Source organism: Agromyces allii (genome assembly GCF_009749385.1).
Lineage (GTDB): Bacteria > Actinomycetota > Actinomycetes > Actinomycetales > Microbacteriaceae > Agromyces > Agromyces allii.
The window spans coordinates 226,482-284,152 of the sequence record NZ_WBIN01000011.1 but is presented as its reverse complement, the minus strand read 5'-3'; the positions used below and the strand labels follow the sequence as shown (position 1 = coordinate 284,152).

Genomic DNA, 57,671 nt, shown 5'->3' with positions numbered 1-57,671 from the left:
GATCTCGCCGAGGCCGGGTTCCGCCAGTTCGAGGAACTCGTCGACATCGGACTCGTCGATGTGATCCACCTCGATCACGTCGTCTGCCACTACAGCACCAACGCGTTCCGCGACCTCGCGTTCGACGCGCTGAGCCGCCGCATCCCGAACCTGAACACCGATCGCTGGTACTCGAACCTCGAGACGCGCGGCAACACGGGCTCGGCGAGCATCTTCATCGCGCTCGAGGAGGCCTGGCGCACGGGCCGATTCAAGCCGGGCGAGACCGTGCTGCTCGCGGTGCCCGAGTCGGGCCGGTTCTCGTTCGCCTTCGCCCATCTCACCGTGGTCGCCCCGCCCGGGCAGCCCGCCTGACCTCCGCCTCGCCTTCTTCGACCGCCACGATCCCCAAGGAGCACCAGCATGACGACCGACACCATCAGCACTGCGGATGCCGCGGCATCCGTCGCCGACAGCCTCGCCGACCGGCTGGCCGACGTCTGGGTCGAGCTCGAGGAGCGCCTCGACCGGGTGCCCGTGCTCAGCCGGCTCGCCGAGGGCACCGTGACGCTGCGGGACTACGAGCGGCTGCTCTTCAACCTGCGCCAGCAGGTCGTCGACGGCTCGCCGTGGATCTCGCGTGCCGCGTCGAACTTCGACATCGAGCACTTCGAGCTGCGCACGGCGGCGATCCGCCACGCCGAAGAGGAGCACCGCGACTACCTCATGCTCGAGCGCGACTACGTGGCGATCGGCGGCTCGCTCGCCGAACTGCGCGCGGGCCGCAAGAACCTCGGCTCCGAGGCGCTGTCGGGCTACATGTTCCACTATGCCGACCGGTCGAACCCCACCGGGCTGCTCGGCGCGATGTTCATCATCGAGGGGCTCGGGGCCAAGCGCGCCGCGGGCTGGGCCGAGCGGTTCCAGGAGGTGCTCGGGCTCGCCGACAACCAGGTGCACTTCATGCAGTACCACCAGGAGGCCGACAGCGAGCACACCGGCGCGCTCGAGGCGATCCTCACGTCGGGCATCATCGACGAGTCCGCCGCCGACGAGATCGTGCGCTGCGCGCAGGTCGTCGCCCGCCTCTACGCGCTGCAGCTGGAAGAGCTGGACAACTGAGATGACCGAGCCCGTGCGATCCGACCCGAGCATGTGGGCGGCCGTCGCGGTCGACCCCGCCGTGCCGATCGATCGCACGGTCGTGCGCAAGATCATCGCCGACCAGCGGCGGCTCTCACGGCGCTGGCTCTACCCGCTCGCCCGGCCGTTCTCGCGCGTGGTCGTCGCCCTCATCTCAGCCGTCAAGCGGGTGCTGCCGTTCCGCTGGATGCCGCTGAGCACCATGGACCGCCTGTGCATCTGGTACCTGCGCCGGTTCGTCTCACCCGATGCCGTCGAGCTGCTCATCCGCCACTTCGTCGTCGAGACGAACCTCGTGAACTTCGTGCTGCGCAACACGGATGCCGCGATCCCGCCGGTCACCCTGCGACCCGTGAGCCTGGCCGAACTGGGCGACCACGCCGTCGTCGAGCACGACGTCAACGTCTACGATGTGCTCATCGCGCTCGACGGCGTGCCGCTCGAGCCGCCGGCGCAACTCGACTTCGCGGAGCTCGACATCCCGCCCATCGATGCCGAGCGGCGACGGCTGCGGCTGTTGCGCCTCGACATCCAGACCGCGCTCTGCTTCATGAACATCCCGTTCTCGATGGCGCTCACCATGGAGGAGTACCGCCGGGCGGTGCACTCGATGCGGTTCGACGACTCGTTCCTCGAGATCCTCGCGGTGCTCTGCGACGACGACACGTTCCGGCACTGGAAGAACGGCGAGCTGACCGTCTGGATGGACTCCAACGTCGACGTGCCGCGCATGGTCTACCGGCACGCGCTCATCTGCGAGTACGCGCATGCGCATCTGGTGAAGCTCGCGAGCGGCGCGACGCGTGGTGCGACCGCGTGAGCGCGGCCGTCTGCTGACCGCTGCGGATGAGCGTCAGTCAGGGGTGGCGAGCGCTGCCGCCCGGCGCAGGCGAGGGTCGGGGTCGTCGGCCCAACGGGTGAGCACGGCGACCGCGCGGGTGCGGGCGGCGCCTTCGAGCGACGCGATGAGCGGTCGCACGACGTCGTCGACGAGCGGGGTGAAGAGCGCATCGACGGATGCCTCGCGCAGGAACCCCTCGATGCGGGTCAGGTCGGTGTTGCCGAGCTTGCGCACGTGCGTCTGGAGCAGCACGATGGCGGCGAGCCGGCGTTCGTAGACCGGCGCCGACCAGAGCTCGGAGCTGAGCGCGGTGATCGCGTCGTGATCGAGGTCGCGGTGGCGATTGCCGAGGTCGCGGATCGTGCCGCGCACGGCGCCGACCGACGCCCCGTACGAGTCGAGCGCGCCGCCGAGGCGCTCGCGCACGTCGTCGGCCCGGTACTCGTCGCCCTCGTACCGCAGGGCCGCGTCCACGAACTCACCGGCTGCGCTCACCACACCATTCTCGGTGCCCGCGGCGGGTGCCGGGGCGCCGCGGCACGCACGTCGGCGGGGTGGCCTAGGGTCGTCTCGGGTCACGAACGGCGATCGGAGACAGCATGTCGGGCACTGACGGGGTCGACACCGAGGCGCAGATCGAGCAACGGTATCCACGACCGCGGCGTCCCGGCTTCCTCGCGTCCGCTGCCATCACCCTGCTCGTGCTGGGGGTCGGGTTCGCGGTCTTCGGGTACAGCCCGGCCGTGCTGGTGACGCTCTACGGGGGAATGCTGGCGGCATACGCTGCGATCCCGTACACGCTGACGGCGATCGTCGTGCGCGAGGTCGTCGCCCGGCGCGGCCGAGGCGAAGACGAGGAGCCGAACGACGAGGCGGTGCGCTTCGGGCTGTTCCGCCAGCGGGCCTCGTTCGTCACGGCGATCGCCATGCTCGTCGCGATCACGGTGCTCGTCGTCGGCGCCATCGTCGACGCGTCGGGCGCGTACGACCCGTTCGGTCCCGCGGGCTCCGGCCCGTTCGGCGGCGGACTCGCGAGCTTCGGTGCGTTCGCCTTCTTCGCCGGGGGGTTCGCGATCGTGGTGAACGTGCCCTCGATCTACTCGGCATCGGTCGTGCGATCCGAGCGGCACGCGGTCCGACAGCGGGTCGGCGCCTGGCGGGTGATCCGCGCCAACACGATCCTCACCACGGCGTCGTGGATCGCGTACTGCGGGTTCGGGGTGTTCTTCATCACGCAGACCTTCTGGTCGTGACGAGCGGCGGCACACGAACTCGCTGAACCCCTGTCGGTTCCATCCGCCCCGCTCAGCGAGGCCGGTGCGAAGATGGGCGCATGGCTGACGACGCGTTCGCCGACATCGCGACCGAGCTCCTCGAGCTGCCGCCCGACGAGTTCACGGCCGCACGCAACGCCCGCGTGAAGCAGTTGCGCGAACGCGCCGGCGGTGGCGATCGCGACCTCGCGAAGGCCGTCGCCGAGCTTCGCCGTCCCTCGCCCGCGGCCTGGCTCGTGAACCGGCTCGCAAACCTGCGCGCCGACGAGCTCGACCAGCTGCTCGAGCTCGGGGCCCGACTCCGCGCCGCGCAAGCCGAGGTGGATGCGACGGCGCTCATCGCGCTCGGGCGCGAGCGGCGCAAGGTCGTGGGCGCCATGGCCCGGCAGGCGGGAGCGCTCGCCGAACAGCTCGGGCATCCGGTGCGGGCCTCGGTGCTCGACGAGGTCACGGCCACGCTGCAGGCGGCCATGACGGATGCCTCGGCCGCCGACGCAGTACGCACCGGTCGACTCGTGCGCGGCCTCGAGGCGATCGGCACCGAGGTCGATCTCACCGACGCGGTCGCAGCGTGGTCTCCTGACGACGGCGCCGAACGCAGGGCCGACCGCACCCGTGCGGCGAGCCCCGTTCACTCCGCCGCGACCCCGCGCGACGAGGTCGGCGAGCGGCGGGCGCGACAGCGGCAGGCCGCACTCGACCGGGCCGCCCAGGAGGCGGATCGGGCGGAGGAAGAGGCTCGCGCGGAGGAGCGATCGGTCGCCGCGGCATCCGACCGTCTGAATGATGCACGGGCATCGCTCAAGACGGCGACCGCCGCCCGCGACGAGGTTCGAGCGGCAGTGCAGGATCTCGAGCGGCGACTCGCGGTCGCCGAGCAGGCGCTCATCGAGGCAGCGCGTGCCGAGGCCGATCGTGAGCGCGAGCACGATCGCGCGACGCGCGCAGCCGAGCAGGCTCGGGAGGCGGCCGAGCAGGCCCGGGCGGAGGCCGACGAACTGCGGGCCGGCGACTGACCCGGCGTCAGCCCGCGTCGACGCGCGGCGGGTTGAACATGAACTCGAAGCGGATGCCGTTGTCGTCCTCGACGAAGGACGCGTAGTAGCGCTCGTTGAACCGCGGGAAGTGCTTCGGCTCGCGCACGGCCGTCCAGCCGGCGGCGATCGCGATCGCGTGGAGCCGATCGACCTCCTCGCGGGAGTCGACGGCGAACGCGAGATGCTGCCAGCCCACCCGCCCGTGCCGGTGCGGGCCGGTGCCGGCCTCGCGCGAGGGGAAGAGGATCAGCTCCTCCTCGCCCCGGTACCACGACACCCCGTTGTCGGCGTCGACCCGGGTGCAGCCGAGGGCCGTCATGACGGGGTCGAACTGGGCGATCGAACGGGGCAGGTCGTCGACGGAGATGCCGAGGTGATCGAAGAGCGACATCCGGTCAGCTTAACGGCGGCGTTCCGTGCGGGCGGCCTGGCGGCCGGGCGCCGGGCGGCCGGGCAGGCGGCCGCCCGCACGGCCGGAGTCAGGCCGGGTAGGCGAAGGCCGCGGCATCCGCCGTGATCGCGCGGGCGCGGGCGATCCGCGGCAGGTCGCTGCCGTCGCGGATCACCCGCCCGCCGGCCTCGAACTCGGCGAGCACGCCGGCCGCCCAGGCGACGTCGTCGCCCGAGGGGCTCAGTGCGCCGTTCACCGTCGGGGCCTGGACGCCGTGCAGGCAGAGCCGGCCGGTCATGCCGAGCGACGCGGCGTGCATCGACTGGTCGCGCACGGTCTCGGGGTCCGTGCTGAGCGACGGCCCGTCGATCGGGCCGGGGAGCCCGGCGGCCCGGCTCGCGACGACGAGGCGCGAGCGCGGGTAGGCGAGCGCGATCTCGCTCGCACCCATGCCCGTGTCGCGGCGGAAGTCGCCGACCCCGAACGCCAGCCGGAACGTCGACGGGTGCCGGGCGATCGCCGACGCCTCCTCGAGCCCGACCGCGCTCTCGACAAGGGCGACGATCGGGGTGCCCTGCCGCAGGCGGTCGGCGGTCGCCGCGACCTGGGCGACGGACTCGGCCTTGGCGAGCATCACGCCCTCGAGCGCATCGACGTCGCGCAGGGCCTCGAGGTCGTCGCGCCAGTGTGGGGTCGTGGCGTCGTTGATCCGCACCCAGGCTCGGTTCCCGCTCGTGAGCCAGTCGACCACGGCCGAGCGGGCCGAGGCCTTGGCGCTCACGGCCACGGCGTCTTCGAGGTCGAGCACGAGGGCATCGGCTCCGGATGCCGCGGCATCCGTGAATCCCTCTGGCCTCGCGCCCGTGACGAGCAGCCACGACCGGGCCATGGCCGGTGCCACGGGGTTCGCGGCGGTGGGCTCGTGTTCGAGCTCGGTGAGCGTGTCAGCGGACACGAGCCGTCTCCTTCTCGTCGACCGGCCCGTTGACGATGCTCGCCACGGCCCCGGTCGAGATGTGCTCGGCGCCGTCGGTCGAGGCCTTGGCCGATCGCGCGGCCTCGTACGCCTGCTCGTCGGCACCGAGGTGGTCGTCGGCGCTCATGGTCGCCTCATCGAAGGGGCGTCGCCCGGCGAGCACCTCCTCGACCTGCACGGTGTCGATCTGCTTGGTCCAGGTGCCGATGAGCACGGTGGCCACGGCGTTGCCGGTGAAGTTGGTGAGGGCACGGGCCTCGCTCATGAACCGGTCGATGCCGACGATGAGTCCGACGCCGTTGACGAGGTCGGGCCGGTGCGCCTGCAGGCCGCCGGCGAGGGTCGCGAGGCCGGCGCCGGTGACGCCGGCTGCCCCCTTCGAGGCGATCATCATGAACAGCAGCAGCGAGATCTGCTCGGGGATGCTGAGCGGGGTGCCGAGGGCGCTCGCGATGAACAGCGAGGTCATCGTGAGGTAGATGGCCGTGCCGTCGAGGTTGAACGAGTAGCCGGTCGGCACGGTGATGCCGACGACGGGCTTCGAGACGCCGAGGTGCTCCATCTTCGCGATGAGGCGTGGCAGGGCGACCTCGCTCGACGAGGTCGAGACGATGAGCAGGTACTCGCGGCCGAGGTACTTCATCATGCGGAAGATGTTGACGCCCGTGACGACCTTCAGCAGCAGGCCGAGCACGACGACGATGAACAGGATGCAGGTCACGTAGAACGCGACCATGAGGGTGCCGAGCGCCACGAGCGCGGCCACGCCGGTCGCGCCGACGACGGCGGCGATGGCGCCGAATGCGCCGATCGGGGCGAGCCACATGATCATCGCGAGGATGCGGAACACGAGCACCTGCAGATGGCGGATCGCCTCGAGGATCGGCACGCCCTTCGGCCCCATCTTCTGGAGCGCGAAGCCGACGAGCAGGGCCACGAAGAGCGTCTGGAGGATGCTGCCGCTCGTGAGCGCCGAGAAGAACGTCGTCGGGATGATGCCGAGCACGAACTCCGTCGTCGTCGCGGCCTTGAGGTCGGAGGTGTCGTACGTCGTGCCCGCGATGTCGAGGCCGGCGCCCGGGTGGATGATGTTGCCCACGATCAGGCCGATCGCCAGTGCGAAGGTCGACATGATCACGAAGTAGCCGAGGGCGAGCCCGCCAACCTTGCCGACCGTCGCGGCCTTCGCGACCGAGCCGACGCCGAGCACGATCGTGCAGAAGATGATGGGCGCGATCATCATCTTGATGAGCGAGATGAAGGCCTCGCCGACCGGCTTCAGGCCCACGGCGAAGTCGGGGAACGCCAGCCCCACCGTGATGCCGGCGGCCACCGCCACGATGACGGCGATGTAGAGGTAGTGCGAACGATCGAGTCGTCGCCCCTTGCGATTCTTCGGTGCGGACACCGCATGCGTCGTTGCCATTGGTCTTCCTCGTCCTCATGGCGGTCGCTGCGATGCGGCCGGCCTGCGATCAGTGCTGACAGCTTCGGCCGGGCGGGCGTCGGCGACGACGTTGTGTTCATACTGGTCTCGTGGGCATGACGGCGTGGGTGCGGCGATGGAGCATCGCCACGCGCCTGTTCGTCGTGCAGGTCGGCTTCATCGCGGTGCTCACCGCGGCCGCGACGATCTGGCTGTGGGCCGATGCGAGGGCCGATGTCGAGGCGGATGCCGCGGCGAAGACGATGGCCGTCGCGACCTCGATCGCCGACAACCCGTTCGTGGTCGAGGCGCTCGCGACCGACGACCCGACGGCCGAGCTCCAGCCTTACGCCGTCGACGTGATGGCCGACACCGACACCGACTTCGTGACGATCATGAACCCAGACCGCACGCGCTACACGCACCCCGACGTCTCGCAGATCGGCCTGCCGTTCCAGGGCACGATCGAGCCAGCACTGCAGGGCGAGTCGTTCACCGAGACCTACACGGGCACGCTCGGCCCCAGCATGCGGTCGACGGTGCCCATCGAGGACGACGCCGGCACGGTGGTCGGCATCGTGTCGGCCGGCGTCACGGTCTCGAACCTCTCGGCGGCGCTCGCCACCCGACTGCCGATCGTGTTCGGGGCGGCCCTCGTCACGCTGCTGCTCGGCGCGCTCGCCGCGTGGCTGCTCAGCCGCTACCTGCGCCGGGTCACGTGGGGCCGCGGTCCGGAGGAGATGAGCCGCATGTTCGCCTACTACGAGGGCGTGCTGCACTCGGTGCGCGAGGGGCTGCTGCTCGTCGACACGCAGGGCCGGCTCGTGCTCGCCAACGACCAGGCCACCGAGCTGCTCGGCCTGCCGCGGCATCCGTCGTCGGATGTCTCGGGCGAGCCGATCTCGGTGCGCGACCTCGCCCTGCCCGCCTCGCTGTCGGACCTGCTCGCCGGGGGCGCCGTCGCCGTCGACGAGGTGCACCTCACCGACGACCGGGTGCTCGTGGTGAACCAGGCCGTCGCCGTCTCGACGCCGTCGGCGGCGAACCCCGGGCCCGCGCGCATCATGGGCACGGTCACGACGGTGCGCGACCACACCGAGCTGCAACAGCTCAGCGGCGAGCTGGCGACCATGCGCACCCTCTCCGATGCACTGCGTTCGCAGACGCACGAGTTCGCCAACCGGCTGCACACGATCGTCGCGCTCATCGAGCTGGGCCGTCCGGAGCAGGCGCTCGCGTTCGCGGCCGACGAGCTCGACACCCGGCAGGACCTCGCCGACGACGTGATGGGCGCCGTCGAGGAGCCCGTGCTGGCGGCCCTGTTGTTCGGCAAGTCCGCGCAGGCGAGCGAGCGGGGCGTGCACCTGGGCATCGCCGTGGATGCCGCGGTCGCCGCAGCCGACGTGCCGGCGGCGGAGTGGGTGACGATCGTCGGCAACCTCATCGACAACGCGATCGATGCGGTCGCCGCGACCATGGAGCCGTCGGTCACGGTCGCCGATCCGACCGTGGAGGTGGCGATCGACGTGGTCGCGCCGGCCGGCGGGGTCGCATCGGGCACGGTGCACATCCGCGTCTCCGACAACGGCCCCGGCGTCGTCGACCCCGAGCGGGTCTTCCAGCGCGGCTTCTCGACGAAGGAGCACGGTGCCGGGGGTCGCGGCCTGGGGCTCGCCCTCGTCGGGCAGTCGGTGCGCCGCCTCGGCGGCAGCATCGCCGTGACCCCGGGCGAGGGCGGTGTCGGCGCCGTGTTCACGGTGCTGCTGCCGCAGCTGCTGGCGGCGTCGTCGTCGACCAGGAGCCGACCATGACCGACATCGGCGTGCTCGTCGTCGACGACGAGCCCATCACAGCCGAGGCGCACGCCGAGTACCTGCGGCGGCTCGACGGCTTCGCGGTCGCCGGCGTCGCGCACGACGGCAAGGAGGCGATCCGACTGCTGCGGGACTCGCTCGCAGGTGACGGCTCGCGCCGCGGGTCGATCGACCTCGTGCTGCTCGACATGAACCTGCCCGACATCCACGGCATCGAGCTGTGCCGTCGCATCCGCACGGCCGGCCTCGAGGTCGACGTCATCGCCATCTCCGCCGTGCGCGACGTGTCGGTCGTGCGCGCCTCGGTGAACCTCGGCATCGTCGCGTACCTCATCAAGCCGTTCACCTTTCCGGTCTTCGCCGAGCGGATGCGTCGCTACCTCGAGTTCCGGGCCGGCTTCGCCGAGGGCACCGGGGTCACGCAGGACGAGGTCGACCAGTCGCTCGCGCGCCTGCGCTCGCCGGGGTCGGTGCCGCTCGAGAAGGGCCTCGCGGGCGACACGCTCGGACGCATCGTCAAAGCGCTCCGCGGGCGCGACTCCGCGGTCTCCGCGAGCGAGCTCGCCGTCGAGCTGTCGATCTCGCGGGTCACCGCGCGCCGGTACCTCGAGCACCTGGCCGACGAGGGGTCCGTCGAGCGAGCCCCCCGATACGGCACCCCGGGGCGGCCCGAGCTCGAGTACCGGTGGCGGCAGGGCTGACGCGACGACCGCGCGCAGGTGGCGGCGTCGGCGTCATCTTCGGTGGGCCGTGGGAGACTGCCCCGGTGACGGACATCGAGATGGCGAGCATCGGCGGCGGCAGCGTCACCCTGCACGACGCCCGCCGCAAGGTGCGGTGGAGCGTGGAGCTCGAACCGTTCGAGATCGGGGTCTACCCCGTGACGCAGGAGCAGGTCGCCGAGTTGATCGGCGAGGCGGCGGTGCATCCGCGGCGGCCGGCGACCGACGTGAGCTGGCTGCGGGCGGTCCGGTTCTGCAACGCGGCCTCCGAATGGGAGGGCCTCGAGCCCGCGTACACGTACGACGGCGAAGACGTCACGTGGCACGTGGATGCCGACGGATTCCGACTTCCGACCGAGGCCGAATGGGAGTTCGCGTGCCGGGCCGGGTCGACCAAGCCGCACTACGGCCCGCTCGACGAGATCGCCTGGACGAGCGCCGACGGGGTGACCTCGCCGCAGAACGTCGGCGGCAAGCATCCGAATCTCAACGGCCTGTTCGACACGCTCGGCAACGTGTGGGAGTGGTGCTGGGACCTGCTCGACCCGGCCCGCTACGACGCCTACCGCGTGTTCCGCGGCGGCGGATTCGCCGACGACGCGTGGAGCGTGCGCGCCTCGGTGCGCCGGGGCGGTGCACCTCGCATGCACCACGAGGACGTCGGGTTCCGCGTCGCGCGCGGCGGCTTCGATGCGACGGATGCCGCGCAGGGCTGGTCTGCGGCGGCCGACGAGGAGCGCGCGACGATCGACGGTCCGCTGCCGTCGGGGTGGACGCCGCGCGGCTGAGCGATCCGGCCGTAGTCACGGCGGCCCCCGCGGACTAGCGTGGGGGCGTGTCCGCTGCTGCGACCGCCGCACGCACCGCTCACGACGCCGGCGTCGAGCGCCTGCTCGCGAGCTATCGGACCGTGCCCGCGACATCCGCGGTCCGACTCGCGAAGCGCACGTCGAACCTCTTCAGGACCAGGACGAGGGCGGATGCCGCGGGGCTCGACACGTCGGGCCTGACGCACGTCATCTCGGTCGACCCCGAGGCGCGCACGGCCGACGTCGCGGGCATGTGCACGTATGAAGACCTCGTGGCGGCGACGCTGCCGTTCGGGCTCGCACCGCTCGTCGTGCCGCAGCTGAAGACGATCACGCTCGGGGGAGCGGTGACGGGCCTCGGCATCGAGTCGACGTCGTTCCGCAACGGGCTGCCGCACGAGTCGGTGCTCGAGATGGACGTGCTCACAGGAGCCGGCGAGGTGGTCACGGCGGCGCGCGGCGAGCCCGGTGCGGGCGGCGCCGGAGGAGAGCACGCCGACCTGTTCCGCGCGTTCCCGAACTCGTACGGCACGCTCGGGTACGCCGTGCGCCTGCGCATCGAGCTCGAGCCGGTGCAGCCGTTCGTCGCGCTGACGCACGTGCGGTTCGACGACCTCCGAGACCTCATGGCCGAGATGGAGCGCATCGTCGACTCGGGCAGATACGGCGACCTGTGGGTCGATTATCTGGACGGGGTCGTGTTCAGCGCCCGCGAGAGCTACCTGTGCCTCGGCACGCAGACCGCCGAGCGCGGCCCGGTCAGCGACTACACCCGCCAGCAGGTCTACTACCGTTCGATCCAGCACGGCGACGGGGTGAGGCGCGACCGGCTCACCGCGCACGACTACCTCTGGCGGTGGGACGCCGACTGGTTCTGGTGCTCGCAGGCGTTCGGGGCGCAGCATCCGCTCGCCCGTCGTGTCTGGCCCCGGCGGCTCAGGCGCAGCAGCTTCTACGGCCGCCTCATGCGCCTCGAGCGCCGGTTCGACATCGGCGATCGCCTCGAGCGGGTGCAGGGGCGGCCGCCGCGCGAGCGCGTGATCCAAGACGTCGAGGTGCCGATCGAGCGGTGCGCCGAGTTCCTCGACTGGTTCCTCGCGAACGTGCCGATCGAGCCGATCTGGCTGTGCCCGCTGCGGCTCAGGGGTGAGGCCGAGTGGCCGCTCTACCCGCTTCGCCGCGGCCGCACCTACGTCAACGTCGGCTTCTGGTCGACGGTGCCGGTGGGGGCGACCGAGGGCGAGACGAACCGCCGCATCGAGCGCGAGGTGAGCGCGCTCGACGGGCACAAGTCGCTCTACTCCGACGCGTTCTACGAGCGCGACGAATTCGACGCGCTGTACGGCGGCGACGCGTACCGGGCCGTGAAGCAGCGCTACGACCCCGACTCCCGATTGCTCGATCTCTATGCGAAGGCGGTGCAACGACGATGACGACGACCAAGGGCCCCGGAACCGAATATGCCGGAAGACCTGACCCGATCGGCCGGTCGGATGCCGCTGGCGGGCCGGATGACGCCGGCAGGCTCTCGCTGGCGCAGATCCTCGAGATCTTCGCGGGCGGCCGTCTGCCCCTGCGCTTCACGGCCTACGACGGAAGCTCGGCGGGGCCGCCCGATGCGGCGCTCGGCATCGAGCTGCTGACGCCGCGCGGCACGACCTACCTCGCGACCGGGCGCGGCGATCTGGGCCTGGCGCGCGCCTACATCGCGGGCGATCTCGAGGTGCACGGCGTGCACCCGGGCGACCCCTACGAACTGCTCGCGGCGCTCGCCGACGAGCTCGTGTTCAAGCTGCCGCCGCCGCGGGTCATGGCCCACGTCGTGCGCTCGATCGGGGTCGAGCACCTGCGCCCGATCGCCCCGCCGCCGCAGGAGGTGCCGCCGAGGTGGCGTCGTGTCGCCGAGGGCCTGCGGCACAGCAAGTCGCGCGATGCCGAGGCGATCCACCATCACTACGACGTCTCGAACACGTTCTACGAGTGGGTGCTCGGGCCGTCGATGACGTACACGTGCGCCTGCTATCCGAACCTCGAGGCGTCGCTCGACGAGGCGCAGGAGAACAAGTACCGGCTCGTGTTCGAGAAGCTGCGGCTGAAGCCGGGCGACCGACTGCTCGACGTCGGATGCGGCTGGGGCGGCATGGTGCGCTACGCCGCGCGCCGCGGCGTGCGGGCCATCGGCGTCACGTTGTCGGAGGAGCAGACGACGTGGGCGCAGCGCGCCATCGCCCACGAGGGGCTGGGCGAGCTCGCCGAGGTGCGCTTCGGCGACTACCGCGACATCCGCGAGACCGGCTTCGACGCGGTCTCGTCGATCGGGCTGCTCGAGCACATCGGCGTGAAGAACTACGCGTCGTACTTCCGGTTCCTGCAATCCCGGTTACGCCAGGGCGGGCTGCTGCTCAACCACTGCATCACGCGCCCCGACAACACCTCGCAAGCCTCGGCGCGGGGGTTCATCGACCGGTACGTCTTCCCCGACGGCGAGCTCACGGGCTCGGGCCGCATCATCCGCGAGGCGCAGGACGTCGGGTTCGAGGTGCTGCACGAGGAGAACCTGCGCGACCACTACGCGCTGACCCTGCGCGACTGGTGCGCCAACCTCGTCGCGCACTGGGACGAGGCGGTCGCCGAGGTCGGCCTGCCCACCGCCAAGGTGTGGGGCCTCTACATGGCCGGCTCGCGGCTCGCGTTCGAGACCGGCGGCATCCAGTTGCACCAGGTGCTGGCCGTCAAGCCCGACGAGCACGGCGGCAACGGCGGGCTTCCGCTGCGGCCGTGGTGGGTCTCGTAACCCGCCCGGCCGGGGCGACGTCGACATGACGAGGGGCGGATGCCGCGGCATCCGCCCCTCGCATGCGGACGCTACTCGTTGGAATCGAGTCGCCGACGGTCCTCGGCGAGCAGCGCGTCTTCGCCCTCGTCGCCCGTGGAGATCACCTGGTCCTCTTCGAGCGAGAGCCGCATCGGGCGGCGGAACAGGCGGGTCAGGGCCAGCAGGATGATGACGCCGATCGAGAGCCAGAGCAGGCCGTAGATCATCGCGTCGCTGCTGATGTTGAGCCACAGCACCACGGTGAGCACGACGCCGATGACCGGCAGCACGATGTTGCGCACGATCTGCGACCCCGTCTTCACCTCACGGCGGCGCACCGCGAAGTGCAGGATGACCGTGATGTTCACGACCGTGAACGCGATGAGCGCGCCGAAGTTGATGAGCGAGAACACGAAGTCGAGGTCGGCCACCGCCGCGAACAGCGAGACGATGCCGACGAGCACGATCGCGACCGCGGGGGTCTGGAACCGAGGGTGCACGTACGACAGGCGGCGGCTGATCGGACCGGTGCCGTTGCGTCCCATGACGTAGATCATGCGCGAGACGCTCGCGTGCGAGGCGAGGCTCGACGCGGCGACGGCGGCGACGGCGGCCGCGACGAAGAGGATCTGGAAGAGCATGCCGCCGACCGAGTAGGCGAGCTCGGGCAGCGCCGTGCCCTCGGTGAGGCCCTCGACGCTCGGGAAGAGCGACTGCGTGAACCAACCGGCGACGAAGAACAGCCCGCCGCCGATGAGCAGCGAGAGCACGATCGCCTTCGGCACGGTGTTCGCGTCCTTCGCCTCTTCGGTGTACATCGTGATCGCGTCGAAGCCGATGAACGAGAAGCAGACGATGGTGGCTGCGCTGATGACCGTCGCGATCTGCACGTTCGCGTGGTACAGCGGTTCGATGCTGAACGGCGTGCCGTTGCCGGCGCCCGCGTTGAGCGCGCCCCACGCGAGGCCGATGAACACGAGGATGAGCACGACCTGGAAGACCAGCAGCGTCGCGTTCACGCGGGAGGTCGACGTGATGCTCCAGAGGTTCAGGAGCGTGATGAGGGCGACGTAGGCGCCGACCCACACCCAGCCCGAGATGTCGGGGAAGAAGGCCTCGAAGTACTGGCGCAGCAGCAGCGCGTTCACGAGCGGCAGCAGCAGGTAGTCGAGCAGCGCCGTCCACCCGACGAGGAAGCCGACGTTCGGGTGGATCGTCTCGGACGCGTACGTGTACGCCGAGCCCGCCGAGGGGTACACGCGCGTCATGCGCCCGTAGCTGATCGCGGTGAAGAGCATCACCACGAGTGCGAACAGGTAGGCGAGCGGCACCACTCCGCCGCTCTCGTCGGAGACGTAGCCGAACGTGTCGAACACCGTCATCGGCGTCATGTAGCCGAGGCCGAGGGCGACGATCGCCCAGAGCCCGAGCGAACGCCGGAGCTTCACGGGGTGCGCGGTGGGTGCGGAAGTGGTCATGGGTGGTTCCTGTCGTCATCGCCATCGATCGAGCGGGGCGACGCTACGCTACTCGCGCTCGGCCCGACATCGCCAGCCCGGCGAGTTCGGAGGCTCCGACCCGTCTCGGCGTCCATTGCGTCGGGCGCGTGGTGCGGGTGCACGAAGACGCCGCCACCCGATGGGCGGCGGCGCCTCCGTCATTCACTGCGCGCTGGTCGGCGAGTCCGCGTCAGCCGCAGCTCCGCGCGGCGTAGCCGGCCGAGACGGAGTCGGTGGCCGAGGAGTCGGCCCCGGCCGCAGTGACGGTCGTCGTGCCTGCGGGCAGCGCGACGAGTCGGCTCGCGAAGGTCGCACTGGTCGAGGCGCCCGCGGCGAGGGCGGCGACCTGCTTCGATCCGTACGGCGTCTCGACGGCCACGGCGACGGGTTCGTCGGACTCGTTCGTCGCAGTGACCGCGAGCACGGCCTTGCCGGCGACGCACCGGGTGGTTGCGAACGCCGACACCTCCACCTGGCCGCCGATGAACTGCGGCGAGACGCTCGTGAGCGTCGGCTGCACGGTCTGGAAGAGCCCGTCGGCGCCGATCGTCAGCTTGTCGATCGTCGTCTCGCGGTGCGTGCCGTCGCCGTTCGGCATCGCGAAGCGGTGGTAGGCGATGTACCAGTCGTCGGTACCCGGCACGTTGATGATCGAGCTGTGCCCCGTGCCCTTGATGCCGAGCGAGAGGTCCTTCTGGAGGATCACGCCGCGGTACGTCCACGGGCCGGTCGCACTCGTCGACGTGGCATAGCCGACGCGGTAGTTCTCGGAGCCGGTGTCGTCGATCGCGTAGGTGAGGTGGTACAGGCCGTCGCGGTAGTTCATGAACGACCCCTCGCGGTACGACGTGAGCCCGCTCATCGCCGAGATCGTGCCGGGCTTGAGCGACGTCATGGTGTCGCTCAGCTCGGCGAACACCGGGCTGCCGTTGCCCCAGTAGAGGTAGTACCTGCCCGTCACCGGATCGTGGAACGCGGCGGGATCGATGGCCTGGCCGGAGGTCACGGCCTCGTTGTTGAGGATCATCGCGGTCGGCTGCGCGGTGAACGGCCCCTCGGGGCTGTCGGCCACGGCCACGCCGATCGTCTTGCGGTTCAGCGACGCGTTGTGGCCGCTGAAGTAGAAGAAGTACCGGCCGTCGCGTTCGATGATCGTCGGAGCCCACGCGTTGCCCGTCGCCCACGGCACGTTGCCATCGGCTCCGTCGAGGGTGAGGAACGGCTGCGCGGAACGGGTCCAGTTCACGAGGTCGGCCGACTTCCACACGTAGAAGTCCTTGCCGCCCCACCCCGCGGTGCCGTCGGTCGTCGCATAGAGGTAGTAGGTGTCGCCGAAGACCGCGATGTTCGGGTCGGCGTACAGGCCGGGCAGCACCGGGCTGTTCACGGCCTGCGCCGACAGCGTCCACGTCGAGGCCGCACCACCGGGCGCCGTCAGCGTGTAGGCGACGGGGGAGCGCAGGTCGACCGTCGAGCCCGACGCGGGCGACACGGTCACGCCGGCCGCGGCGACGAACGTCGGGGCGAGCGCCGAGACATCCGTGCCCGGCCTCACCGGGAGGATCGCCGTGCGGGCGGTGCCGTTCACGATCGGGGCGAGCTTCAGCTGCGCGGGGTCGGCCAGCGAGACATCCGTCAGCTGATCGGTCGCGCCGGCGTTCGTGAGCACCTCGGATGCCGAGAGCGCCCGGTCGAACACCTGCACGTCGTCGAACGAGCCCTTGAAGTACTCGTCGGCCGCGTAGAGCGACTTGCCGAGGTAGCCGTACAGGTTCGACCCGAGGTCGGACACCGTCGTGTTCAGCGCGGAGTTCTCGCCGAGCTTCGCGCCGTCGACGTACGTCGTCAGCTTCGCCCCGTCGAACACGAGGTCGTAGTGGTGCCAGGCCCCGCTCGTGACCGTGCCCGTGACGGCCGACTCGTTCTGCCACGAGGTCTGCGTGATCGCGGTTCGCACGTCGGCCCCGCGCACCCGGAAGAAGGAGTACTTGTTCGAGTCCGCGCCGAACGCGAACGTGAAGAAGTTGCCGCTCGCCTTCTCGCTCTTCACATCGAGCGAGACGGTCATGCTCGAGCGGCCGTCGAAGAAGCCGCGCGGGAACGCCGCGAACCCGTTCGCCGTGCCGTCGAGGCGCAGCACCTTGCCGCGCTCGGCGTCGGTCGCCACGGCGGCGGTGCCCGATGCGGTGAGGTGGGCGGTGCCCACCGAGTCCTGGAGGGTGCCGTCGTCGAACGCGTACGACGCGATCGGCTGGGGCGGGGCGTCGGCGGCGAGCGCCGGCGGCCCGGCGAGCAGCGTCGACGCCACGACGGCGCCCACGACGACGGATGCCGCGGCGGAGCGTCGCCTCGTCGCGCCGCGTGGACGCGGGTCGCGGGTTCGGTCATGGAATACGGAAGAGGGCATCATCGATCCTCGATTCGTTCGGTTGGTGGTGCAGGGTCGTCGGGGCGCATCGCGACGAGGGCGCCGCCGCCGGTTCGGCGACGGCGCCCTCGTGGTCGCGCTCGGTTCGGATGCCTCAGCAGCCCGTCGCCGGGTACGCGGCCGTGACGCTCAGCGAGCGGCCCGTGGCGGCGGGGTCGGTTGCCGCGACGGTCACCGTGCCTGCGGCGATCGACTTCGCGCGGCTCGGGAACGACGCGCTCGCCGAGGCGTCGGCGTCGAGGGCGTACGACTTCGCGCCGTAGGCGCTCGTCGCCGTGACGTCGAGCTGCACGTCGTCGGCGTTGCGCACGGTGGTCACGACGACCGCCTTGCCCGCGACGCACCGCGTGGTCGCGGTCGCCTCGACGGCGGCGGGGGCGACCGGGTCGGCCGCGACCGACGCGATGCGGTAGCGCTGGCAGTCGTTGTTCAGCACGCTGTACTGGTGCACGCGGGTGCCGTCGGCCGCCGCGCAGAACGACAGGTCGAGCGCCTTCAGGCTCGTGCCGTTGCGGAACTCCACGACGCCGTCGTTGCTCACGAGCACGCGCCAGCTGCTGCCGGCCACGCCGCACGCGCCCTGCGTGACGGTCGCGGAGTCCGCCGACGAACCGCCGGTCACCGAGAGGCACTTCGCGGGCGCCGAGCCGAGGTGGATCTCGGACTCGCCGTTCGCCGCGGCCGTGAAGGTCACGCCCTGGCACGCGGTGCCGGTGTACTCGCGCTGCTGCAGGATCGCGCCGTCGGCGGTCGTGCAGCCCGGGACCTCGAGCGCCTTGCCCGAGGCGATCGACGTCACGGCGACCGAGCCGGCCGGGCGGAGCGCCCAGTCCTGGCCGGCCGACGCGTTCGCGGTCGACTGCACGATCGCGGCCCCCGTCGAACCCGTCGAGCCCGCCGAAGCGCCGGCTGCGGCGAGCACCTTGCCGCTCGTGCGGTTCGTGAGCTTCGACCAGCCGCCGGTGGTCTGCGCGACCGTCCACTGCTGGCATCCGGTCGTGACGAAGGGCGTCTGCGTCACTCCGGCGCCCTGCGCCGAAGCGCAGGCGTCGGGCCCGAGCGAGGTGCCGCTCACCGCGTTCACGATGCGCAGGTACCCGTCGCCGGTGGTGTCGAGCACGAAGCGCGATCGCGACGAGGCGCAGTCGCCCTGCACGAGTGCGGCGCCGCTCTCGGCCGACGGCACGGTGGCGCACAGCCCGGTGCTGCGGCTGACCAGGTTCCACCTGGCGCCCTCGACCCGGGCCGTGATCGGCGCGTTCTCGCCGCTCGGCACCGCGACCGCCGTCGACGTGGCCTGCGGAACGCCGAAGTCGGGCTCACCGGCATCCGTCCAGTCCACGATCTGCGCACGGGCCGACCGTTCGCGACTGCAGCCGCCGTCGGCGCGGGCGTTGGCGTGGTACAGGTTCCACGTCTCGGTGCCGTCGGGCGACTCGAAGAAGTCGTTGTGCCCGGTGCCGTAGACGCCGTTCGCCTTCGAGAAGACGGGACCGTCGCTCTTCCGCCACGAGGCTGCGAGTGCGGGGTCGCCGCCCTCGTACTCGAGCGTGCCGAGCTGGTAGTCCTCGGTGCCGCAGAAGCTCGCCGAGTAGACGATCCAGGTCCTGCCGTCCTTCTGCAGGGGGATCGGCCCCTCGTTCACGGGCTGCCCGATGACCTCCCACGGCTCGGTGGGCTGCGACAGGATGTTGCCGGTTCCGGTCGCCGTCCACGGGTTCGACATGCGTGCGATGTAGTTGCTCTGCAGCCCGTCGGGCGCGAACGCCGACCAGGTCACGAACAGCTCGCCGTTCAGCTCGAGGTACGCGCCGTCGATGTTCCAGGCGTCGGTCGGGATCGGACGGCCCTTGTACGTGTAGGGGCCCATCGGGTCGTCCGCCGCGCTCTCGATCACCTGGAGGTGCTGCGTGCCGTAGTCGCCCGACACGCCCATCGTGTACATGAGGTACCAGCGCCAGCCGTTCGGCCCTTCGAGGCGCTGCAGCTCGGGCGCCCACATGTTGCCGTTGCGGCCGGTGTTGGTGTCGGAGTACACCGTCACCGGCTTCGTGGTGCCGAGCCCGGCGAGGGTCGGCGCCTTGCGCATGACGACCCGGTTGTCCCACGTCGTCGACACCAGGTAGTAGTTGCCGTCGTGGAACTCGATGGTCGGGTCGGCCGTGTCGGGCGCGAGTGGGTTGGTGAACGTGTCGGAGCCGATCGCCTCGGCGGACGGCGCCTGCGCGGCGTCGAGGGCCGTGAGTCCGGTCACGCCCCCGATCGCCAGCGCGGCGACCAGGGCCGTGTGGATCAGGTTCCGGATGCCGCGGGGCGCGCGCTTCAGCATGTGCGGCCCTCGTAGGCGGCGGTGACCGCCACGCCGTCGACCGTCGCCGTGACCTGCCCGGCCGGCACGGTCGCGAGACGGCTCGAGAAGGTGATCGACTGCGTCGCGCCGGCGGCGAGTGCGATCGCGCGCTCGCCGTAGGCCGACGAGACGGTCACGTTCGCGCTCTGCGATGCCCGGTTGGTGGCCTTCGCGACGAGCGAGACCTTGCCGACCACGCAGCGCGTCTCGGCGACCACCTCGACGCCGGGCGTGACGGTCACGGTGGCCGTCACCGGCATCCGCGAGTCGTCCTGCGCGACGCCGCGCACCGTGAAGGTGCCGGGTGCCGCGTAGTCGCCCGCGGGCACGGTCGCCCAAACGACGTCGGCCTGCTTCGTCGCGCCGGCGGCGGTCGTGAGCGACGCCTTCGGCAGCACCGGAGCCTGGCCGGCGCGCGTGGTCACCTCGATCGGGGCGACCTCGGCGACCGCGACGGCCGGGGCGTACGCCTCGAGCACCTTCTGGTACTCGGCGCGCGTCACCGGGATGACGGTGCCGTGCCGCGGCTTGCCGCCGTCGCTGTTCTGCGGCAGGTTCGCGCGCAGCGTCGCACCGAGGGGCTGCCACGAGTTGCCGTCGGTGATGTCGCCCGAGCCGAACGGGATGTAGTAGTTCGGGCCGCCGTGGTACGAGGGCTGGTCGATGAAGAGGTACCACTCGAAGCCGTTCACGTCGCCCGGGTTCGACGGGAAGATGCTCGGTCCCTCGCCGCTCGAGTAGGTGCCGCCGGGCTCGCCGTTCGGCAGGCCGGTCGCGACCTTCTCCTTCACGAGCGTCCACTGGTCGGCCGCGCCCGAGGTGCCGGGCAGCGAGCCGGTGATCGTGGCGAGCAGGTTCGTCGACTTCTCCTCGCGGATGGTCATCGACGCCTCGTCCTTCGTGAAGCGGTAGAAGATGCCGTCCTGCTCGGCGACCGTCGAGTCGATCAGGCCGAGGCCCGTGCCGCGCTTGACGTCGGACCAGACCTGCGGCTCCGAGAAGGTGACGAAGTCGTCGGTCGTGGCGTAGACCATGCGGTTGTAGGTCACGGCCGTGCGAGATGCCGCGTTGGTGTCGGCGTAGAGGTTCGAGGCCCAGAACACCACGTACCGGCCGAGCTCGTCGTCCCAGTACGCCTCGGGTGCCCACGTGTTGCCGGCGTAGGGCGTCGAGACCTGGATGTGGCGCTGGTTCGACCAGTTGACGAGGTCGGTCGACTCCCAGACCTCGATCGCGAGGGAGCCCGAGAGCTGCGCGGTCGTGAAGCCGCCGGCGAGTCCGGCGACCTTGAGGTCGGTGGCGAGCATGTAGAACTTGTCGCCCTCGTGCGAGCGGATGATGAACGGGTCGCGGAGGCCGGTCGTGCCCTGCGTCGAGGTGAAGATCGGCTCGCCGCCGTTCAGCGTGTTCCAGCGCAGCGCGTCGTTGCCCTTCGAGGCGGCGAGGCTGACGCGCTCGGCGCCGGCGCCCTCGCCCGTGAAGAACGCCCAGACGTAGGCCTCGGGGTCGTCGGCGTCGGCGGGCTTCGCCGGCACGGTCAGCGCGAACGTGCGCGCGGTCGTGGCGGCGCCGCTCGTCGCGGTCGCGGTGAGCGAGACCTGGGCGGAGGCCGCGGGGCGCGTGATCGCGATCGTGGCGGTGCCCGCCTTGACCCCGGCACGCACGCTCGCGACCGCGGCGCCGTCGGTCACGGCCCAGGCGATGGCCGAGCCGTTGGCTCCGACGGTCGGCACCGAGAAGCTCGTGCGCACGTCGCCTGCCGAGACCGGCAGCGAGATGGCCGCGGCGTCGGCGTCGACCTTCGCCTGGTCTGAGAGCTGTGCGGGCACGGTCACGCCGAAGGTGCGCGTCGCGGTCGCGCCGCCCGCGGTGAACGTCGCCGTCAGTGTGACCGAGGCGTCCGCCGAGCCGCCCGCGGGGCGGGTGACGGTCGCGGCGCCGCCGGTCACGGCGATCGCCGACGAGTCGGAGGCCCACGAGATGGCCGCGCCGTGGCTCGCCGTCGGCAGCGTGAAGTTCGCGGTCGCCGTCGAGGCGACCGAGACGGCGGCGGTCGCGCCGGCCAGCGCCTGGTCGGCGAAGAGCTGCTGCACCGTGGCCGAGTCGAGCGCGGCGCCGTACACCGCGTAGTCGCCGACCGATCCGGCCCAGCCGTTGTCGGCGTAGGTCGACCGGCCGAGGTACGACACGAGGCTGGAGCCGAACGACGACACGTTGCGTGCGATCGTGACCTGGCTGATCTGGGCGCCGTTGACGTAGGTCGTGAGCTTGCCCGCGACGCCGTCGATGACGCTCGTGTACAGCGCCATGCCCGTGGGCGTCTTGATGCCGGTGGTGGCCGCGTTCGTCGCGCCCGCGCCGACCTCGGTGCCCCACGGGGCTGTCGCGCTGACGGTGTTCGTGAGCGCGGACTTCACGTAGCCGCTGGGGTTGGTCGGGTTCAGCAGCCAGTAGGCGCTGGAGTAGGAGGCGCCGGATGCCACGGGCGCGCCGATGAAGGCGGCGGCGACGTTGGCGGGGCCGGTGCGGTTCTCGAGCCAGGTCGAGACGGTGAGCTGGGTCTTGCCGACGAGCCCCGTGCTCGGAATCTCGAGGTAGCCCGCGGTCGCTCGCGCGCCGCCCGGGAGCGACAGCGCACCGCCGTCGACGGTCGCGCCCGTCTGCTTGATGACGCCGTCGTAGCCGTTGCCCGAGGCGTCGGCGACGACCCCTGCCGCTGCGGCGTCGAAGGTGTAGTGGATCAGCGGGGCCGGCGCCTCGGCGGCGTCGGCGGACTGCGGGGCGATGGCCCCGACGGCGGCGAAGGCGGCGGCGGCCGCCACGACGGCGGCCCCCGTCCGCAGCTTCCGCACGAAGGTGTCGCGCATGTCACTCCAATGTGTGTGGTGGTGCGGTGTGGTGGGGCCGGTGCGTGGTGCCGCCGGTGGTCGGTGGTGCCGGCCGGAGGTGCCGGCCGGTGGGGACGGCTCCGGATGCCGCGACGCGCCGCCGCGGCATCCGGAACCGCCTGATGGGTCAGCCGCAGTTGGCTGCGGGGGTGGGGAACGCTCCCTCGAAGGTGGATCCGTCGGCGGCGCTGCCCGTGAGGGTGAGCGTGCCGGCGGGGATCGAGGCGGCGCGCGTCGCGAAGGTCGACGAGACCGAGGCCCCGGCGGCGAGCGAGACCGTCTTGTCGCCGTAGGAGGTGTGGACCACGACGTCGGCGCGCTGGTCGTCGACGTTCTTCGCGGTGACGACGAGCGAGACCTTGCCCGCGATGCAGCGGGTCGCGGCGGTGGCCTGCAGCTCGAGGCCGCCCTGCAGCTCGACGGCCGCCGAGGTCGAGGTCGCGACGAGGCCGTCGGCGTAGCCGTCGTACTTCGCGGTGACCTCACCGATGCCGGCCGGCACGGTGGCCGTGGCCGAGCCGTCGTGCAGTGCGACGGTCTTGCTCCAGCTGCCGCCGGAGAACGTGACCGTACCCACGACGTCGCCGCCGTCGGCAGCCTCGACCTCGGCCGTGACGTGGCGACCGTCGGCCGTCAGGTCGGTGGTCGAGGCGACGGCGGTGATGCCGGTCCAGTCGTGCATGGCGGTGAGCACCGTCTGCGGCACGCTCACGAAGGCGCCGTGGCGCGGGCTCGCGGGCAGGCCGCCGACCGGGCGGACGTTCCAGTTCGCGCGCTTGGAGAGGCGATCGGCCTGCGAGCTCGACGCGATCTCGGCGCCCGTCGTGAGGAAGGCCCGGTAGCCGCCCGCACTGTAGTTGTCGACGAGGAACGCGTAGCCGTCGCCGCTCGCGTTGTTCGGGTCGCCCTCGTTGAGCTTGACGATCTCGGGCCCTTCACCGGACTGGCTCGTCTCGAGACTCGTCATGCGGGTGTCGGTGAGCTGCCAGGTCTGGGTCGGGTCGGCGCTCCAGTTCGAGGCGGTCGTCGGAGCGGTGAGCACCTTCGAACGCTCGAGGAAGATGTCCTTGCCGGCTTCGAGCGTGCCGGCGGCGCCGCTCTCCTCGTTCTTCGTGAACCGGTAGTAGTAGTCGCCGATCTTGGTGACGGTGGAGTCGATGCGGGCGTATCCGGTGTCCTGCCAGCTCGCGGGCGGCGAGGTGAAGGTCTTGAAGTCGCGGGTCAGCACCGAGAACATGCGGGCGTACAGCTTGTCGCTGTTCGTGTGCGAGGCGTCGGAGTAGAGGCGCGAGGCGAAGAAGACGACGTAGGACTGCAGTTCGTCGTCCCAGTACGCCTCGGGAGCCCAGGTCATGCCGGCGGCGGGCTGGTTGATCGTGATGCCGGTGTTCAGTCCGTTCGTGCGGGTCCAGTGCACGAGGTCGACGGACTCCCACACCTCGATCTTGAGGCTGCCCTCGGACTGGGCGGGACCCCAGCCGGTGCCGCAGCTGATGCAGAGGTCGGTGGCGACCATGTAGTACTTGTCGCCGTCGTGCGAGCGCAGGATGTACGGGTCGCGGAGACCCTTCGTGTCGGTGGTCGAGGTGATCACCGCGGCGCCGCCGTTGACGGGCGAGAACGTGAAGAAGTCGTTGCCCGAGGTCGCGGCCTGGTAGATCTTCTCGTCGCCGTCCGACTTGAAGTAGGCGGCGGCGTAGCCGGCGTCGGGCGCTGAGCGGCCGTGTTCGGCGACCGCGACGGTGAAGGACTTCTCGACGGTGGTCGATCCGAGCGCCGCGTGCGCGGTCAGCGTGACCGTGCGGTCGCCGGCGCCGTAGGCGGGGCGCGCGACGAGGCCGCCGCCCGCGAACGGGTCGGCCGACCCGACGGCGGGTGCGGTGTAGCCGGCGTCGGTCGGGGTGACGAGCTCGGGGTCCGAAGACGTCCACGTGATGGCCGACCCGTTGACGGAGCCCTTGGTGACGAGCGGGAGGTTCTCGGTGGTGCGCGTGGCGAGCGAGATCGCGTCGAGGTCGGCCGACGGCGAGGCGGCGAGCACCGTGAACGCGAAGGTGATGACCGTTCCGGTCGCGGTGGTGGCGGTGACCGTCACCGGGGTGTCGGCGGTGACGGTGCGCGAGACGACGCCCGTGTTCGAGATCACCGCGGTGCTCTGCGAGGCCCAGGTCAGGGCGACGCCGTTCGAGGAGGCGGGGAAGGTCAGGTTGCGCGTGACCTGCGAGGCCGAGGGGTTGGCCCCGAGCACGGTCGGCAGCAGGTCGGCCCGCAGGAGCGCCTCGTTCGCAGCGGCTTTCGCGGCGGCGGTCGGCATGCTCGCGGCGACCTCGGCCTGGCTCAGCGAGACGTCCCAGAACTTCACGTCGGTGACGTCGGCCTGCACGAGCGCGTCGCCCGTGTAGAGCGAGCGGCCGAGGTATCCGAGGGTCGTGCCGGTCGGGATGATCGAGCTCATCGCGTAGGTGTGGGTGGTGGTCGAGATCTGCACGCCGTCGCGGTAGAGCGTGAGCGCGTTGCCGTTGCCGACGAGGGTCAGCGTCGTGAAGCCGGCGTTCAGCCCGCCGCCGTTGGGCAGGCGCACCTCGCCGTTGGCGGTGCCCGACTTCACGCGGATGCCCGAGAGCACGGCGTTGCTGTACGCGGACTCGCCCGATCGCGGGTTGACGAACACGTGGTTGCCGAGCGCGGTGGTGTTCCAGGCGCCGACGCCGTCGCCGATGACCCAGCCGAACTGGTTGGTCGCGGTCTGGGTCGCGACCGTGTACTCGACGGTGAACGCGTTGTCGGTGCCGGTCACGAGCCCCTTGGGGAGGGCGGCGTAGCCGTCCTTCTTGAACCGCAGCACGGCGTCGCCCCCGGCGTCCGCGAAGGAGGCGTCGGTGAAGCCCGTGAGGGTGGCGTTGCGCCCGTTGCCCGAGATGTCGAGCAGCTGGTTGCCGGCGTGCGTCATGTCGTAGTGCGCGGTCGCGGGGGGCGGTTCGGCCGCCTCGGCCGCGAGCGGGACCGCCAGGCACAGACCGGTGACCAAGGCCCCGGTGAGGGTGGCGGCGAGCAGTCGCCGCGACCTGGACGAGGGGAGGAGGGCGGACGGGTGCATGGTTCTCCTTGCAGTCGCCGTTGACGAGGATTCCGGCGAAGTGCGCCGGATCGCCAGAATGTTACCGGACACATTTCGAGTTGCCAAGGGTTTCGAAGCAAAGAGAAATCCTCAGGATGAACCTCTGGCGTGCCGTCTCGAGGGTGTGCTACGGTCTCGCCGTTACCGGTAACAATCGTTCATCACCGGACCCAGCCCGTCAACGAAGCCGAAGGCTCGAGGAGCTCTCAATGTCGAAGCACGCCGTCATCACCCGCGCCCTGCGCGCCGGTGGCCTCGCCCTCGGCGCCGCCATCCTGGCGACCGCGACCGTGGCCGCACCGCTCCCCGCCGTCGGGCCGGCCGACGCCGCGAACGCCGCCACCGCGGCCGCGCCCCGCAACGGGCTCCTGGCCGAGTACCTCTTCACGCAGACGACGGGCACCGCCGTGGCCAACACGGCCGGCGGCTCGTCGACGGTGGGCGCGGCATCCGTCGTCAACGGCACCGACGCCCTCTGGACCGGTTCGTCGCTGAAGTTCACCGGCGGCGCCAAGACCAGCACCGCAGACTGGGTGCGCCTGCCCGACGGCCTGCTCTCGGGCAAGCAGTCGGCGACGATCACCGTCGAGACGAAGTTCGACGCCTCCATGCTCACGACCTTCAACTTCCTCTGGAACATCGGCAGCGACAGCACCACCTCGTACTTCTTCGCCTCGATGCGCGACAAGGCGCGCACCGCGATCACCACCTCGAGCAACGGCGGAGAGGCGAACGCCAGGGCCACCGCCTCGCTCGCCGCCGATCGCTGGTACAGCGTCACGACGGTGCTCGACGGTGCGGCCGACACGCTGGCCTTCTACATCGACGGCGTCAAGGTCGGTCAGATCGCGACGACCCTCGAGCCGTCGTCGATCACGACCCAGACGGTCGACGCGATCGGCCGCTCGCCCTGGCCCGACCCGTTCTACAAGGGCGAGGTCTCGGCGTTCCGCGCCTACGGCCGGGCGCTCTCGGGCGCCGAGGTCGCCGCCGTGTCCGATGCCGACGCCGGCCTGCACGCCTCGACCTTCACCACGAGCGCCCAGGCCGCGCTCGACGCGATCCAGCCCATCGCGATGACCGACTCGTCGATCACGCTGCCCACCTCGGCGGCGGCCGGGCTCAGCTGGTCGGCGCCGTCGGCCGGACTCGCGCTCGGCGCGAGCGGCACGACCCTCCAGGCCGTGCAGCCGGCCCCCGGGTCGCCCGCGGCATCCGGCACCGTCACCGCGACGGCCACGGTGCGGGGCGTGAGCGCCTCGAAGCAGATCCCGGTGAGCATCGCCCCCGCGGTCGAGGCGGCCGACGACTACGGCTACCTCCTGGTGCACTTCATCGAGGATTCCGCCGGCTACGCCGAGAAGATCTACCTCGACGTGTCGCGCGGCGACGACCCCGAGCAGTGGGACCCGCTGAACGGCGGCAAGCCGATCCTCGCCTCGCAGCTCGGCACCACCGGCATCCGCGACCCCTACCTGACCTACAACCCCGAGACGCAGACGTACTACATCATCGCGACCGACCTGCGCGTGTTCGGCGGCGACGGCGGCTCCGGCTCGTGCACGAGCTGGTGCTACTGGACCAAGAGCGCCAGCACCAAGCTGCTCGTGTGGGAGTCCACCGACCTCGTGGCCTGGGGAGCGCCCCGCAGCATCGACGTCTCGCTCGACGCGACCGGAGTCGAGGTCGCCGAGCTCGGCATGGCCTGGGCGCCCGAGGCGACCTGGGTCGACGACTACTACCCCGACGGCCGCGGTGCGTTCGTCCTGTACTGGGCCTCGAACGTCTACCAGAACGCCGAGCACTCCGGCTCGAGCTACAACCGCGTGCTCTGGGGCGCCACGACCGACTTCACCCAGGACACCTACGCCTACGGCGGACCCTTCGTCGACCCCGGCGCGAACGCGATCGACACCACGATGATCCAGGACGGCGGCACGACGTACCGCATCACGAAGGACAACGGCCTCGGCAAGGGCATCTACATGGAGTCGACCACGGCCGCGCGCTGGTGGGAGTCCGGCACCTCGTGGACCCAGCTCCAGACCAAGATCGGTGCAGCCTGGGCCGGCGGCAACGCCGGCGGCGTCGAGGGCCCCGCGGTCTTCAAGAGTCACAGCGAGGACCGCTGGTACCTCTACGTCGACGTGATCCCCTCGACCGGCTACCGCCCGATGACGACCACCGACCTCGACGCCGGCTGGACCCAGCTGACCGACCCCGGCTTCTTCATGGCCCCGAGCACCAAGCACGGCGGCGTGATCTCGGTCACCAAGGCGCAGTACGACACGGTCAGGGCCTCGGATGCCGCGACGGCCGTCTCGACCGACCTCGGCTCCGTCGAGCTCGCCCAGGGCAGCACCGCCGGTGCGCTCGCCGACGCGCTGCCCGAGACCGCCGACGTGCGGCTGGCCTACGACCGCGGAACGGCGTCGCGACCCGTGACGTGGAACGCGGCATCCGTCGACCTGACGACCCCCGGCACCTACGCGGTCACCGGTGTCGTCGGCACCTACGGCGCGAACCTCGACACGTGGACCGGCGCCGGCGGGTCGACCGCCTGGAACGCGCCCGACCGGGTGCTCTCGAGCAGCCGGGCCGTCACGGTCGGCGCGACCGTCGTCGTGACCGCGGCACCTTCGGGCCCCGCGTTCACGGTGCAGGCCGAGACGCGCTGCGTCGCCGGCAAGGCCGTGCTCGTGAGCCAGGTCTCGAACACCGGCGACGCGGCGGCCGGGATCTCGGTCGTCACGCCGTACGGCTCGAAGACCGTCCAGGTCGCCGCGGGCAAGACCGCCGGCCAGACGTTCAGCACGCGGCTCGCCTCGATCCCGGGCGGCGACGTCGTCGCGACCTCGGCCGCGGGGTCGAAGACGGCGGCCTTCGCGGCCCGCGCCTGCAACTGATCGCATCGGGTGCCCTCCCGGGTCCCGCACCGCACCTGACCTGCACCTCCTGATCACTCCGAAAGGACACCTCCCATGGTGAAACTGGCACGCACCGTCGCGCTCGCCGCAGCCGGGGCACTGCTCGGCGGTCTCGTCACCGCCTCGGTCGCCCCTGCGGCGCTCGCTGCACCCGGCGACCTCAGCATCGAGGCGTCGAAGGTGCTCGAGCTGAAGCTCGACGGCGACCTCGCCGACACGAGCGCGAACGCGGCAGCCGTGAGCCTGCAGCGCGGTGCGGCGGCCTACGGGACCGGCATCCACGGCCAGGCCTTCTCGTTCAACGGGTCGACCGCGCTGAAGCTCGGCACCGCCTCGTACCTGCAGCCGCAGGACCTCACCGTCTCGTTCTGGTACAACCCGAGCTCGGCCATGAGCGCCGAGCAGGTCTTCGCGTGGAGCAAGACCGCCTACAACTCCGACGGCTGGTACCTCACCTCCGAGAGCGACACGACTCCGCTCGCGCTCTCGATCGGGCCCTCGGCCGGGCAGCCGTACAAGGTCGCCGTCGACGGGGGCCGGGCGGCCTTCTTCCCGGCCGGGCAGTGGACCCACATCGTGGCGACCTACGACCACACGACGAAGGCCGTCGCGTTCTACCGCAACGGCGTGCAGCAGCCCACCACCGTGAAGACCCCCGTGAGTGCGACCGCCTCCGGCGTGCTCGGCTCCGAGAGCACGAGCACCAAGACGCTCGGCTACAACGGCCCGAACTACAACGGCTCGTACCTGAAGGGCCTGCTCGACGACTACGCGCTCTTCAACGGCGTCGCGACCGTCGCCGACGTCGTGACCCTGACCAAGCGCAACAACCCGGCGTTCGACCCGGCCGCGGTCGCGCAGTCCGACCTCGACGCGATCTCCGTGCCCGAGAGCACCACCGTCGACTTCGGCGTGCCGACCGTCGGTGCGAAGGGCAGCACGATCTCGTGGACCTCGTCCGACGAGACGACGATCTCGATCGACGGCGGCACGGCGCACGTCACGCGCCCCGAAGGAGCCGCGGCCGAGGTGCACCTCACCGCGACCGCGAGCTACGGGGGCGGCGACCAGGTCACGCGCGGGTTCGACGTCGTCGTGCAGCCCGCCGGCGAGGCGATCTCGCAGTACCTCGACGACGCCGGGCTCGAGAACGTGACCGTCACCGACGGCTACCTCGAGAACGCCAACGGGCAGACCATCGACTACCTGCTGAGCCTCGACCCCGAGAAGTTCCTCTACTCCTGGTACGTGCAGGCCGGCCTCACGCCGACCACCGCGAGCGGGTACGGCGGATGGGAGCGCTCGACCGGCACCCGCTTCCAGGGCCACTTCTTCGGCCACTACATCTCCGCCCTCTCGCAGGCCTACGCCACGACGACGGATGCCGCGGTGAAGGCGCAGCTGCTCGCCAAGCTGACCGCGGCGGTCGACGGGCTCAAGCGCTGCCAGGACGCCTGGGCCGCCGCGAACCCCTCGAGCGCCGGCTACGTCGCGCCCTTCGCCCTGAGCGCCCTGCCCAGCGGAAAGGACGGCCTCCTCGTGCCGTTCTACAACCTGCACAAGGTGCTCGCCGGGCTCCTCGACGCCCACGAGTACGCACCGGCCGCCGTCTCGACCAAGGCCCTGTCGGTGGCATCCGGATTCGGCACCTGGGTGAAGAACTACGCGGCGTCGCTCTCGAACCCCGCCATCATCCTGAACACCGAGTACGGCGGCATGAACGAGGCGCTGTACGAGCTGTACAGCCTCACGAAGAACCCGACGCACAAGCGCGCGGCCGAGTACTTCGACGAGGTCACGCTCTTCCAGCAGCTCGCGAACGGACAGGACGTGCTGAACGGCAAGCACGCGAACACCACGATCCCGAAGCTCGTCGGCGCCCTGAAGCGCTACACGGTGTTCATGGACGATCCCGAGCTGTACGCGACGCTCACCCAGGCCGAGAAGGACGCGCTGCCCATGTACCGCACCGCGGCCGAGAAGTTCTGGCAGATCGTCATCGACGACCACACCTACGCGAACGGCGCGAACAGCCAGTCGGAGCACTTCCACGGCGCCGACACGCTGTACCAGTTCGCCACCAACGGCGTCACCTCGGGCTACGGCGAGAACTCCACGGCCGAGGGCTGCAACGAGTACAACATGCTGAAGCTCAGCCACGCCCTCTTCGCCGTGACGAAGGACGTCAAGTACGCCGACTTCTACGAATCGACGTTCATCAACACGATCCTCGCCTCGCAGAACCCCGAGACGGGCATGGTCACGTACTTCCAGCCCCAGACCGCGGGCTACGCGAAGGTGTTCGGCACGCCCATCGACCAGTTCTGGTGCGACCACGGCACGGGCATCGAGAGTTTCACCAAGGTCGGCGACTCGATCTACTTCACCGACTCGACCTCGGTGTACGTGAACCAATTCCGCAGCTCGGAGCTGCGTTCCGAATCGCAGAACCTGCGGCTCGTGCAGACGGCCGACGTGCCGGCCAGCCCGAACGTGCAGCTCGAGGTGAGCGCGCTCGACGACGGCGACGTCGCCGACGGCACCGTGGTGAAGCTGCGCGTGCCCGACTGGGTCGCCTCGACCCCGACGTTGACGGTCAACGGCGAGGCTCGGGATGTCGCGGCGCTCGAGGTCGACGGCTACCTCGAGGTGCCGGTCGCCGCGGGTGACGAGATCGCCTACACGCTGCCCGCGGAGGTCGCGATCGACGACGACACCGAGAACCCGAACTGGGTCGCCTTCACGTACGGACCGGTGCTGCTCGCGACCGAGCTCAGCCGCGACAACGTGAACGCCAGCTACACCGCCGGCGTGCTCGTCGAGATGAGCGTCGCCGACAAGTCGCTGAGCTCCGACGTGATCGTGGCCGACGCCGACGACTGGAAGGCGAACGCGGCGACCAACATCGAGCGCATCGCCGACGGCGAGAACGCGAACGGCCTCACCACCATGCGGTTCAAGCTGCACGGTGTCGACCAGACCTCGGCCGCGCTCACCTTCGAGCCGTACTACAGCCTGTACGACGCCCGATACGCGACGTACATGACCCTGGTCGAGCCCGACTCGGCGGAGGCGCAGGCGCTCATCCTCAAGGGCAAGCAGCAGCTGCGCGTGGCCGAGACGACGATCGACTCGCTCACCTCGTTCGACGACAACAACAGCGAGGCCGACAAGAACTACAAGGTCTCCAACTCGACCGTTGGCGTCTACAACGGCCAGGGGTTCCGGCACGCGCCGGCCGCCGCCGGGGCCTACTTCCAGTACGACATGATCGTCGACCCGTCGCTCCCGAAGAACTACCTGGGCGTGCGCTACTACGGCGGCGACAACGGCCGCACGTTCGACGTGTACCTGAACGACGTGCTGCTGAAGCACGAGACGATCACGAACGCGGGCGGCGCCACGAGCTGGTACATCCGGTACGACCAGATCCCGCAGTCGATCCTCGACGGCATCGCGGCGAAGGACAGCTACAAGCGCGACCAGAGCGGCCAGTACGTGCTCGACGAGCACGGCGCGAAGGTGCCCGTCGTGACCGTGCGCTTCCAGAGCAACGGCACGAGCTTCGTCGGTGGCGTGTTCGGCGTGTACACCTCGTCGTCGAACAGCTACGGCACGTCGGCCGAGCTCGCCAGGCTCGGCGTCGACGGCGGCACGCTCTCACCGGCACTGGCCGCAGGTCGGCACGAGTACACCATCACCGTGCCGCTGGACGCGACGAGCGTGAAGCTCGACCTCGACCCGGCCGTGCCGAGCGGCCTGGTGCACGTCGACGGGATCCTCATCGACGACACCGAGCCCCGCACGGTCGCCGTCGCGGCGGGGGAGACCCCGACCACGACGGTCGTGAAGGCGTACGCGCAGGACCACACGACGAACGTCGCGTACACCCTGCAGATCGTCCGCGCCGCGCCCGAACCCGAGCTGGCCGTGACCGCCGAGGCGTCGGCGCGCTGCGTGGCAGGCAAGGCCGTGATCGTCGTGAAGGCCACGAACGGCGGCGACGTGCCGGTCGAGCTCGCCGAGACCTCCGCCTACGGCACGGCCACCGCCGCGCTCGCCGCGGGCAAGACGGTCTCGAAGACGTTCTCGACCCGCGCCGGCTCGATCGGCGCCGGCTCGGTCGCGGTCGTCGCGACCGGCTCGATCGACGGGCGGACCGTCACGACCGAGGTCCCCGCCGCGTACCCCGCCCTCAGCTGCGGCTGACCAGGCCCGGCGGCCGTCATCGCGCACGCGGTGGCGGTCGCCGCACCACCTTCCGATCGAGAGCACACGAGGAGCGCGACGAACCATGACACCAACGAGACGACTGCTCGGGGTCGCAGCGGCTGCGGCGATGTGCGTCGGCATCCTCACGCCATCGGTGGCGCTCGCCGCGGCGCCCGCTGACGCGCTGCTCGCCGACTTCACCTTCGAGACCGGCACGACGAGCTTCGACGGCGGCGGTGCGATCGCCACGACGCGCGGCACCGCGGCACTCGTCGACGGCCAGAGCGGCAAGGCGGCCAAGGTGGGCAGCGGCTTCTGGCTCGACGTCGCCAAGCGCGACGGCACCCCGCTGCTGGCCGGGCTCGACGACGTGACCATCTCGTACGACAGCAGGCCGGATGCCGCGGCGAACGCGGGATGGTCGGTGTTCGCCGCCCGCAGCACCGCGACCCAGACCTACCAGAACGAGCACTACGTCGGCGTGCTCGACAAGACCACGGGCATCACGGTCGAACGCTACGACAACGCGGGAACGCGCGTGACCGCCGGCAACCTCGTCACCACGACCGCGAACACCGCGTGGAAGCACGTGGACCTCGTGATCTCGGGGGCCACCGCCCGACTGTTCGTGAACCAGAAGCTCGTCGCGACGAACACGACCGGCAAGAACCTCTCGACGATCGTCGGCGCCGCCGGAGGCGTGCTCCAGCTCGGCAAGGCGAACTGGGCCAGCGGCGAGTACTTCTCTGGACTGCTCGACAACGTGCGCATCTACAACCGTGCACTCACCCCGGCCGAGCTGGGCGTGGCGACCGCGCCGAGCGACCCGGCGGCCGCACTCGCGATCCCCGCGCGGATCACCGGCGACCTGCCCTCGAGCGTGCTCGGGCGTGCCGTGACCTGGACGGCCGCGGGCGACGGCGCTTCCCTCGTCGGCGCCGACGGCTCGGTCGACCGTCCGGAATCCGGATCCGTCGAGGTGAGCCTCACGGCGAGCATCGACGGCGTCGCGACCCCGGTCACGGGCACGGCGCAGATCCTCGACGCGGGCGGCGACATCGCCGCGTACGTGAAGAAGGTCACCACCGTCGGCGGGGTGAAGGACGATCCGCTCGCCTACGACGACGACCGCCGGAGCGACGCGCTGTTCGTCTCGGCCCGCCCCGACGGCGCTCCGAGCTGGGAGTCGCTGAACCGCGCCCAGTCGATTCTGTCGGTCGCGTGGGACGGCACGCAGGCCGCCAAGCCGAACGCCCAGATCGGGTCGCCCTCGCTGTTCCGCCTCGCAGACGGAACGCTCGGCGCGGTCGCCTCGCAGAACAACGCCACCGACTCCGTCTACGTGTGGGACGCCGTCGACGGCGCGACCTTCCGCAACCAGCGAGCCGTCAAAGTCTCGGCCGACGGGTCCGTCGTCACCGACCCGCGCATCGTGTTCGACGCCGCGTCGGCCAGGTACACGGCGTACTGGACCGACAGCCTGACCGGCGAGGGGCGGGTGGCGCGGCTCGACGGCCTCACGGGGTCGAGCACCCCGACGCCCGCCACGAAGGCCGACGTGATCGCGTCCGGCGTCGCCGGCGCGGGCCTGCCCGGATTCGCCATGCAGGCGCAGGCGAGCTCGTTCGCGATGTCGAAGGCAGAGTTCGAGACGTTCTACGAGAACTACGTCGACCTGCAGAACACGGGCGTGCGCGCGATCGACGACGTCGCCGTCGCATTCGGCGACGACCTCGACGTCGCAGACCTGCCCGCGAAGGCGACCATGGAGTACACCGACGGATCGACCAAGGATCTCGCGGTCTCTTGGGACGAGGGCGACCTCGCCGCGATCGACACCGGCGTGCCCGGAACGTACGAGGTCTCGGGCACGGTGCAGCAGACCGCCGAGGAGATGGTCAACGACGCCCGCGCCGACCCCGACCTGTTCTTCAACGAGGACGACGGCTACTGGTACCTCACGGGCTCGCACTACTCGATCCCGTCGACGGCGGCGAACGCGCAGCTCATCGACGCCAACGCGTATCGCAAGATCGGCCTCAAGCGCGCCAAGACCATCGCGGGCCTGAAGGACGCGCCCGAGCAGATCGTCATCGACCCCGACGCGGGAACCCCCGGGAAGCAGGCGCAGTACCCGAACACCTTCTACGGGTGGGGCGGGTACATCTGGGCGCAGGAGTTCCACAAGATCAACGGCCGCTGGTGGATCGTCGCCGGCATGAACAAGGGCTACGCGCCGACCGGCGGATGGTGCGACAACACCGTGCTGATCCCGTACACGGGCAGCGACGCCTCGCTGCGTGCCGTCGGACTCGTCGACCAGGCGAACTGGGGCGAGCCGACCGTCCTCGAGGGCGCGGCGTTCGACGTGTCGTACCTCGAACGCGAGGAGGACGGCGCGACGCAGGGCTACTGGGTCATGCCGAGCGCCGCGAAGCTCCTCGTCGGACGGGCGCAGATGGGCCCGACCGGCACCGTGCCGCTGATCGAGGGCGGGCTCAGCCAGATCTACGGCATCAGCCAGCCCTGGGAGTACGGCAAGTCGGCCCCGACGCCGTCGGACACGACCGAAGGAAACGACCAGGGCATCGTCGAGGCGCCGTACATGGTCGAGTACGGCGACTACGTCTACCTCACCTACTCGGGCGGCACGGTCGACAAGTACTACGACCTGGGGCTCCTGAGGGCGGCGAAGGACGCCGACCTGAAGAACGCCGCGAGCTGGACCCAGGTGCCGTTCCCCGTGCTCGACACGAACGACACCGCCTCGGGCCGCATCGGCGGAGCGGGCCAGGGTGGTACCGGTCACAATTCGTTCGCGATCGACGAGGCCGGCAACCTGGTGCTCGCGTACCACGCGCGCCCGTACCCCGAGCAGCATTCCGGTTCGGCAGCGGGCGGTCTCTTCGATCCCGACCGCAACACCTGGTTCAAGGCCGTGAACGTGCGCGCGAACGGCATGCTCGATCTCTCGGTGAGTCGGGACCAGGAGGTCGCGCCGCAGCATCGCACCGTCGCCGTGCGCGTCGTCGTGGGCGAGTCGCCCTCGACGGTGCGCGTCACGACGACCACGCGATGCGCCGTCGGAAAGGCCGCGCTGGTCGTCTCGGTCGAGAACTCCAGCCTGATCAGGCAATCCGTGCGCATCACCACGGCGTTCGGAGAGCGGGTGGTCGAGGTGGCGCCGTCGAAGGCGGTGTCGATCTCCTTCGCCACGCGGGAGAAGTCGTTGCCCGCGGGGTCCGTCGTCGTGGCGGCCACGGCTTCCGTGGCGGCGCCGTCGACCGCGGCGACGGCGAGCGTGGCGGGTGCTTCCGCGGGTGCGCCCGCGGCCGCAGTCGCCCCGATCGAGGTCGCGTACGCGGCCGCGACGTGCAGTTGAGGCGAGCTCGATGAGCGGACGTCGCAGATGCCTTGACGGCATTCGACTGCATGCCTATCCTGTAAATGTTCCCGGGAACATTCCGGGACCGACTGCGACCCCTCGACGGGTCGCCACCGGCAACGGCGCCGACCTCGGTCGTCTCTCGAGCCACCCAAACGAACGTGACAGCCCCCTTGCTGCACGACGATTCGGCTCGGCGGAAGTCGACCGAGAAACTGGAGGAATCATGATCAGCAAAGGTGCTGCAGCGCGTTGCGCGGCGGGGATCGTCGGCGGGCTCATGCTCGCGAGCGTCGGAAGCCTCGCATTCGCGGCCGACCCCGGCGACAGCTCGGGCGTCGACGTGAAGGTCGACATCGCGGCGGTCGAGAACGGCGCGTTGAGCCTCACGGTGGAAGACACCGAGACGACCCTGACCGAGGGCGGCTCGACCGCCGCGTACCGGCAGTTCACCGGCACGCTCCCGACGGTCACCGTCACCGACACCCGCGACGACGTGCCCGCCGGCGTCTTCTGGTACGTCACCGGACAGGCCGGCGACTTCGTCGGCACCGCCGGGCAGCCGAACATCCCGGCGACCCAGCTCGGCTGGTCGCCGGCCGACGTGCTCGACGGCAACGGCGAAGTGGCCGCGGGCAGCGAGGTCGTCCCGGCCTCCGACACCCCGACCCAGCCGGGCAACAACACCGGTCTGGCCAGCGGTGAGGACTTCCTCTACCTGGCGCTGGACTCCGCCGACGCGAAGGCGGCACAGGGCTCGTGGTCGACCACCGCCGACCTCAAGCTGAAGACCGCGGCGAACGTCGCCCCGGGCAGCTACTCGTCGCTGCTTACGCTGTCGCTCTTCGAAGACACCTACTGATCCGCAGCGGCCGGGTCGATGCGACACCATCGACCCGGCCGCGACCCCCTCGCCCCCGGACCGACCGGACCGGGGCCCGTTCCACCCCAGGACTCGCCATGACCCGCTTCCGTCTCTCCTCCGCACTCGCTGCGCTCGTCGCCGTCGCCGGCCTCGCCGCGGGGCTGGCCGGCGCCGCGCCCGCGGTCGCGGAGGAGGGTGCGCCGGTGTCGTGGTCGGTCACGCCGGCCGACGCGACGGGCCCCGACGGCCGCGTCTCGGTCGAGCACCCCATCGATCCCGGAGCCGAGGTGCAGGACCACTTCGCCGTCCGCAACCTCGGCGAGGAGGAGGTCGCGTTCCGCCTCTCGGCGGCCGACGGCTACTACAACGACAACGGGCGCTTCGACATGCTCCCGTCCGACCAGGAGTCGACCGATGCCGGCACCTGGATCGACGTGCCCGAGAGCGTCACCGTTCCGCCCGGCGGCACGGTCGTCGTCCCGTTCACGATCACCGTGCCCGAGAAGGCCGAACCCGGTGATCACGCCGCCGGCATCGCGGCGTCGGTGCTGTCGGTCAAGCAGGGCGACGGCGCGGGCGTCGGCGTCGAGAGCCGCGTCGGATTCCGGGTCATGACCCGGGTCACCGGCGTGCTCGCCCCCGCCTTCTCGGTGACGAAGGTCGTCACCGACTACAACACCTCGTGGAACCCGATCCGCCCGGGGAGCATCGACGTCTCCTTCGACGTGGTCAACGAGGGCAACACCCGGCTCGCGGTGGCCGGCGTGCTCGAGATCGCCGGGCGGAGCATCGCCTTCCCTGGCGAGAACGAGCGCGCGCAGGAGGTCCTGCCCGGCGAGAGCAGGTCGTTCTCGCTCGCGGTCGGTCAGGTCTGGCCGCTGCTGGCCCTGCCGGGCGAGATCGAGCTCGCCCCGACCGTCACCACCGTCGGCGGCGAGCAGACGACCGTCGCACCCTCGTCGATCGGCGTGTTCGTCTGGGCCGTGCCGTGGCCGCAGTTGCTGGTCGTGCTCGGCATCGTGCTCATCGTGATGGCCCTGCTCTGGCGGCGCGGTCGGTCCAAGCGCCGACTCGACGCGCTGCTCGAGGAGGCTCGCGAGGAAGGGCGCCGCGACCTGGCGCTGGAAGGGCGGAAGTGATCGGGGGGTCGCTGCGGCACCTCGAGCTGGGCCCGGTCGTCGGAGGGGGAACGACGATCGACGTGCCCGACGGCGTCGTGATCCGCGTCGACATCCTGCCGCTCGACTGCCTCGAGTACTGCGATCCCGGATCGCTCCCGTCGACGGGAGCGGCCGGCGACCTCATCACCTGGGTCGGCGCCCTGCTCCTCGGTGGAGCGGCGCTGCTCCTCATCTCGGTCTTCACGCGGCATCCGATCGGTCGCGCGCACCGCTGACCGTCCCTGCTCCAACATCCGTCGGGTCCGGCTTCGGGCACGACCACGCTCACAGGAGGTTCTGATGGTTCGAGAAGGTACGCCGCGCACGCGGCGCGCGGGCAGATGGGTCGCGGGTGCGACGAGCGCCCTGCTGGCGGCCGGAAGCCTGGCGATGATCGGCCCGGCGGCCTGGAGTGCGGAGCCGGCATCGACGCTGGCCTCGTACGACTTCTCCGAGGCCTCGGGCACCGTCGCCCACGACCTGTCGGGCGGCGGCCGCGATGCGACCGTCGTGGGCGGCGAGGCCTGGCGCGGCGGATTCATGCGCTTCACGGGGTCGAACCACGTGAAGCTGCCCGACGGCCTGCTGGCCGGACGGTCGGCGGCCACGATCGTGATCGAGACGAGCCCGACGGCGCTGTCGGGCGCCAAGTTCCTCTGGAACATCGGCGGCTCGGGCGAGGGCGCCACCGGGCAGTTCTTCATCCAGCCCGTCGCACCGCGCCTGGCGATCTCGAAGACGAACTGGTCGGGCGAGCAGACGGTGACCTCGGCGACGAAGATCGCCGAGAACCGCTGGCAGTCCGTGGCCGCGACGATCGCGAAGAACGCCGACGGCACGACGTCGACGCTGCGGCTCTTCATCGACGGCGTGCAGGTGGCCGAGAAGGCGAACTCGACCGTCAACCTGAGCGACCTCGCGACCCACACCATGAACTTCATCGGCAAGTCCGCGTACGCGGCCGATTCGCTCTATCAGGGGGATGTCTCGGCGTTCCGGGTGTACTCGGAGGCGCTGTCCGCGGCCGACCTCCTGACGATCGCGGCGACGGATGCCACGGCGGCCGCGGCTGAGACGGCGGCGGCGCTCGACCTGGCGGCCGTGAACCCGCAGGACCTGTCGAAGGTCGAGACCGACCTCGTGCTGCCGACCGCCGGAAGCGTGACGTGGACGTCGTCGCCCGCCGGCATCGTCGCCGCCGACGGCACGGTCACCCAGCCGGCATCCGACACCGAGGTGACGCTGACGGCGACCTCGACCGTGCGAGGCAAGACGGCGACGAAGGCCTTCACCGTGACCGTGCTCCGCGCACCCACCGCCGCCGAGGCGGCGCAGCGCGACCTCGACGCGATCACCCTGCCGTACGCCGACGACGTACGTTCCGACCTCACGCTGCCGACGGCCGGTCCGCGGTTCGGCTCGACGCTCACGTGGAGCTCCTCGGCCCCGGCCGTCGTCGACGTCGTCGGCACCGGCACGGTCGCCCCCGGCGTCGTGACGCGCCCGGCGAGCGGTGACACGCGCGTCGTGCTCACCGTCACGGCGTCGAAGAACGGCGTCACGGCGACCCGTGACATCCCGCTCACCGTGCGCAAGGCGGTCGAACTCGCCAAGACGACCGACTACCTGTTCGCCCACTTCACCGGCACCGAGGGTGCCGCGAGCGACGAGCAGATCTACTTCGCGACCAGCCGCGACGCGCTCACCTTCACCGACACCCGCGCGAGCGGCAATCCGGTGCTGTCCCTCGCGAAGGGCCAGGGCGACGGCGGCGTGCGCGACCCGTTCGTGGTGCGCTCGCCCGAGGGCGACCGGTTCTACCTCATCGCGACCGACCTCAGCATCTACTACCGCGGCGGCTGGGGTTCGGCCAACGCGACCGTCACGGGATCGAAGGACCTCGTGATCTGGGAGTCCACCGATCTCGTCAACTGGAGCGAACCGCGCTTCGCCGACGTGGCGAGCAAGATCCCGAACGTCGGCATGGCGTGGGCGCCCGAGGCAGTCTGGGACGAGGTGACGCAGCAGTACTACGTGTTCTGGGCGACCCGGGCCGACGGCAACACCGAACTCGGCGACAGCGTCGACATGTACCTGTCGACGACGCGCGACTTCCGCACCTTCTCGACGCCCGTCAAGTGGATCGACCGTCAGGGGTCGATCATCGACACGACCGTGATCAAGGTGGGCGACTGGTTCTACCGGGCCTCCGGCGACGGCCAGATCACGATCGAGCGCTCGAAGAAGCTCGACGCCGTCACGACCTCGGCGACGGCGAAGACCACCGGCACCGACCAGGAGTGGGTGCTCGTCGGCACGCTGCAGTCGATCCTGAGCGGCAGCGGCACGTGCGCCGGCGGCCTGAACTACACCGGTGCCTGCCTCGAGGGCCCCGAGTTCTTCGCCTACAACGACGACGACCGGGGCGCCGCGGCGCAGCTCTACGGCCTGCTCGCCGACCAGTACGGCACCGGACGCGGGTACCTGCCCTTCCGCACCACCGACCTCAACTCGACCTCGGCATCGGTGTGGTCGAAGGCGACCAACGTGAACCTCGGCACCCTGAAGAAGCGCCACGGCGGCATCATGCCGATCACCGCGCAGGAGTACCAGCGGGTCATGTTCCACTACGCGGGCGTCGGCACGAACCCCGACCTCTCCGTCGAGGCCACGGCGACGTCGAGGTGCGTCGCCGGCAAGGCGAGCCTCGTCGCGACGGTGAAGAACACCGACAGCAGGACGGCGGATGTCACGGTCGAGACCGCGTTCGGCACCAAGACGTTCGTCGGGGTGCAGGCGGGCAAGACCGTCTCGCAGGCCTTCCCGACGAGGCTCGCCTCGCTCGACACTGGATTCCTGGGCGTCACCGCATCGGCCGCGGGCGCGAGCTTCGCCGGCAGTGCGGCCTACGAGGCACGCGCATGCTGAGGCGGCCGGTGCGCGGGCGGATGCTGGCAGGGCTCCTGGGCGCCGCGGTGATCGGCGGCCTCGTGGTCGCCGGCCCGCCGGCGGCGTGGGGCGCGGAGCCGGCGTCGCTGCTGGCGTCGTACGACTTCTCCGAGACGTCGGGCGCCGTCGTGCACGATCTCTCGGGCGGCGGCCGCGATGCGGCCGTCGTCGGGGCGGCGGCCTGGCGCGGCGGGTCCATGCAGTTCACGGGCTCGAACCACGTGAAGCTGCCCGACGGGCTGCTGGCCGGTCGTTCGGCGGCGACCGTCGTGATCGAGACGAGCCCGACGGCGCTCACGGGCGCGAAGTTCCTCTGGAACATCGGCGGTTCGGGCGACTCCTCGACCGGGCAGTTCTTCATCCAGCCCGTCGCACCGCGCCTGGCGATCTCGAAGACGAACTGGGCGGGCGAGCAGACGGTGACCTCGGCGACGAAGATCGCCGAGAACCGGTGGCAGTCCGTGGCCGCGACGATCGCGAAGAACGCCGACGGCACCACGTCGACCCTGCGGCTCTTCATCGACGGCGTGCAGGTCGCCGAGAAGACGAACTCGACCGTGAGCCTGAGCGACCTGACGACGCACACGCAGAACCTCATCGGCAAGTCCGCGTACAACGGCGACTCGCTCTACCAGGGCGGCGTCTCGTCGTTCCGCGTGTACTCCGAGGCGCTCACCGCGGCCGATGTCGCGGCCGTTGCCGTCACCGACGCCACGGCGGTCGCGAACGAGGTCGCCGCGGGCATCGACCTCGCCGCGGCGAACGCGCAGAGCCTGACCGCGGTCGAGTCCGACCTCGTGCTGCCCACGTCGGGCGGCGTGACGTGGACCTCGTCGCCTGCGGGCGTCGTCGGCCCCGACGGCAAGGTCACGCGCCCGGCATCCGACACCCAGGTCGCGCTCACCGCGACGGCCACGGTTCGCGGCAAGACCGCGACGAAGGCCTTCACCGTCACGGTGCTCGCCGCGCCGACCGCGGCCCAGGCCGCGCAGCGCGCGGCCGACGCGCTGCTGCTGCCGTCGGTGCTCGAGCAGGGCTACGTGCTCCCGACCACCGCGCTCGGGCTTCCGGTCTCGTGGTCGCACGTGTCCGGTGCCGGAACGGTCGTCGGCGGCGCCATCGCCGGCGCTCCGGCGAGCGGCCTCGAGGCGGCGACGCTCGAAGCCGTCGTCGGCACCGGTCCCGACGCCGCGACGGCTCGGATCGACGTGCGCATCGCCGAGGCATCCGCCCATCGCATCGCGGCCTACACGACCTCGAAGAACACGCGCGGCGGCGACGACCCCGAGGTCACGCGCACCGCGCACCTCGCCCTGAGCGCCGACGGCACCGCCTACACGGCGCTGAACTCCGGCACCGGCGTGGTGTTCCCGAGGGTCACCGGCATGACCGAGACGGCCAACGGCGTGAAGCGCTACCTGGCGAGCCCCTACGTGTTCCGGCTGAAGGGCGACGAGGGCTTCGGCCTCATCGCACGCCGCGTCGACGCCGCGGGTGCGGGCGACGCCTCCGGCGCGCTGGTCTTCACCTCGCGCGACCTCGTCGACTGGACCGAGCTCGACCTGCTCGCCCTGCCCGGTCTGGCCTCATCGGGTGCCGTCTCCGCTGAGTGGGATGCCCGACTCGACGCGTACCGCGTCGTGTGGGCCGGCCCGGCGGGATCGACGCTCACCGGCAGCACCGAGGACCTCGCGTCCGTCGCCTACCTCGGCGCCGGGCAGCAGCCCGCCGGCCGCACGGGCGGCATCGCCGTGACCTCCTCGGAGACCGCGTCGATCATCCCGCTCACGGCAGCCGAGGCGCGATCGGCGGAGCAGCGGCTCGGCCGGGTGCACAACACCGGCGTCCAGACGCCCGAGCCAACGACGGTCGAGGCCGGTGGGGAGTTCGACCTGCCCGCGAAGGTCACGGCCGAGTACTCCGACGGCGGCACGCACGAGTTCCGCGTCGACTGGGACACGGCGGGCGTCGACACCACGACGCCGGGCGAGTACCCCGTCACCGGAACCCTCCAGCGCACCGACGCGATCTTCCCGCTCATCGCGAGGCGGGCCGACCCGCACATGCTGCGGTACACGCTGCCGAACGGCGAGAAGACCTGGCTGTTCATCGCCACCGACGACAACGGGCAGGACGAGTTCTTCATCCGGCAGTCCGACACGATCGCCGGCATCGCGACGGCGGCCGACAACAAGATCCTCGGCCTCGGGCTCTCCGGCTCCGGCCAGGTCGGCTCGCAGCTGTGGGCCCCCGAGCTGCACGTCGTCGACGGCGAGCTCTACATCCTGTTCGCCGCCAACCCGAACAACGTCAACGGGTGGAACGGCGTGCAGTCGTACACGATGCACCTGAAGCCGGGCGGCAACCCGCTCGTGCGCACCGACTGGGACGCGCCGCAGCGCGTGGTCGACGCCGGTGGGCAGCCGCTCACGACCTACGGCGCCGGCATCACGCTCGACATGACGCACTTCGAGGACGCCGGCACCGACTACGTCGTGTGGTCCGAACGGGCCATCACCCCGGTGACCGGTCCGGCCGTGCTGAAGATCGCGAAGGTCGCGCCCTCGGCGAGCGGCTCCTGGCAGCTGATCGGCGAGCGGAGGACGATCGCGTTCCCCGACCGCGGCTGGTCGGACAACACGACCGAGGTCGTCGAGGGGCCGTTCGTCATGCAGCGCGACGGCAAGGTCATGATCACCTTCTCGGGCTCGGGCGTCGACTGGACCTACGCGGTCGGCCTCGCCACGGCGGAGTCGGGCGACGACCTGCTCGACGCGGCATCCTGGAACGTGCGCAACTCGCCGATCTGGACCTACGAGGGTGCGAACACGAACAACTGGGGCCCGGGGCACAACTCGTACACGTACGACGACGACGGCAACCTGCTCAACGTGTTCCACGCCAAGACGACGCAGAACGGCACCCGCGACGCGGGCGTGCGCATGGTCTACTTCCGCCAGGACGGCAGCCCGATCCTCGACATGACCGACACGGAATGGCTCGCCACCGGCAACCGCACCGTCAGCACGACGGTCGTCGTCGAGGCGCCCGAGCAGCCGACCTTCTCGGTCACCGCGCAGACCCGGTGCGTCGCGGGCAAGGCGACCCTGGTCGCGACGCTCGCCAACACGGGCCCAGGCCAGGTCGACGTGCTCGTCGAGTCGGCGTTCGGCCAGAAGCAGCTCGCCCTCGCGAGCGGCAAGGGCGCGTCGGCCACGTTCGGCACGCGCACGGCGGAGCTCGGCGCCGGACAGCTCACGGCGAAGGTGACGTCGGCGGGCGGGGTCGCGAAGACCTTCACCGCCGCGTACCCCGCACGGAACTGCTGATCTCGGATCGGTGCGCCCACGCGAGCGTTCGCGTGGGCGCGCCGACCGGATCGGCACTGGATCGGAGGCCCTGAACGAATAGGCTGTCCCCGTCGGCCGCTCGTCGAGCGGCCGAGGGTCGGCGGTTCTGCATCGGGGGACGTGAGCGACGACGATTCCGTGAGACAGGAGACCGGTGGTGAGTGACGTCGAGAGCGGGGACCGCCCCGAGAAGCTCGGCATCCGCGAGGTCGCCGTGCTCGCCGGCGTCTCGCACATGACCGTCTCCCGCGTGCTCAACGGGCACCCGAACATCCGTCCGGCCACGCGCCAGCGCGTGATGGACGTCATCGAGCAGCTCGACTTCAAGCCGAACAGCGCGGCTCGGGCGCTCGCGACGCAGCGCACGCAGCGCATCGGGGTCATCGTCGACAGCTCGGTCGAGTTCGGGCCGACGAGCACGCTCCGCGGCCTCGAGTTCGCGGCGCGCTCCGGCGGGTACTCGGTCACCTCGGTCGCGATGCAGGACGACGCGAGCCTCACCCCCGAGGCGGCGGTCGGCCACCTCATCGCCGAGGGCGTCGACGCCCTCTGCGTCGTCGCGCCGCGCTCGTCGTCGGTGTCGGCGCTGCGCCGCATCTCGATCGACGTCCCGGTGCTCGTGGTCAAGGCCGCGAAGGACCCGAACTTCCTCACCGTGAGCGTCGACCAGCAGCTCGGCACGACGCTCGCCGTCGACCACCTGGTCGCGCTCGGGCACCGCGACATCCTGCACCTCGCGGGTCCCCTCGACTGGCTCGATGCCCGCGGCCGCGAGCGAGCCTTCCACGCGCGCATCGAGCAGTGGGGCCTCAAGGTGCGCCCGATCGTGGTCGGCGACTGGACCGCCGACTTCGGCTACGACTACGCGGTCGGCCTCAAGGGCGTGCCCGAGTACACCGCGATGTTCGTCGCGAACGACGAGATGGCGTTCGGCGTCGTGCACGGCTTCCACGACCGCGGCATCCGGGTGCCCGAAGACGTCAGCATCATCGGCTTCGACGACCTGCCGCTGTCGCGCCACTTCATCCCGCCGCTCACCACCGTGACGCAGGACTTCTACGCACTCGGCGTGAAGGCCATGGAGGTGCTGCGGGCGGCGCTCGAGGGCCGTGAGATCCCGCAGCGCTCGAAGATCCCCAGCGAACTCGTCGTGCGCGCCTCGACCGCCCCGCCGAGGTCGTCATGACCGCGAAGGATGCCGCGGCCCGGCCGAACGTCGAGGTTCGGCCGGTCGTCGAGATGACGGGCATCACCGTCGACATCGACGGCACGACCGTGCTGCACGGGGTCGACCTCCGGTTGTTCCCCGGCGAGATCCATGCCCTCATGGGCGGCAACGGCGCCGGCAAGTCGTCGTTGGTCAAGGCGTTGAGCGGCGCGTACCGCATCGGCGGCGGCTCGGTGCGCATCAGCGGCGAGCCCGTGGTGCTGTCCGGCCCGGCCGAGGCGGAGTCCGTCGGCGTGGCCGCGGCGTTCCAGGACGTCGATCTCTGCGGCAACCTCTCGATCGCCGAGAACGTGATGATCGGCCACGAGGAGCGCCGTTGGTACGGCATCTCGTGGCCCGCGACGCGCCGTCGCGCCGTGACCGTGCTCGACGAGCTGGGCCTCGGCGACCTCGATCCGAAGCAGGCCGTGGCCACGCTTCCGCCGGCGATCCAGCAGCTCGTCGCGATCGCGCGGGCGATGGTGACCCATCCCAAGGTGCTCGTGCTCGACGAGCCGACCTCGAGCCTCGACGCCGACGAGGTCGCGACCTTGTTCCGGGCGCTGCGGCGGCTGCGCGACCAGGGCGTGGCCATCCTCTTCGTCTCGCACTTCCTCGAGCAGGTGTACGCGATCAGCGATCGCATCACGGTGCTCCGCGACGGGTACGGGCAGGGCGAGTACCCCACCCGCGAGCTCGACCGAGCGGTGCTCATCTCGAAGATGATCGGCAAGGACCTCACCGAGCTGCGTCGCATCGGCTCCGACCGGCGTGCGCACCGGGCGGACCCCACGGGCACGCCGTTGTTCCGCGCGGTCGGCGTCGGCAAGCGGGGCGAGTTCGACTCGACCGACTTCGAGGTGCACCGTGGCGAGGTCGTCGGACTCGGCGGGCTGCGCGGCTCGGGCCGCAGCGAGCTCGGCCAGCTGCTCGCTGGCGTCGAGCGCGCCGACTCGGGCACGTTCCAGATCGACGGCCGGCCGGTCGGGCTGCCGAACCCGGCGGCCGCGCTCCGGCGTCGCGTCGCGTACGCGTCAGAAGACCGGCGCGACGGCGGCATCATCGAGGAGCTCAGCGTGCGCGAGAACATCGTGCTCGCGCTGCAGGCGATCCGCGGCTGGGCCAGGCCCATCTCGCACGCCGAGCGCGACGCCCTCGTCGACCGGTTCGTCGAGTCGTTCGGCATCGTCGCGCCCGGACTCGACGCGCCCGCGAAGCAGCTCTCGGGCGGCAACCAGCAGAAGGTGCTCCTCGCCAGGTGGCTCGCGACCCGCCCTCTGCTGCTCGTGCTCGACGAGCCGACGCGGGGCATCGACATCGCCGCGAAGGTCGAGATCCAGGCGCGTGTCGCCGAGATGGCGCGCGACGGCATGGCGGTCGTGTTCATCTCCTCCGAGCTCGACGAGGTCGTGCGGTTGAGCGACCGCATCGCGATCCTCAAGGACCGCCGCAAGATCGGCGAGGTCAGCAACGGCCCCGGGCTCAGCGTCGACACGATCATCGAGATGATCGCCGCCGACGAAGAGGACGACGCCTGACCCTGCGGCGTCCCTCGGGCGATCTCCCTCGAGATGCCGGTTCTCGTCGTCGCCGCCGGCCGTGACCCGACGAGTGCGGTGATCCCGAGTGCGACGATCACCACGCTTCGGGGTGTTCGGGGTCGGCGCGCGCACGTCGAGGCGGGCCCGAGATGAGCTGCGGATGCCGTCGGCGGGCGCCGAGTCGGGGTGCCGCCGTCGGCCCGGGGGGAGCGGGTGGCTGAGACATCCGCGTGATCGGGGCAGGCACCATGCGGCCAGGCGCGTGCGGGGGAACGAACGCGCGCTGCGACCCTCCGCTCGACCGCCTGGACCCGCGCACTCGAGGACCGCCCGAACGGGGCTATCGCGGTGGGTTTCCAGAATGTTATGTTTCCGGGAACAAAGTGCTTGTGTTCCACTCTTTGTTCCCGGTAACATCCTGAATGTGGACGCGCCAAGCGTCTCCGCAATCACAGGAATCCGCACAGCGGAAAACACCGGCGCCGTGGTGCCGGGTCTCAAGGAGGAGATCACATGTCAGTTCAGAGGCGATTCACGAAGTTCCTCGGCCTGGCGGCCGTCGGCGCGCTCACCGTCGGCCTCGCCGCGTGCTCGAGCAGCGGCGGCAGCGGCGACAACGCCGACGCGGGCGACCTCACGACCGTCGGCTTCGTCGCGGTCGGCCCCGAGGGCGCATGGCGCGAGGCGAACGAGAAGAACATCCAGGAGACGTTCACCGAGGACGCCGGCTTCGAGCTGAAGTACGCGCCCGCCACGAACCTCGACCAGAAGTCGCAGATCGACGCGTTCACGTCGTTCGTCGACGAGGGCGTCGACGTCATCCTGCTGTCGGCCACCGAGGCATCCGGCTGGGAGGACTCGCTCGCCCGTGCGCAGGAGGCTGAGATCCCCGTGATCCTGCTCGACCGCGGCATCGACCCCGACGACCCCAGCCTCTACATCACCCGCATCGCGCCCGACAACGTCGAGGTCGCGAGCGCGGTCGGCGACTGGGCCGTCGAGCAGTTCCCCGATGGCGGCAACTACATCACGCTCGAGGGCCCGGCCGGCGTCGGCGTCGTGAACGAGCGCAACGAGGGCTGGGACTCCGCCGTCGACGGCTCCGACCTCGTCGAGGTCGCCGCGCAGACCGCCAACTGGTCGGCCGAAGAGGGCAAGTCGGTCACCGAGACGCTCCTGAAGGCGAACAACAACAACATCCAGCTGATCTTCGCGCAGAACGACGAGATGGGTCTCGGCGCTGCGCAGGCCGTCGAAGAGGCCGGTCTCACGCCGGGCGTCGACGTCAAGATCGCCACGATCGACGGCACGCTCGCCGCGATGGAGGCCCTCGCCGACGGTCAGCTCAGCTTCGTGCACGAGTACAACCCGCTGTTCGGCGAGACCGCCCTCGACGTCGTGAACAAGACGCTCGCCGGCGAGTCGGTCGAGTCGTACATCATCGTTCCGAGCGAGGCGTTCGACTCGGCCGAGGCAGCACAGGCCGTGCTCGCCGACCGCCAGTACTGATCGGCCGACCACGCCGTTGATCGCGGCGTGAGACGCACCCGGTGCGGGGTCTGCTCCTCGAGCGACCCCGCACCGCTCCATTGAACGGCCGCCCACCCGCGGCCGAGGCACAGGATGCGAATGCCATGAGTGAAGCACTGCCAATCGTGGAGATGCGCGACATCTCCATCGAGTTCCCAGGCGTCAAAGCCCTCGACGGGGTGGACTTCCGCCTCTTCCAGGGCGAAGTCCACGCGCTGATGGGCGAGAACGGCGCCGGCAAGTCGACGCTGATCAAGGCCCTCACCGGGGTCTACAAGATCGACGGCGGCTCGATCGTCGTCGCGGGCCAGGAGCGTCAGTTCCACGGCACCCGCGATGCGCAGAGCGCCGGCGTCTCCACCGTGTACCAGGAGGTCAACCTGGTCACGAACCTCTCGATCGGCGAGAACGTCATGCTCGGCCACGAGATCCGCGGGGCCTTCGGCGTGAACTGGCGTGCGACGCACGCCGCCGCCACCGAGGCGCTCGCCCGACTCGGGCTCGAGCACCTCGACACCCACAAGCCGCTCTCGACGCTGTCGATCGCCATGCAGCAACTCGTCGCGATCAGCCGCGCCATGGCGATCAAGGCGAAGGTGCTCATCCTCGACGAGCCGACCTCGAGCCTCGACGCGGCCGAGGTCGAGGGCCTGTTCCGCGTGATGCGCTCGCTCCGCGACCAGGGCGTCGCCATCCTCTTCGTCTCGCACTTCCTCGACCAGATCTACGCGATCAGCGACCGCCTGACGATCCTGCGCAACGGCCGGTACGAGGGCGAGTACCTCACCCGCGACCTCGATCGCCACGCGCTCATCTCGAAGATGATCGGCAAGGACCTCGGGGCGCTCTCGTCGCTCGGCGGCAACCGCCGCGTCGACGACCGCGACTACGCCGCCGAGGAGCCGCTGCTCACGGCGAAGGGCCTCGGCCGTCGCGGCTCGATCGAGCCCACCGACCTCGACGTCCATCGCGGGGAGGTGGTCGGCTTCGCCGGCCTCCTCGGCTCCGGCCGCACCGAGCTCGCCCGCCTGCTCTACGGCGCAGATCGCGCCGACGAGGGCGAGGTCACGCTGCACGGCAAGCGAGTCGACATCAAGAGCCCCGCCGACGGCCTCGTCAAGCGCATCGCGTTCTCGACCGAGAACCGGCGCGACGAGGGCATCATCGCCGACCTCACCGTGCGCGAGAACATGATCCTCGCGGTGCAGGCCGAGCGCGGCTGGGCCAGGCCCATCCCGCGCAAGGAGCAGGACGAGCTCGTCGAGAAGTACATCACCGCCCTGAACGTGCGGCCGTCCGACCCGAACCGGCTCATCAAGAACCTCTCCGGCGGCAACCAGCAGAAGGTGCTGCTCGGCCGCTGGCTCGCGACGAATCCCGAGCTGCTGATCCTCGACGAGCCCACCCGCGGCATCGACGTCGGCGCGAAGGCCGAGATCCAGGAGGCCGTCGCCGAGCTCGCCGAGAGCGGCGTCTCGGTCGTCTTCATCTCGTCCGAGCTCGAGGAGGTCGTACGCCTCAGCGAGCGCATCGTCGTGTTGAAGGACCACCAGAAGATCGGCGAGATCGTCAACGGGCCCGAGATCACGGCCCAGCACGTCGTCGACGTCATCGCCGCGCACGGTGTCGAGGCGGCCGCCGAGAGTGGCATCATCGATGCCGAGGGCCAGCACGACATCGCGGCATCGCACCCGAGCGAGTCGTCGCCGGCGGACGCGCATGCGTACGCCGCGACGGAGGAGGAATCATGAGCAACGCTGCTCGAACGAACTGGCTGCGCGAGCTCATCCGCAAGCCGTTCTTCTGGGGAGTGATCGCGATCTTCGCGCTCCTCGCCCTCAACGTCCTGAAGGACCCGAACTACCTCGCGATCACGGTCAACCCGGTCAACGGGAACCTGGTCGGCAACGTCATCGACATCCTCCGGGCGTCCGCGCCGATCCTGATGATCGCGGTCGGCATGTCGCTCGTGATCGCCACCGGCGGCATCGACCTCTCGGTCGGTTCGGTCATGGCGGTCTCCGGCGCGGTCGCGATGGTGTTCATGAAAGATGCCGGGCAGTCGGGCTCGGTCGGCGTCGCGCTCGGCGCCATCGGGCTCGCCCTCCTCGTGAGCGCGCTCCTCGGCGCCATCAACGGCGTGCTGGTCGCCTACATCGGACTGCAGCCCTTCATCAGCACGCTGATCATGATGCTCGCGGGCCGCGGCATCGCGAAGGTCATCACCGAGGGCCAGAACACCTCGGCCACGAACGATCCGTTCCGGTGGATCGCGAACGGGTTCGTCATCGGCCTGCCGGTGGTGTTCCTCCTCGCGATCGCGATCGTGATCGTCGTCGGCCTCGTGGTGCGCCGCAGCGCGCTCGGGCTCATGATCGAGGCGATCGGCATCAACCCGAAGGCGAGCCGCATGGCCGGCATCAAGCCGAGCGGGCTGCTGCTCACGGTCTACATCCTGAGCGCCGTGCTCGCGGGCGTCGCCGGCATCATGTCGGTCGGCACCGTGATGACGGTCGACGTCTCGCGCACCGGCTACCAGATGGAGCTCGACGCGATCCTCGCGGTCGTCATCGGCGGCACGTCGCTCGCCGGCGGCAAGTTCTCGATCGGCGGCGCCGTCGTCGGCGCACTGCTCATCGCGACGCTCGACAAGACCATCGTGTTCCTCGGCATCTCGTCGTCGGCCACCCCGGCGTTCAAGGCGATCGTGATCGTCGTGCTCTGCCTGCTGCAGTCCGACCGGGTGCGCAGCTGGTTCGTCCAACGACGCAAGCCGCCGCAGCTGCGGCCCGAGTCGCTCCCCGCCAAGCCGAAGCAGGAGGTTGCAGCATGACCATCGTGCAGAACCCCCAGATCGACGCCCCCGACCAGGAGTCCACGGCCTCGAAGCTCGTGACCCGGGTGAAGCGGGTCGTCGCCTCCAACCCGTCGGTGCTGCCGACCGTCGCCGCCATCGTCATCTTCATCGGCATGGTGATCTACGGCGAGCTCGCCTACGGCCGCATCGTGCAGTACAACACGCTGTCGAACCTGCTCATCAACAACGCCCACCTGATCATCCTCGCGGTGGCGATGACCTTCGTGATCCTCACGGGCGGCATCGACCTGTCGGTCGGCTCGGTCATCGCGCTCTCGAGCGTCGCCGGCGTCATGCTCGCGAACGCCGGGTGGAACCCCTGGATCGTGATCCTGCTGATGGTGCTCATCGGCACGCTGTTCGGGCTCGCGAGCGGCATCCTGATCCAGTACTTCAACGTGCAGCCGTTCATCGCGACGCTCGCGATGATGTTCCTCGGCCGGGGTCTCGCGTCACTGCTCAGCACGCAGCCCGAGCGCCTCGCCGAGGAATCGCCGATCCGATGGTTGGGCGAGCAGTTCAAGATCATCGACGGTCCGAAGGTCAACGACGTCGTCATCACGCCCGGCGTGATCATCGCGCTGCTCGTCGTGTTCGGTGCCTTCTTCGTGCTGCACCGCACCCGCACGGGCCGCACGGTCTACGCGATCGGCGGCTCCGAGAGCTCGTCGGCGCTCATGGGACTCGCAGTGCCGCGCACCAAGGTGCTCGTGTACGTCATCAGCGGCACGCTCTCGGGCATCGCCGCCGTGGTCTACACGTCGCGCCTCGGCATCGCCCAGAACATCACGGGCATCGGCTGGGAGCTCGACGCGATCGCCGCGACCGTGATCGGCGGCACGCTGCTGACCGGCGGGTACGGCTACGTGCTCGGATCGGTGGTCGGCGCCCTCGTGCTCGGCCTCATGAACGTGCTCATCACGCGCGACGGCGGCATCCCGCCCGAGATGACGACGATCATCACCGGCGGCATCCTGCTGATCTTCGTGCTGCTCCAGCGCGCGGTCACCTCGAAGCGGCATACGTAGCGAGATGCGAACGGCAAAGGGCGGATGTCTCGTGGCATCCGCCCTTCGCCATGCCCGGGCGGTCGGCGGGCGGGCGCACCGGGCAGCGTGGTCGAACCGCTGGCGGGCCGACGCGGCATCCATCGCGGGTAGAATCGACGGTCCGCCGCACGAGGAGTACCGCCATCACCAACAGCACTTCCACCACGCCCATCGCTGAGGAGCAGGCGGCGCTCGACCACATCCGCGAGGTCGTCGCCGGGCTCGTCGAGCAGGAGTCCGCCTACCTCCAGTCGATGCTCGGTCGCCCGAGCGATGAGCTGAACCTCACCGAGCGCGATGCGCTCGTCGCGCACCACGCGCAGCGGCTGCAGGGGCTCCGCACGGCGTCGTACGGCCTGTTGCTGGGCGGCGTCGAGACCGATGAAGGCGAGCGGTACCGCATCGGCCGCATCGGCCTGAGCGACCCCGACGACGGCGAGCGGCTGCTCATCGACTGGCGTGCGCCGGTCGCCCGCCCGTTCTACACGGCGACGCCGCTGCACCGCGACGGCGTGAGGGCGCGTCGGCGCATCTCGTCGACCGACCGCACGGTCACGGCGGTCTACGACGAACCACTGCTCGTCGACGTCGACGACCCGAACGACCTCGCCGGCGTCGCGAGCGGCGATGCCGCGCTCATGGCGGCCCTCGACAAGCCGCGCACGCAGCACATGGGCGACATCGTCGGCACCATCCAGCGCGAGCAGGACGCGATCATCCGCGGCCCGCTCGCCGGCACCCTCGTGGTGCAGGGCGGGCCCGGCACCGGCAAGACGGCCGTGGCCCTGCAGCGCGCCGCGTTCCTGCTCTACGAGCACCGCAACCGTCTGGCGAAGTCGGTCGTGCTCATCGTCGGTCCGAACCGTCGGTTCCTCGAGTACATCTCGCAGGTGCTGCCCTCACTCGGCGAGGACTCGGCGGTGCTCGTCACCCCGAGCACGCTGCTGCCCGGCGTGAGCGCGACCGCGACCGAGCCCGCGCTCGCCGCCGAGTTCAAGGGCCGACTCGAGATCGTCGACGCGCTCAAGCAGGCCGTGCGCGGATTCCAGGTGCCCAACGACGGCTCCCGGGTGCTGCGCCCTGCGGGCCTGAAGGAGATGACGCTCGACGGGCGCCTGCTCCACCGCGTGCGCACGCGCGGCCGCTCCGGCGGCACGCCGCACAACGCCGCCCGCCCGAAGTTCGAGACGGCGCTCCTGACCGAGATCCTGCGCCTCGAAGACGCCGAGCACGGCGCCTCGGCGATGGAGGACTGGGAGCGGCGGGCCGACTGGGCCGAAGACCCGGCGGTGCAGGAGCTCTTCGACGAGCTCTGGCCCCTGCTCGACCCCGTCGAGGTGGTGCGCGACCTGTTCAGCGAGCCCGACCGTCTCGACGCCGTGCTGCCGTCGCTCGACCCGGCGCTGCGCGCGGCGCTGCTGCGCTCCCGCGACCACGGCCTGACGCCCGCCGACATCCCGCTCGTCGACGAGCTCGCCGAGCTGCTCGGCGACGACCCCCGCCCCGCCGCGGCCGCGGCCACGCGCGCCCGCGCCGACCGGGCCGTCGACCTCGCCTACGCGCAGAACGTGCTCGACATGGTGGCCGACGCCGATGCCGACGAGGACCACCTCGCCGCGCCCGTCTCGATCGTGACCGCCGCGACGCTCGCCGACCGGCAGGCCGCCGGCGACGGACGCACCCCCGCCGAGCGCGCCATGGCCGACCGCGAGTGGGTCTACGGGCACATCATCGTCGACGAGGCGCAGGAGACGAGCCCGATGCTGCTGCGCGCGCTCATCCGCCGCTGCCCGTCGCGCTCGATGACGCTCGTCGGCGATGCGAACCAGTACACGGCGACCGACTCCGCGTTCACGTGGGCCGGCCTGCTTGACCCGCAGGTGCCGCGGTGGAGCCGCACCGACCTCACGGTCAACTACCGCACGCCCGGCCGCATCATGCGGCTCGCGACGGGCGTGCTGCGCCGCATCGACCCCGGCGTGCACGAGCCGACCTCGGCCCGCGACGGCGAGCACGAGCCGCGCGTCCTGCGCGTGCCCGCGTCCGAGCTGGGAGCCGCCGCCGCACGAGCGGCCGTCGAGGCCCTGGCCGAGAGCGAGGGCACCGTCGGCGTGATCGGCCCGCTCGCCATGCTCGGTGCGCTGCAGGAGGTTCGCGCTGCCGAAGCAGGCAAGGCGTCTCCATCGGCGGCCGACCGGCTCTGGGTCGGCACCCCCGACGATGCGAAGGGCCTCGAGTTCGACGCCGTGGTCGTCGCCGTTCCGCCCATGCCCGAGCCGCACGCCATCTCGTCGGCCACGTGGAAGCGGCTCTACGTCGCCCTCACCCGGCCGACGCAGCGGCTCACGGTCGTGCAGGCCGGAGACGTCATCGGCTGACGCCGAGCGGAGTCGCTCGGCGCCCGGCCGTGCAGGCCGGACCGCCGATCCAGACCGTGACGGCGGGCGCCGGGAACGGCAGACTTGCGGCATGGCGATCACAGAGGCAGACCTCATCCACCTGCGCCGCGCGGTGGCGCTCGCGCGCGAAGCCGCCGACTCGGGCGACGGGCCGTTCGGCTCGGTGCTCGTCGACGGCCACGGCGACGAACGGTGCGCCGATCGAAACCGCGAGGAGAGCACGGGCGACCCGACGCGGCATCCGGAGCTCGAGATCGTGCGCTGGGCCGTCGCGAACCTGACGCCCGACGAGCGAGCCGCGTCGACCGTCTACACGTCGGGGGAGCACTGCGCGATGTGCGCGGCCGCACACGCGTGGGTCGGCCTCGGCCGCATCGTCTACGTCGCGTCGGCCGAGCAGATCGCCGCCTGGCGACGGGATGCCGGCGCCGTGCGCTCCGTCGTGACGCCGCTGCCGATCACGACGGTCGCCCCTGGACTGGTGGTCGAGGGGCCCGTCGACGAACTGGTGCCCGAGATCCACTCGCTCATCGTGCGGGCGGCGCGCGGGGCCTGACACTGCTCGGGGCGGCTACCGAGGGTCGTGCTCGCCCTGCGCCGCCGGCCCGGATTCGGGCGTACGCCCCGCCCGCTGCTCCCGCACGAAGACGACGAGGCCCGTGATGAGGAGCGCGAAGCCCAGCACGAGGCCGAGGACCTGCGCCCAGAGCCGCATGCCGTCGGGCAGGAGCATCGAGGGCAGGACGAAGCTGAACGTCGCGCCCACGAAGTACCAGACGGACGTCTGCGGCGTCGATTGCGAGGCCATGGCGGCGGTTCCTCCCGTTCGTGTGCTCCACGCTAGGGCGGCGGCGAGTGCGGCGGATCCGTCGCGCGGGGGAGATCGGGCCCTCGATCCCGCACCGCCGCGCACTCATCGCACCGCGCCCTCGCGGTGGACGCGGCGCACGCGTAGGGTGAATGGGATCACTGCCGCCGGGCACCGTGCCGGCGACGAGTGACACGACGGGCAGCCCTGAACCACGGCCCGAACGGAGTGACTGACCGATGTCTTGGGACGACGATTTCGACGCCGACGCAGAGGAGCGCGGCGGGCATCGTCGAGTGCGCGAGCGGGCCACGGCATGGCAGATCGTGCGCCGTTCTGCCGCGTACGCGGGCGTCGTGGTCGGCGCGGTCGCGCTGGTCGTCGGCGCCGTCGTCGCCGTGAACGTGGTCGGCACGGCGACCAACCCGGGCGGGTTCGCCGCGCCGGCAGCCGATGGCCCGCACGTCGCGCTGCCGCCCTCCACGACGCAGGCCGGGGAGTCGGCCGATCCGCAGCCGTCCGACACGGGCGAGGCGCTCGCCGAGGGCGACGCCTCGACGCCCGACGAGCCTTCCGGCCTCTCCGGGGCGGTGCAGATGCCGGCGCCCGCGCCCATGCCGCTCGTCGACGCCGAGTGGTCGGAGCAGATCGCCTCGAGCACCGGCATCCCCGAACGCGCACTGGCCGCCTACGCCCTCGCGCACATCGTGCTCGCCGCGCAGGATCCCGAATGCGGGGTCGACTGGGCGACGGTCGCCGCCATCGGCTCGATCGAATCGGGCCACGGCAGCCACGGGGGAGCAGCGCTCGACGACGCGGGCCTCGCGCAGCCGGCCATCATCGGGCGGGCGCTCGACGGCAACGGCGTGGCGAAGATCCCCGACACCGACGGCGGCACGCTCGACGGCGACCTCACCTGGGACCGCGCGGTGGGTCCGATGCAGTTCATCCCGTCGACGTGGGTGCAGTGGGGGGCCGACGGCAACGGCGACGGGCTGATCGACCCGAACCAGATCGACGACGCCGCGCTCACCACGGCCACCTACCTCTGCGCCTCCGGATCGATGACGACGCCCGAGGGGTGGCGCGCGGCGATCTACTCGTACAACCACGACAACGACTACGTCGACAAGGTCGCGAAGGTCGCCCAGGGCTACGCGGCAGCGGTCGGCTAGGGCTGCGCCGCACTCGCCGGCACCGAGGGCGAACGGATGCCGCGGCATCCGCCCGGCTCGATAGCATCGCCAGACGGCGATACCCGGCCGTTCACCTGCGTGCGGCGTCGCCGTCGTGCGCGACCCGACCCGACGGCCCCGGCCGTCAAGGAGCACCCACCCATGAACATCGACGGCAACGTCTTCGTCGTGACCGGCGCCGGCAACGGCATCGGCCGCGAGGTCGCACTCCAGCTCATCGCGCGCGGCGCCTCGGTCGCGGGCGTCGACCTGAACGAGGCGGGGCTCGCCGAGACCGCGCGCCTCGCCGACGCCGGCGACCGCTTCACGGTGCACGCCGCGAACATCACCGACCGCGAGGCGATCGAGGCACTGCCTGCGGCGGTCGAGCTCGCGCACGGCCGGGTCGACGGCATCCTGAACATCGCCGGCGTGATCCAGAAGTTCGTCAAGGTCGAGGACCTGCCGTTCTCCGAGATCGACAAGGTCATGAGCGTGAACTTCGGCGGCGTCATGAACATGTGCAAGGCGTTCCTGCCCACGCTCCTCGCGCGCCCCGAGGCTGCGATCCTCAACGTCGCGAGCATGGGCGCCTACGCGCCGGTGCCCGGCCAGGCGGTCTACGGTGCCTCGAAGGCCGCGGTGAAGCTCGTCACCGAGGCGCTCTACGCCGAGCTGCTCGACACGAACGTGCAGGTCACGATCGTGTTCCCCGGGGCGATCGGCACCGACATCGCCGCGAACTCG

At 70.8% G+C, this 57,671-nt stretch carries 38 protein-coding genes (2 of these 38 cut by a window edge); 28 read left to right on the top strand and 10 right to left on the bottom strand.

Annotated features, from left to right (window positions below; all coding sequences use genetic code 11):
- The 3 genes in view from GQR16_RS14985 to GQR16_RS14975 are tightly spaced (at most 48 nt apart) and all read left to right on the top strand, a layout consistent with a single transcriptional unit that may run on beyond the window.
- Nucleotides 1-354: the 3' portion of a 3-oxoacyl-[acyl-carrier-protein] synthase III C-terminal domain-containing protein gene (locus GQR16_RS14985; protein WP_157415957.1), read on the top strand. The gene continues 780 nt to the left of window position 1, outside the view; 354 of the gene's 1,134 nt are visible here — the last part of the coding sequence; its start codon lies off the left edge, out of view; it ends in the stop codon at nt 352-354.
- A 48-nt stretch (nt 355-402) separates the two neighbouring features.
- On the top strand, nt 403-1,101 hold the full coding sequence (locus GQR16_RS14980) for an iron-containing redox enzyme family protein (protein WP_157415956.1): 699 nt from the start codon (nt 403-405) through the stop codon (nt 1,099-1,101).
- A 1-nt stretch (nt 1,102) separates the two neighbouring features.
- The gene (locus GQR16_RS14975) at nt 1,103-1,942 is read left to right on the top strand and encodes a DUF6999 family protein (protein WP_157415955.1); all 840 of its coding nucleotides are present in this window, start codon (nt 1,103-1,105) and stop codon (nt 1,940-1,942) included.
- A 33-nt stretch (nt 1,943-1,975) separates the two neighbouring features.
- Here the strand turns inward: GQR16_RS14975 and GQR16_RS14970 are convergent, their stop codons facing one another.
- Nucleotides 1,976-2,458: a DNA alkylation repair protein gene (locus GQR16_RS14970; RefSeq protein ID WP_157415954.1), complete on the bottom strand. Its 483-nt coding sequence runs from the start codon at nt 2,456-2,458 to the stop codon at nt 1,976-1,978.
- 104 nt (nt 2,459-2,562) lie between these two features.
- Here GQR16_RS14970 and GQR16_RS14965 point away from each other — a divergent pair, with 104 nt between their 5' ends.
- Complete coding sequence (locus GQR16_RS14965; RefSeq protein ID WP_157415953.1) at nt 2,563-3,216, top strand: hypothetical protein; 654 nt, start codon at nt 2,563-2,565, stop codon at nt 3,214-3,216.
- 80 nt (nt 3,217-3,296) lie between these two features.
- Nucleotides 3,297-4,253 (top strand): transposase, encoded by a 957-nt coding sequence (locus GQR16_RS14960; RefSeq protein WP_157415952.1) that lies wholly within the window; start codon nt 3,297-3,299, stop codon nt 4,251-4,253.
- Nucleotides 4,254-4,260: 7 nt separating this feature from the next.
- On the opposite strand, the gene GQR16_RS14955 is transcribed toward GQR16_RS14960, so the two are convergent.
- The 3 genes from GQR16_RS14955 to GQR16_RS14945 all read right to left on the bottom strand — a co-directional run bounded on the left by GQR16_RS14955 (nt 4,261) and on the right by GQR16_RS14945 (nt 7,067).
- On the bottom strand, nt 4,261-4,665 hold the full coding sequence (locus tag GQR16_RS14955) for a VOC family protein (RefSeq protein ID WP_157415951.1): 405 nt from the start codon (nt 4,663-4,665) through the stop codon (nt 4,261-4,263).
- An 88-nt stretch (nt 4,666-4,753) separates the two neighbouring features.
- Nucleotides 4,754-5,620: an HpcH/HpaI aldolase/citrate lyase family protein gene (locus GQR16_RS14950; protein ID WP_246200866.1), complete on the bottom strand. Its 867-nt coding sequence runs from the start codon at nt 5,618-5,620 to the stop codon at nt 4,754-4,756.
- Entirely contained in the window at nt 5,610-7,067 is a 1,458-nt protein-coding gene (locus GQR16_RS14945) for a cation:dicarboxylate symporter family transporter (RefSeq protein WP_157415950.1), read from the bottom strand. Before GQR16_RS14945 ends, GQR16_RS14950 begins: the two co-directional genes overlap by 11 nt.
- A 116-nt stretch (nt 7,068-7,183) precedes the next feature.
- Between GQR16_RS14945 and GQR16_RS14940 the strand changes: the two genes are divergently transcribed.
- The 5 genes from GQR16_RS14940 to GQR16_RS14920 all read left to right on the top strand — a co-directional run bounded on the left by GQR16_RS14940 (nt 7,184) and on the right by GQR16_RS14920 (nt 13,206).
- Nucleotides 7,184-8,878 carry a sensor histidine kinase gene (locus tag GQR16_RS14940; protein WP_157415980.1) on the top strand — a complete coding sequence of 565 codons (1,695 nt, stop codon included), beginning with the start codon at nt 7,184-7,186 and terminating at the stop codon, nt 8,876-8,878.
- Complete coding sequence (locus GQR16_RS14935; protein WP_157415949.1) at nt 8,875-9,582, top strand: response regulator; 708 nt, start codon at nt 8,875-8,877, stop codon at nt 9,580-9,582. Before GQR16_RS14940 ends, GQR16_RS14935 begins: the two co-directional genes overlap by 4 nt.
- A gap of 65 nt (nt 9,583-9,647) precedes the next feature.
- Nucleotides 9,648-10,391 (top strand): formylglycine-generating enzyme family protein, encoded by a 744-nt coding sequence (locus tag GQR16_RS14930; protein ID WP_211373528.1) that lies wholly within the window; start codon nt 9,648-9,650, stop codon nt 10,389-10,391.
- 47 nt (nt 10,392-10,438) lie between these two features.
- Nucleotides 10,439-11,845, top strand: a complete 1,407-nt coding sequence (locus tag GQR16_RS14925) for an FAD-binding oxidoreductase (RefSeq protein ID WP_157415948.1) — start codon at nt 10,439-10,441, stop codon at nt 11,843-11,845.
- Nucleotides 11,842-13,206: a class I SAM-dependent methyltransferase gene (locus tag GQR16_RS14920; protein WP_157415947.1), complete on the top strand. Its 1,365-nt coding sequence runs from the start codon at nt 11,842-11,844 to the stop codon at nt 13,204-13,206. The genes GQR16_RS14925 and GQR16_RS14920 overlap by 4 nt, the downstream gene beginning before the upstream one ends.
- 71 nt (nt 13,207-13,277) lie before the next feature.
- Here the strand turns inward: GQR16_RS14920 and GQR16_RS14915 are convergent, their stop codons facing one another.
- The 5 genes from GQR16_RS14915 to GQR16_RS14895 form a co-directional block, all read right to left on the bottom strand.
- Nucleotides 13,278-14,705: an APC family permease gene (locus tag GQR16_RS14915; protein ID WP_157415946.1), complete on the bottom strand. Its 1,428-nt coding sequence runs from the start codon at nt 14,703-14,705 to the stop codon at nt 13,278-13,280.
- A 211-nt stretch (nt 14,706-14,916) separates the two neighbouring features.
- Nucleotides 14,917-17,133 carry a family 43 glycosylhydrolase gene (locus GQR16_RS14910; protein WP_170298519.1) on the bottom strand — a complete coding sequence of 739 codons (2,217 nt, stop codon included), beginning with the start codon at nt 17,131-17,133 and terminating at the stop codon, nt 14,917-14,919.
- Between the two features lie 115 nt (nt 17,134-17,248).
- Nucleotides 17,249-19,483, bottom strand: coding sequence for a family 43 glycosylhydrolase (locus GQR16_RS14905; protein WP_157415944.1), 2,235 nt, complete (start codon nt 19,481-19,483; stop codon nt 17,249-17,251).
- Nucleotides 19,477-22,371 (bottom strand): immunoglobulin-like domain-containing protein, encoded by a 2,895-nt coding sequence (locus tag GQR16_RS20085; RefSeq protein WP_157415943.1) that lies wholly within the window; start codon nt 22,369-22,371, stop codon nt 19,477-19,479. The genes GQR16_RS14905 and GQR16_RS20085 overlap by 7 nt, the downstream gene beginning before the upstream one ends.
- 148 nt (nt 22,372-22,519) lie before the next feature.
- On the bottom strand, nt 22,520-25,489 hold the full coding sequence (locus GQR16_RS14895) for an immunoglobulin-like domain-containing protein (protein ID WP_157415942.1): 2,970 nt from the start codon (nt 25,487-25,489) through the stop codon (nt 22,520-22,522).
- A gap of 230 nt (nt 25,490-25,719) precedes the next feature.
- Here GQR16_RS14895 and GQR16_RS14890 point away from each other — a divergent pair, with 230 nt between their 5' ends.
- The 16 genes from GQR16_RS14890 to GQR16_RS14815 all read left to right on the top strand — a co-directional run bounded on the left by GQR16_RS14890 (nt 25,720) and on the right by GQR16_RS14815 (nt 55,497).
- Nucleotides 25,720-28,416, top strand: coding sequence for a LamG-like jellyroll fold domain-containing protein (locus GQR16_RS14890; protein ID WP_170298518.1), 2,697 nt, complete (start codon nt 25,720-25,722; stop codon nt 28,414-28,416).
- 75 nt (nt 28,417-28,491) lie between these two features.
- A complete protein-coding gene (locus GQR16_RS14885; RefSeq protein ID WP_157415940.1) occupies nt 28,492-32,646 on the top strand; it encodes a beta-L-arabinofuranosidase domain-containing protein in 4,155 nt (1,384 codons plus the stop codon).
- An 85-nt stretch (nt 32,647-32,731) separates the two neighbouring features.
- Nucleotides 32,732-36,031 (top strand): LamG-like jellyroll fold domain-containing protein, encoded by a 3,300-nt coding sequence (locus GQR16_RS14880; RefSeq protein WP_157415939.1) that lies wholly within the window; start codon nt 32,732-32,734, stop codon nt 36,029-36,031.
- Nucleotides 36,032-36,260: 229 nt separating this feature from the next.
- Entirely contained in the window at nt 36,261-36,896 is a 636-nt protein-coding gene (locus GQR16_RS14875) for a hypothetical protein (protein ID WP_157415938.1), read from the top strand.
- A 98-nt stretch (nt 36,897-36,994) separates the two neighbouring features.
- Nucleotides 36,995-38,038, top strand: coding sequence for a WxL protein peptidoglycan domain-containing protein (locus GQR16_RS14870; RefSeq protein WP_157415937.1), 1,044 nt, complete (start codon nt 36,995-36,997; stop codon nt 38,036-38,038).
- The gene (locus tag GQR16_RS19620; RefSeq protein ID WP_170298517.1) at nt 38,035-38,295 is read left to right on the top strand and encodes an LPXTG cell wall anchor domain-containing protein; all 261 of its coding nucleotides are present in this window, start codon (nt 38,035-38,037) and stop codon (nt 38,293-38,295) included. Before GQR16_RS14870 ends, GQR16_RS19620 begins: the two co-directional genes overlap by 4 nt.
- Nucleotides 38,296-38,359: 64 nt before the next feature.
- Nucleotides 38,360-40,987 carry an immunoglobulin-like domain-containing protein gene (locus GQR16_RS14860; protein WP_157415935.1) on the top strand — a complete coding sequence of 876 codons (2,628 nt, stop codon included), beginning with the start codon at nt 38,360-38,362 and terminating at the stop codon, nt 40,985-40,987.
- Nucleotides 40,981-44,337: a family 43 glycosylhydrolase gene (locus GQR16_RS14855; protein WP_157415934.1), complete on the top strand. Its 3,357-nt coding sequence runs from the start codon at nt 40,981-40,983 to the stop codon at nt 44,335-44,337. Before GQR16_RS14860 ends, GQR16_RS14855 begins: the two co-directional genes overlap by 7 nt.
- Before the next feature lie 178 nt (nt 44,338-44,515).
- On the top strand, nt 44,516-45,544 hold the full coding sequence (locus GQR16_RS14850) for a LacI family DNA-binding transcriptional regulator (RefSeq protein WP_157415933.1): 1,029 nt from the start codon (nt 44,516-44,518) through the stop codon (nt 45,542-45,544).
- Nucleotides 45,541-47,103, top strand: coding sequence for a sugar ABC transporter ATP-binding protein (locus tag GQR16_RS14845; RefSeq protein WP_157415932.1), 1,563 nt, complete (start codon nt 45,541-45,543; stop codon nt 47,101-47,103). Before GQR16_RS14850 ends, GQR16_RS14845 begins: the two co-directional genes overlap by 4 nt.
- Before the next feature lie 516 nt (nt 47,104-47,619).
- A complete protein-coding gene (locus tag GQR16_RS14840; protein WP_157415931.1) occupies nt 47,620-48,615 on the top strand; it encodes an ABC transporter substrate-binding protein in 996 nt (331 codons plus the stop codon).
- A 125-nt stretch (nt 48,616-48,740) separates the two neighbouring features.
- Nucleotides 48,741-50,387: a sugar ABC transporter ATP-binding protein gene (locus GQR16_RS14835; RefSeq protein WP_157415930.1), complete on the top strand. Its 1,647-nt coding sequence runs from the start codon at nt 48,741-48,743 to the stop codon at nt 50,385-50,387.
- Complete coding sequence (locus GQR16_RS14830) at nt 50,384-51,469, top strand: ABC transporter permease (RefSeq protein ID WP_157415929.1); 1,086 nt, start codon at nt 50,384-50,386, stop codon at nt 51,467-51,469. The genes GQR16_RS14835 and GQR16_RS14830 overlap by 4 nt, the downstream gene beginning before the upstream one ends.
- The gene (locus GQR16_RS14825; protein ID WP_157415928.1) at nt 51,466-52,521 is read left to right on the top strand and encodes an ABC transporter permease; all 1,056 of its coding nucleotides are present in this window, start codon (nt 51,466-51,468) and stop codon (nt 52,519-52,521) included. Before GQR16_RS14830 ends, GQR16_RS14825 begins: the two co-directional genes overlap by 4 nt.
- Before the next feature lie 50 nt (nt 52,522-52,571).
- Nucleotides 52,572-54,920 (top strand): HelD family protein, encoded by a 2,349-nt coding sequence (locus tag GQR16_RS14820; protein ID WP_157415927.1) that lies wholly within the window; start codon nt 52,572-52,574, stop codon nt 54,918-54,920.
- 91 nt (nt 54,921-55,011) lie between these two features.
- Nucleotides 55,012-55,497: a deaminase gene (locus tag GQR16_RS14815; RefSeq protein ID WP_157415926.1), complete on the top strand. Its 486-nt coding sequence runs from the start codon at nt 55,012-55,014 to the stop codon at nt 55,495-55,497.
- Between the two features lie 15 nt (nt 55,498-55,512).
- Here the strand turns inward: GQR16_RS14815 and GQR16_RS14810 are convergent, their stop codons facing one another.
- A complete protein-coding gene (locus GQR16_RS14810) occupies nt 55,513-55,749 on the bottom strand; it encodes a hypothetical protein (RefSeq protein ID WP_157415925.1) in 237 nt (78 codons plus the stop codon).
- A gap of 239 nt (nt 55,750-55,988) precedes the next feature.
- Here GQR16_RS14810 and GQR16_RS19755 point away from each other — a divergent pair, with 239 nt between their 5' ends.
- Nucleotides 55,989-56,924 (top strand): lytic transglycosylase domain-containing protein, encoded by a 936-nt coding sequence (locus GQR16_RS19755; protein WP_211373527.1) that lies wholly within the window; start codon nt 55,989-55,991, stop codon nt 56,922-56,924.
- Nucleotides 56,925-57,086: 162 nt separating this feature from the next.
- On the top strand, nt 57,087-57,671 hold the 5' portion of the coding sequence (locus GQR16_RS14800; protein WP_157415924.1) for an SDR family NAD(P)-dependent oxidoreductase. 225 nt of this gene lie beyond the right edge of the window; only the first 585 of its 810 coding nucleotides appear in the window; its start codon is at nt 57,087-57,089; its stop codon lies beyond the right edge, outside the window.

Coding starts and splice junctions, on each gene's coding strand:
- GQR16_RS14980 (WP_157415956.1), top strand. CDS start 403: ATGACGACCGACACCATCAGCACTGCGGATGCCGCGGCATCCGTCGCC.
- GQR16_RS14975 (WP_157415955.1), top strand. CDS start 1,103: ATGACCGAGCCCGTGCGATCCGACCCGAGCATGTGGGCGGCCGTCGCG.
- GQR16_RS14965 (WP_157415953.1), top strand. CDS start 2,563: ATGTCGGGCACTGACGGGGTCGACACCGAGGCGCAGATCGAGCAACGG.
- GQR16_RS14960 (WP_157415952.1), top strand. CDS start 3,297: ATGGCTGACGACGCGTTCGCCGACATCGCGACCGAGCTCCTCGAGCTG.
- GQR16_RS14955 (WP_157415951.1), bottom strand. CDS start 4,665: ATGTCGCTCTTCGATCACCTCGGCATCTCCGTCGACGACCTGCCCCGT.
- GQR16_RS14945 (WP_157415950.1), bottom strand. CDS start 7,067: ATGGCAACGACGCATGCGGTGTCCGCACCGAAGAATCGCAAGGGGCGA.
- GQR16_RS14940 (WP_157415980.1), top strand. CDS start 7,184: ATGACGGCGTGGGTGCGGCGATGGAGCATCGCCACGCGCCTGTTCGTC.
- GQR16_RS14935 (WP_157415949.1), top strand. CDS start 8,875: ATGACCGACATCGGCGTGCTCGTCGTCGACGACGAGCCCATCACAGCC.
- GQR16_RS14920 (WP_157415947.1), top strand. CDS start 11,842: ATGACGACGACCAAGGGCCCCGGAACCGAATATGCCGGAAGACCTGAC.
- GQR16_RS14915 (WP_157415946.1), bottom strand. CDS start 14,705: ATGACCACTTCCGCACCCACCGCGCACCCCGTGAAGCTCCGGCGTTCG.
- GQR16_RS14910 (WP_170298519.1), bottom strand. CDS start 17,133: ATGCCCTCTTCCGTATTCCATGACCGAACCCGCGACCCGCGTCCACGC.
- GQR16_RS14905 (WP_157415944.1), bottom strand. CDS start 19,483: ATGCTGAAGCGCGCGCCCCGCGGCATCCGGAACCTGATCCACACGGCC.
- GQR16_RS20085 (WP_157415943.1), bottom strand. CDS start 22,371: ATGCGCGACACCTTCGTGCGGAAGCTGCGGACGGGGGCCGCCGTCGTG.
- GQR16_RS14895 (WP_157415942.1), bottom strand. CDS start 25,489: ATGCACCCGTCCGCCCTCCTCCCCTCGTCCAGGTCGCGGCGACTGCTC.
- GQR16_RS14890 (WP_170298518.1), top strand. CDS start 25,720: ATGTCGAAGCACGCCGTCATCACCCGCGCCCTGCGCGCCGGTGGCCTC.
- GQR16_RS14885 (WP_157415940.1), top strand. CDS start 28,492: ATGGTGAAACTGGCACGCACCGTCGCGCTCGCCGCAGCCGGGGCACTG.
- GQR16_RS14880 (WP_157415939.1), top strand. CDS start 32,732: ATGACACCAACGAGACGACTGCTCGGGGTCGCAGCGGCTGCGGCGATG.
- GQR16_RS14875 (WP_157415938.1), top strand. CDS start 36,261: ATGATCAGCAAAGGTGCTGCAGCGCGTTGCGCGGCGGGGATCGTCGGC.
- GQR16_RS14870 (WP_157415937.1), top strand. CDS start 36,995: ATGACCCGCTTCCGTCTCTCCTCCGCACTCGCTGCGCTCGTCGCCGTC.
- GQR16_RS14860 (WP_157415935.1), top strand. CDS start 38,360: ATGGTTCGAGAAGGTACGCCGCGCACGCGGCGCGCGGGCAGATGGGTC.
- GQR16_RS14855 (WP_157415934.1), top strand. CDS start 40,981: ATGCTGAGGCGGCCGGTGCGCGGGCGGATGCTGGCAGGGCTCCTGGGC.
- GQR16_RS14845 (WP_157415932.1), top strand. CDS start 45,541: ATGACCGCGAAGGATGCCGCGGCCCGGCCGAACGTCGAGGTTCGGCCG.
- GQR16_RS14840 (WP_157415931.1), top strand. CDS start 47,620: ATGTCAGTTCAGAGGCGATTCACGAAGTTCCTCGGCCTGGCGGCCGTC.
- GQR16_RS14835 (WP_157415930.1), top strand. CDS start 48,741: ATGAGTGAAGCACTGCCAATCGTGGAGATGCGCGACATCTCCATCGAG.
- GQR16_RS14830 (WP_157415929.1), top strand. CDS start 50,384: ATGAGCAACGCTGCTCGAACGAACTGGCTGCGCGAGCTCATCCGCAAG.
- GQR16_RS14825 (WP_157415928.1), top strand. CDS start 51,466: ATGACCATCGTGCAGAACCCCCAGATCGACGCCCCCGACCAGGAGTCC.
- GQR16_RS14820 (WP_157415927.1), top strand. CDS start 52,572: ATGCCCGGGCGGTCGGCGGGCGGGCGCACCGGGCAGCGTGGTCGAACC.
- GQR16_RS14815 (WP_157415926.1), top strand. CDS start 55,012: ATGGCGATCACAGAGGCAGACCTCATCCACCTGCGCCGCGCGGTGGCG.
- GQR16_RS14810 (WP_157415925.1), bottom strand. CDS start 55,749: ATGGCCTCGCAATCGACGCCGCAGACGTCCGTCTGGTACTTCGTGGGC.
- GQR16_RS19755 (WP_211373527.1), top strand. CDS start 55,989: ATGTCTTGGGACGACGATTTCGACGCCGACGCAGAGGAGCGCGGCGGG.